This window comes from Brachyspira suanatina, from assembly GCF_001049755.1.
Lineage (GTDB): Bacteria > Spirochaetota > Brachyspiria > Brachyspirales > Brachyspiraceae > Brachyspira > Brachyspira suanatina.
In genome coordinates, this window is record NZ_CVLB01000001.1 from 461,225 (window position 1) to 518,895 (window position 57,671).

Sequence of the window (57,671 nt, forward strand, 5' to 3'; positions counted from 1 at the left end):
GATTATGTTAAAAAATATTCTGATATAAAAGGAATATCTAAATATATTAAAGGATATTCTTGTTTTAATGAAAAATTAAGAGCTAAACCTGAACCTGATTTATTTTTGTATGCATTTGAAATTCTTAAAGGATATAATAATGATTTGAAAAAAGATGACGTCATAATATTTGAAGATAGTTTAGCTGGTATTGAAGCTGCTAAAAGATCAGGTATTAAATCTGTAGGAATTACTAATAGTTACAGCAAAGAAGAGCTTATTGAAAAAGGCGCTTATATAGTTGTAGATAAAATAAATGAAGTATTTAATTATATAGAATTATAGTTTTATAAGATTAGTTATATATGTTTTTTTATTTATTAATAATTATTTGAAATTTATATAATATTATATAAAAATAATGATTTAAAAAGGATTTAATATGTTAAAAGAAATGCTAAATGGTAAAGTACAAATTGTAGAAAGCATAAAAGATTGGCAGGAAGCTTTAAGAATAGCTGCAAAGCCTCTTTTAGATGCTAAGAATATAGAACCTAGATATGTAGATTCTATTATAGAAAATGTAAAAAAGAATGGGCCTTATATAGTTTTAACTGACGGTGTTGCTATGCCTCATTCAAGACCTGAAGAGGGTGTTATAAAAAAAGGAATGAGTTTATTAAAAGTAAAAAATGGTGTGGATTTTTATCAGACAGAAAAAAAAGTATATTTATTCTTTACATTAGCAGCTGAGGATGCTGATAGCCATCAGGATGCAATAGCTGATTTAGCAGATGTTCTTGGAGATGATGATTTATTGAAAAAAATAATAGAAGAAGATTTAAAAGCAGAAGAGATTTTGAATTTATTTAATTAATATTAATATTTAAATTAATAAAGGGAGCCTCAAATAAATGAAGCTCCCTATTATTTTATAAAAAATATTACATATCAGCTATGAATTTATACATAGGGAATTTTTTACATAGAGTAGCTACTTTTTTAGCAACAGCATTAATAACTTTTTCATCATTACTATTACTTAAAACTTCATCTATATATTGAGTTAATTCCATAACATCTTTTTCTTTTAATCCTCTTGTAGTTATAGCAGGAGTACCTAATCTTATTCCGCTTGTAACCATTGGGGATTCAGTATCATAAGGTATACCGTTTTTGTTTATAGTTATATGTGCTTTATCTAAAATAGTTTCAGCAAGCTGACCTGTTATGCCTTTAGATTTTTTAACATCAACCAATATTAAATGTGTATCAGTACCGCCTGAAATTAATTCGTATCCTTTAGCTAAGAACATATTAGCCATAGCTTCAGCATTTTTTACAACTTGCTCCTGATATTTAACGAATTTAGGATCCAAAGCCTCTTTAAAACATACGGCTTTAGCAGCTATAACATGCATTAAAGGACCGCCTTGTATGCCAGGGAAAATAGTTTTATCTATTTTTTTAGCTAAATCTTCCTCAGTAGAAATGATATATCCGCCTCTAGGACCTCTCAAAGTTTTATGAGTAGTACCTGTAACGAAATGAGCATGAGGAACAGGGCTAGGGTGAACACCAGCAGCAACAAGTCCTGCAATATGAGCCATATCTACCATTAATAAAGCACCAACTTCATCAGCTATTTCTCTGAATTTTTTGAAGTCAATGAATCTAGGATAAGCACTTCCGCCTGCAACAATCAATTTAGGATTAAGTTTTTTTGCAGTATCTCTAAGCTCATCATAGTCGATTTGCATAGTTTCTCTGCTAACATTATAGTGTTGGAAATTATAAATTTTTCCTGAGAAATTTACATTTTTACCATGAGTTAAATGTCCGCCTGAATCAAGTGATAATCCTAAGCAAGTATCTCCTGGCTGAAGAACTGCCATATAAACACCCATATTAGCTTGAGAACCGGAATGCGGCTGTACATTTATAAAAGGAGCTTTGAATAATTTTTTAGCTCTTTCTCTTGCTAAATCTTCTACAACATCAACCTCACTGCATCCGCCGTAATATCTTTTTGATGGATAGCCTTCAGCATATTTGTTTGTAAATATAGAGCCTTGTGCTTCCATAACAGCACGTGAAACTATATTTTCGCTAGCTATAAGTTCAAAGCCATTAACTTCTCTCTTATACTCATTTTTCATTGCAGCAAATATTTCTTTATCAGCACTTTTTAATGGAGTTTCTGATACATAATATTTAGGAGCAACTACTTTTTTCTCTGCAGGTTTTGAAGCTTTTTTTACATTAACAGCTTTCTTAGATGCAGCTTTTTTGTCAACAACTGTTTTCTTAGCAGCTTTAGAAACCTTTTTTGATGAAGATTTTACTGCTGCTTTTTTCTTAGATACAGCCATATTTCCTCCAATGAAATTTATTTAATCAAATTTTTATTTGAAGTAATGATATATCAATATAGTTTTTTTTTCAATTATTAAAATACTATTTAATGTCTTTTTTTGTATTTCTAAATTATGAATATTTTATTTATTTCAGCTATTGATTTTTTTATTTTAAATGTTAGAATATACTAACAAATTAAAGATATATACTAACTTTATGTGGATGCATAAATGAAATACATACTTATTTTATTTATAATAACAAATATAATATACTCTTATGAATCTAAAGAGATAAATAATTTTTATAATGAATATTATTCTTCTTCATATAATATAAAGTCAATAGAAAACAATGATTCTAAAACTTATAAAAATATATATGCTCTTGTTACATCAAAAATCATCACTAATGAAAAAGAAAAATATAATTATTTGAAAGAAGCCATAAATGAGAATACGAATTATATGAAATCAGAAGATATTGATTATTTAATAAGCGTATCTGAACTTATGAGTTATATAGTTTATTACAGCGGACTTTCAGAAAAAATTTCTTTCGGATCAAAAAGCAAAGAAATATATAAAAAGATTTTGCATAAAGATAAATCTAATTTTTTCGCTCTTTTAGGTACAGCTATTGGATATATGCATGCGCCGGCTATAGCAGGCGGAAGTAATGAAAAGGCTTTTGAGTATTTTAATAAAGCATTAAATAATAGTAAAGAAAAATATCAGAAATATTTATCTTATGTTTGGTTATCACAATATTATTTCAAGATTAAAGATAATCAAAATTATCAATATTTAATTGAAATGAGCAAAAAAATATATCCTAATGGAAAATTATTAGAGGAGGCTATAGAGAGAAATAATACTAAAAATAAGCCGTTATAAAACAGTTTAATAATAGTGATAGGATAAAAAATATATTTGAATTAATAAAAGTACAAAGTTGTTAAAAAAATTATAAACAAAATAAAGGATTATATATGAAACGTTTATATTTTATTTTAGCAGCTTTATTAATAACTGCTTATAGTGCATTTAGTTATACTGTTGTGGAAGATTTCAATGACTTTTTAGTTGATGAAAATCAATTAACGATAAGACTTGATAGATTAGGTGTATTGGCAGGAACTGAAAATTTAAGATTTATGGTTGGAGTATCAGGCGAAACAGCAGGAGTATTGCTTGATAATTTAGACAGCGGTAGTAAAGGAGGAGTAAATACATTCAGACCGGCAGCAATAGCAGGATTTGGATATAAAACAGAAAGTTTCGGTATAGGTTTAGGTTATCAGTTTAAATATGTATCAGGAAGCTGGCAGGCGCATACTCCTATAATAACAGCAACAGCTTTGAATGATAATTTAAGAATCAATGTACCTGTTACAATAGGAGTAGGAAGCGGAAATGTTAATGACGGAGATATAGCAGTTTCTACAGATACTAGAATAGAATATTATACAGGAAATAATATATTCAGCAGAATAAGAGTTAATCTTAAATATGGTATGTATAGATTAAAAGCTAATGATAGCAGAAGAGGAGATTTAACAGGAGGCGGAAATATAAATATTGGTACTGTGAATGGAACTGTAGGCGAGAATGGAAAATACGGATTTATTAAAGATACTACAGCTCATTCTATAGGTATAGATGTAAGGGGTTATTTTATAGCGGCAACAGATCCTGTATTAGTAGAGCCTCAGATAAGAGTATTATATCAAGGTTCTATAGCTGACTTTACTGGCACTTCATATAAAGTAACAACACCTGCTGGAACTAAAGAAGGAGGGGCAGGATTCGGACTCTACAATATAGATGCTTCAAATCCTATAGGTGCTTTTTCAATAGGTGATACAGGTTTTACTATGGCTCCATATTATGATTTTACAGCTCATAATATAGCATTTACCGGTGAAGGCGCTTCAATAGAAATAGGAGGTGCAGAGTATTATCTTACAAAACCGCAGTTTTTAGGAATATCTGTACCTGTGGGTTTTACTGCTGAAAGCGAGTTTATTACATTGTATTTAGAGCCTGCTTTATCATTCTCTATGATTACAGGAGGAATTAATTCTTATGCAAGCAGTGCTAAGCCTGTAAGAGTACCGCCTTTATTTTATTCGGTTGGATATTTGGTATATGGAGAATTATATATAACTCCTAAACCTAATTTAGAATGGTATTTTGAGGCTCAAATAGGAAGTGCTACTACTATTGATAGTATAGGAGACAGCAAGCAGGGAGGTTTGGCTTTCAATGGAAGTACTGGTATCACTTGGAAATTTTAATTTGCTAAATTATTGATTTATTGATCTTTGGGAAAATATATTTATTGGGTGTCTTAGAATATAAGATGCCCAATATGAAAACTACTAATATGAAAGTTATTTTAAAAAATAAAGAAAATAATATTAAAAAAATAAAAAGAAAAATAGATTATGAAAAAAATATGCTGCTCTATATGATTAAATTGTATTGTAAACATAATCATAAAGAGTATCATAAAAATTATAATAAAACATTTGGAAGTAAAAATATTTGCAAAGAATGTGAAGAAGTTTATAATTATGCTTGCGAAAGAACTTCAAAATGCAGATTCATTTCTACAAAAACATTTTGCAGTGCATGCTCTTCTCATTGCTATAAAAAAGATATGAGAGAGAAAATAAAAAATATAATGATTTTTTCTGGAAAGAGAATGATTTTTTATAGTCCTGTAATTGCTTTGAAACATGTTTTTGTTATGTTTGTATGCAATATGAAGAAAAATATTTAAAGTTATTGAAGGTGTTATATGAGAATATTATTTATATGTTTAGGTTTTATTTTTATAGGTATAGGTGCTGTGGGAATAGTTGTGCCTATACTTCCTACAACACCTTTTCTTTTACTTGCATCTTTCTTTTTTGCTAAGGGCTCTAAAAAATTTCATGATTGGTTTATGTCTACAAAACTATATAAAAAATATTTAGAAAGTTTTGTGAAATCAAGGGCTATGACTTTAAAAGCTAAACTCACTATACTTTTGCCTGTAAGTGCTATGCTTATAGTTACATTTATTTTTGTAAATAATCTACATGCTAGAATTGCTCTTCTAATACTTTTTATTGCTAAGTATGTCTATTTCTTTACTCAAATAAGAACTATAAAAGAAGGCGAAGAAATAACAGAATTAGAAGAAAGCAATAAATAATAACATTTTTTGAATTATTGATATTTCCCTTTGTTTTGATTTGGAGATATGATGAAAATACTAAGATATATTTTTATGGTGAATATTTTATTTTTTAATTTATTTACTATAGTACATACAGAGGAAAATAAAGAAGATAATGAAAAAAAAGGTTTTCAGTCTGTATTGGATAATAGATTTTTTTCTATAGGATTATTCAGCAGTGCGGATTCTATCAAGACAACTGTTAATATAGAATTTGGTTTCAAGATAATGAAATATAATAATTTTCAAATAAAAAGCTATACTGCCGTAACAGGTTCAAAAATATATGATGATAATCCACAAATGTATCAGCTAGGACTTATGCAAAAATTTACTTTTGGCAATAATGATGAATATACTGGCGAGATAGGTATATCAAGATATGGATTTGCTTTTTTTAGTTTTGGATTTTTATCTTTTGATCCTGATAAAAGTGGGAAATTTTTATTTGCTTCTCCATACTATTGGGAGGTTGGGGGAGGAGCCGGTTTTAATATTAATGTGAGTAAACATGTTGGTATAGTATTAGAGTTTGGCGGTGGACTTCATCTTGTTCCTGACGGTAAAGAACTTGGATATCCTGCAAAAATTAATAAAGCCGGATTTGGCAGAATGAGTATCGGAGGAAGGTATTATTTTTAAACTGCTTCTCCTAATTATTATAATTGCCTAGTATTAATTACAAAATTAATACTAGGCAATATTTGTTATGTGCGGTAAAATTATTACCAAGTTTTTTTGATTTCTTTTAAAATGGATTCAGTTAATTTTATTGTGTTAACATCATCTTCAATAGATACGAATCTTTTATCTTTTCCTAATATACAATTAGCAAAATGTTCATCTTCTAATTTTAAAGGGTTATCTCTATGTATAAATACTCTTTCTATTATAGATTCCTGCTTATAATTAATACCAACTGAAGTTTTTATATTACTTTGACTTGCAGCCTGTCTATGTATAGTTATATCTTGAGTAGCATAGTCTAATATGAAATATGCTTCCTCTGTACTGATAGCTAAAGTTCTTATTTTTTCCTGAGTTACTCTGCTTGCACTTATAGTTGCTATAGTTGAATCTTCAAATTCTAATAATGCACTTGCAATATCTTCATTATTTGTTCTTATTCTTTTTCCGCTTGCTGAAAATCTTACTATTGGTTTTTTCACTAAAGAAGTAACTATATCTAAATCATGAATCATTATATCAAATACAACACCCACATCAGTAATACGAGGAGTAAAAGGAGCTAATCTTCTAGCTTCTATTAAATAAGGTTTTTCTATTATATGATGAAGTTCCTGTACAGCACCGTTAAATCTTTCAACGTGACCAACCTGAAGTATAACATTTTTTTGTTTAACGATTTCTTCTAATTCTAATGCTTGAGCATAAGTTTCAGTCATTGGTTTTTCTACTAATACATGCTTTCCTTTTTCTACAGCTTTTTTAGCTATTTCAAAATGATACATTGTAGGGCTTGCTATTATAACAGCATCAGAATTATCTATTGCTTCATCTAAACTATTAAATTTTCTTATATTATGTTTTTGTGATATTTCGTTTAAATGATTTTCATCAGCATCATATATGCCTGATAAATTTATTTGATTTATTTGGCTTACAACATTTAAATGGAATTGACCCATTCTTCCTACACCTATAATACTTATATTTACTTTATCCATTGACTATCCTTTTTATAAATTAATAATTAAATGCTTAAATAAATTTTATTTGTAATAAATATTTTAAACGTTTAAAGATTATAATAATAATTCTACAAAATTCAATAATATTTTTTTATTTTATAAAATTTTATATACTATCAAATATTTTAAAAGTATAGTATATTTTAAACGTATATAAAAATTATTTGATTGGAGTATGTATGAAAACAGATATAGAAATAGCTCAAGAATGCAAATTGGAAAGAATAGAAAAAATAGCAGCGAAATTGAATCTGACTGATGATGATTATGAGGTATACGGAAAATATAAGGCAAAGATAGAATTATCATTATTAAATAAATTAAAAGATAAAAAAGATGGAAAATTAGTTTTGGTAACTGCCATAACTCCTACACCAGCTGGAGAAGGAAAATCCACTGTTACAATAGGGCTTACTCAGGGATTAAATAAAATAGGAGTGAATGCTGTTGCTGCTTTAAGGGAACCATCTCTTGGACCTGTATTCGGTATAAAAGGAGGGGCATGCGGAGGAGGCTATTCTCAAATTGTACCTATGGAAGATATTAATCTTCATTTTAATGGAGATTTTCATGCTATAAGCAGTGCCCATAATTTAATATCCGCTTGTATAGATAATCATATTAAACAAGGAAATGAATTAAAAATAGATGTTAATAAAATAGTATTCAAAAGAGTTTTGGATATGAATGACAGAGCTTTGAGAGATATAGTTATAGGACTTGGCGGAAGTGAGAATGGTGTTGTAAGGCAGTCATCATTTCAAATAACTGTATCATCTGAAATTATGGCTATACTCTGCTTATCAAATTCATTAATGGATTTAAAAGAGAAAATAGGAAATGTTATATTTGCTTATGATATTAATGATAATCCTTTGAGAGTGAGAGATTTAAAAATAGAAGGTGCAGCATGTACATTGCTTAAAGATGCTATAAAACCTAATTTAGTACAGACACTTGAGAATACTCCTGTTATAGTTCATGGAGGTCCTTTCGCTAATATTGCTCATGGATGTAATTCTATACTTGCTACAAAAATGGCTTTGAAATTATCCGACTATACTATTACAGAGGCAGGTTTCGCTGCTGATTTAGGAGCTGAAAAGTTTCTTGATATTAAATGTCGTCTTGCCGGTTTAAAGCCTAATTGTATTGTATTGGTTGCTACTATAAGAGCATTGAAACATCATGGAGGAGCTTCTGATATTAATAAAGAAGATTTAGAAGCTTTAACTAAAGGTTTTGAAAATTTGGATAAACATATTGAGAATATGCAGAAATATAATGTACCTGTGGTAGTGGCAATTAATAAATTCGTTTCTGATACTGATAAAGAAGTGGAATGCATAACAAAACATTGCGAGAGTAAAGGGGTAGATATTTCATTATGCGAAGTTTGGGCTAAAGGCGGAGAAGGGGCAATAGAATTATCTCATAAAGTTTTAAAAGCAGCTTCTGAAGAATCAAATTATAAGCCTTTATATGAATTAGAAAAAAGTATAAAAGAAAAAATAGAAACTATATGCAAAGAAATATATTCGGCAGGGGAAATTAAATTTTCTAATAAAGCATTAAAAATGATGAAGAAAATAGAAAATATGGGATTCGGCAATCTTCCTATATGTATATCAAAAACTCAAAAATCAATATCAGATAATCCTGCTTTACTAAATGCCCCTAAAGGCTATACATTAAATATTGATGAAATAAAACTTGCATCAGGAGCAGGATTCATTATTGCTATGGCTGGCGGTATTATAGATATGCCGGGACTTCCTAAAATTCCTGTTGCCTGCAATATTGATATAGATGAAAATGGCAAGATAAAAGGTTTATTTTAAAATAAAATAATTAGAGTATAAAAAAGAGCCATGATTTTCATGGCTCTTTTATTTTTATATTAATTTAATTGTTATTCTGTTGTTGCATCTGGTAATGCTGTATTATCAGCAGTATCATTTGCAGTTGTATCAGTACCTGTATTATCTGTAGCAGTATCCCCTGTTGTATCGGCAGCTGTATCATCTGTAACAGTATCACCTGCAGTTGTGTCATCTGTTACTGTAGTATCATCAGTGGCAGTAGTATCTTCTGTAACTGTAGTATCCTCTGTAGTAGTGTCATCAGTGATAGTAGTATCTTCTACAGGTTCTGGTTCTGGAGGAGGCGGAGGTAATTTAAGATTATCAATATCCTCAACTCTTATATTTAAATCCATTCTTCTAATAACTGTTTTGGCAATCTCTGCTTCAACAGGCTCTCCTAAAGAATCAACTAAAGTTATTTCAGGATCTTCATTCCTGTACTGCTTCATTTCAAGTACATATCCTTCAGCATCTCTTGCCACAGTAGTTTTATTTCTTCCGTCATTTTCTATATCTATAGAAACTCCATCAGCTCTCACTTCATTAACAGTTGATCTTCCATCAATATAAGTTTTTGTAGTGGAAGTGCTTCCGTCTGCCTCTGTTGTTGTAGTTTCTGTGTTTCCTTGTATGTCTTTCACTACTACTATACTTGATCCGTTAGGTTTTATAGTTGTTGTTATACTGCTTGAATCTGCAGCTACTACTTCTGTTACTGTACTTGAATCTTTGTTAAGGGTAGTAGTTTCTCTTGATCCATCCTGTCTTATTACTCTTTTTATAGTAGTACCGTCAGGCATCTTTATTTCGCTTATAGTATCTTCAGCAACTGTATCAGTTATTACTGTACCGTCTACTTTTTTAGTTACTACTGTAAATGATCCGTCTTCATTATAAGTTTTTGTTATAATACTTCCATCATCGGATTTAACATTGTATGAGAATGTACCTGCACCTGCTCCTGTTGAATTTCTTTCCTCAACTCTTCCGTCAGGATAAACTATTTTTAAATTGCTTATTCCATTTGTATCTACTGTTGTAGTTCCTATACTTCCGTCTATGTAATTTGCTACTACTACATAACTTCCGTCAGGGTTCTCTGTTTTTACTATAACAGCTCCATCAACTCTTCTTGTCTCAGTTGTAATATTTCCGGAATTATCCTCAGTTCTTTTTACTTCTGTACCGTCTAAGCTTCTTGTATAGAAGAATGCTCCGTTATCATCTTTATAGTTTGTTGTAATAGATCCGTCAGATCTTTCTACTACAAATGCTTTATTGCTGTCTAAAGTTTTTCTATTTATGAATGAACCGTCAGGATATAAAGTGTATTCAAATGTATCTCCGGCAGAATTTTTTGTATTTATAGATTTTGAATTATCCGCCATATATGTTTCTAATCTTTTATCTCCATTTTCAAATACTGTTTCTATTTCTCTTTTTCCATAAGGATATATAGTATCTGAAACTTCATAATTGTTTGAATACATCTTTGTTTTTTCTATTTTTCCATTTTCATAAACTATTCTTACACCATTAGGATATATAGTTTCTCTTTCATAATCAAAATTAGGGAATATATTTTCTGTTGTTATGCTTCCGTCATTATTTGTATTTACCCTATGATTATTGGTGAAAGGCATAAATTTTATTGATGTATCATTACTTCTTATAAGAGATATAACTCTTTCCAAAGATTCTTTCTGATAATAGTCTCCGCCTACATTAGTTAAAAATATTTCATAAGATATAGCAGCATTAGTTATTTCACCAAGCGCCAAGAAAGTATGCCCCATATTAAGATAAGCACTATAATATAAAGCCCAAGTATTATATGCATCTACTGAAGCTATATTTGTTTTTATCTCTACCATATTTCCGTTAGTATCCATAACATTAGTCATTATAACTATATTTGTTACAATGAATGGATTTTCTTCTGTTATTACATAAGTAGAGCCAGTAACTGTAGAATTTGTATTCATAGTTACAGTATTTGAGTCTCCTACAGCTGCTTCATTAGTTACATTGTCTGGAGGAAGTGAAGTTTCTGAAACAGAAGGATCTACTACTTCTAAATTAAAATTAGCATTTGCTTCAAATATTACTGTTGTATTTGTAAATTCATAATTATTTGTATATGTATTTGTTATAACTACATTTGTAAATAATGGAAGTTTTGTAAATGTATTATCCAATGTATTTTTTATATTTTCATTTGCAATATTTTGATTATTTATGGCATCGGATATTGCATTAGTATCAGATGATAAATTTGTTGATACTGTATTTGTAGTTATAGTCGGATTAGATATATTTGTTGATATAAATGTATTTGTTAATGAATCATTTGATCCTATAGATATATTAGTCATAGATTCATTAGAAGAAGTATCATTAACATCAAAAATAAATATTGTATTTGTTACTACATTTTGTGAAACTGTATAATTAGTCAATACTTCATGATTTAATTTAGTTGTGTATGGTGAATGAAGACGTTCTATTGATCTGTTATACCAAAGCAAAGCATCTTCATAATTTTTTAATTGATAGTATGAGTTTGCTATATTATTACAATATGAATATGAATCATTGATATCGAATGCTAATTTATAATAATTTATGGCATTTTCATATTGTTTATCTTGGAAATAACATGCTCCTATATAATAATAAAGCATATCATTTGTAGATAATGGTCTTCTTTTTAAATATAAAAGAAATGCTTCTCTCGCAAAATTATATTTTTTTTGGAAGAAAAGTTTTTCTGCATTATAAAATTCTCTGTCAATATTTCTTTCATCATTTGGTGCTGCATTTTGCGCTAATAATATTGATGATAATGATATAAAAATATATATTATAATTATTGAAAGAATTTTTTTCATAATAATATGATCCTCTTTATATTGTAAGGATAATATTTAAAACTATCAATTTTTTATATAGTCAAAATAATGATTAAATAGCGAATATAGTATATATTCACTGTATCCTCTTACCTTTTTATCTTTATCTAAAACATCATTTAAAAATTCAAAAGTTTGCTCATTAGGATTTTCTACATAGTAAATCCTTTCTTTAGATATGGAATTACTTTCATTTTTTATCATTTTTATAATTGAAAGTTCTTTTAATCTATCCTTTTTATCTTCTCTGCTTGCTTGATATGAGAACAGACGCTTTACTAAGTTTTCAAATACTATTTTATTATACATAACAGCTCTTCTTACATCTGTATCAACACTGCCGTCATAATTATTAATTTCACTGTCAAATATTGCTATAGATATTGCAGATCTAATATCAGCAAACACTGCTTTTTCTTCTTTTAATTTAAATTTTTTACTAGACATAATATTAGAAAATATTCACCTTTGTTTAAAATATGAGTCATATAGAATATCGACAAAGTTAAAAATTTAATTAGATTAAAAATTTGATTTAAATAATACTTATGGTACTAAAATATAGTAAAATAAAAAACCCCTTCCATAAAATAATTATGAAAGGGGAAATTCTATATTAAATAAAATTATTTGTTTTTGATAGGATCATTAGGGTTAGAAGCAGTTTCTTTAGATAATCCACGAGCCCATTGACCAGTGATGAATAATTCAACAACAGCCAATATGATCATAACAGCAGCAATAGCAGCTAATACATAACCGTCGAAAGTAGCTTTCATAATGTTAGTGTAAACAACTAAAGCTAAAGCTGAAAGAGTAACTGCGAACATAAAAGTCAAAGGAATAATATTTTCCCAAGAAGTTCTTTTCTGACGATTTTTTATCCAAGCAGCAACTGCTAATAATGATAAACCAGCTAATAATTGGTTAGCACTTCCGAATATAGGCCAAATTCTAGCATAACCGTAAAGAGTAAATCCTAAAGAGAATAGAACTGTAATACCAGTAGCTATATAAGGATTAGTTAAGAAAGTTTTATGTACTCTTCCGTCAGCACCAGTATATTCACCTAATTCCTGTATTAAGTATCTTCCTATACGAGTAGCACTGTCTAATGAAGTTAAAGCAAAAGAAGCAAATGCTAAAGTAACGAAAGTTTTACCCATACTTAGAGGAACTCCGAAAGAAGTCATGAAAGTAGCAACACCAGTAGCAAATCTAGCAGCAGGAGTACCTTCACCGTTACCAGCGACAGCAGAAACACTCATTAAGGCTACTATAGCAACTATACCTTCAATAAGCATAGCACCGTATCCTACTAATTTTGCATCTTTTTCACTGTTAAGCTGTTTAGCACTAGTACCAGAGCTAACAAGAGCATGGAAACCAGATATAGCACCACAAGCAACAGTAATGAAAAGTATTGGGAATAAATAATTACCTTCACTAGGCATAAAGCTAGTAAATGCAGGAGTTTGTACGGCAGGTCTCATTATAACTAAACCTACAACGCCGCCTACAACCATAGCATAAAGCAAGAATGAAGACAAATAGTCTCTAGGCTGTAACAATATCCAAACAGGCATTAAAGAAGCTAATATTATATAAATAACTAATATTATTTGCCAATGTACTTTTTCTAAAGTTAAGAATGGGAATTTATCAGAAATGAAAATAATAGCAGCTAATAATACTACTCCCACAATTGTAGAAACAGCAACACTAGCACCTCTTCTGTATACTAAAAATCCGAATAATAAAGCTAAAACGATAAACAACATACTTGCAGTACCTGCAGCAGCAGATTCTCTGTAGTTGTCAACGTTTACAGCAAAAGTACCAGCAGTAATATCTAAGAATGCAGCTACTACTAAACAAATAGTAATAAATGCATAAAGAGTAAACATTATTTTACCTTTTTGGCTAACATTATGTCTTATAACCTCACCAATAGATTTACCTTCATGTCTTAAAGAAGCAACTAATGAACCGTAATCATGTACTCCTCCGAAGAATACACATCCGAATATGATCCAAAGATATACTGGAAGCCATCCGAACATAGTAGCAATAATCGGACCAGTGATAGGACCGGCACCGGCTATTGAAGAGAAATGGTGTCACAATAGAACTTTAGCATCAGTAGGTACATAGTCTTTACCGTCATTAAGAGTATGAGCAGGTGTTTTTTTGCCAGGGTCTATACCCCATTTCTTTGCTAAATATGAACCATAAGTAATGTAGGCTACGAAAAATATGACCATACCTAACAATAGAAGAATGAAAGCATTCATTTTTTATCTCCTTTTTTTATTTTTTTTATAACTTCCTAAAAATCCGAAAGAAGAAGCTTTAATTCTTTCTTACGCATCTTAGGTAGATATACATTTTTATCTGTCATGGACACTATAGCGTACTGTGTTTCTGACCATCCATGAAATAATAATTTATAATTAACCTTATAGAAGAATTTTTTAGTTATTTTTTCCCATTCTTTATCTAAAGGACTTTCTGTTACTAGTATTCCTGTTATTAAACTTCTTTTATGAAATTTATTAGGATTAGATAGTATAGGGGTAAGCCTAATAAGCATATCTTGAAAATTTTCTATATCTTCTTTTTTTAATTCTTTAATAAATCTCAAAAGCATATGCTCAAATACAGAATAACCTTCATAAACCGTAGATTTAGTTATAAATGACTTGAAAAAATCGTTTCTATGAAAGGCATAAAGATCAAAATATTCATCTTCCTTTGTAATTTCATACTCTAGATCAAAATGTCTCATAAGTTTTTCTGAAACATTGAATATGTATTTTTTTACATTCTCATTATCGATGTGAAGTTTAGCCATTTTTCATCTCCATGCTATATATTATATAAAGTTTTTTTTCATTGTCAAGTTACTATACATACTAAATAGTAATTGTTATTATTTAAAAATATTTTGATAATCACATTGTTTTAATTTTTATTATTTATATAAAACATATTAATCATATAATTATTATATATTGTTTATTTTTATAGTTTTTGTTTTATATGTATTATATTTACAATGTATATATAAATTATATAATATATTTCTTATTAATTAATAATTTGAAATGCACGATAAAATATTTTTCATTTTATTCATAGCTAATGCTCTATGACTCATAGAATTTTTTTCTTCTAAACTCATTTCAGCATAAGTGATATTATATCCGTCCGGCTGAAATATAGGATCATATCCGAAACCTTCAAAACCTCTTGGATTTTCTATTATTTTACCATTAACTCGTCCTTCAACTGCTATATAATAATTATCATCTAATACACATACAGCAGAAGTGATAAAATATGCTGTTCTATCATTTTTATCTTTTAATTCATCTAAAAGCATCTGCATTTTTTCTTTGTATCCTAGTGTTTCTCCTCCGTATCTTGCCGAATATATTCCGGGTTTTCCTCCAAGTGCATTAACGCATAGTCCTGAATCATCTGCCAAAGATGGTAATTTAGTATGATTATATACTGTTTTTGCTTTTATAAGAGAGTTTTCTATAAATGTGCTGCCGTCTTCTATTATTTCACCTATATCTGAAGGCATAGATAATATTTCTTTTATTACAGTTCCTTTGAATAGAGATTCTATTTCTTTTAATTTATGTTGATTTGCTGTTGCTATTACTAATTTTTCAAGCATATTAATTTCCTTTTATATTAAAAAATAGATAAAAATCTTTGCTGTTAGGTATATAATATTCCATAACATTTCCTATTATTGTATAGCCGTTTTTTGGGGCATAATTTTCTACTATATTTGTGAATACTTTGCTGTAATTTTCTATATTGCATTTAACTTTTATAAATTTACCTCCTTTTATATTCCATTTTTTCCAACCTTCAGGGGCAGAAGAATTTTCTTTTACTTCTACACCTGCCATATATTTTCCTCTTTCTCTCCAAGGAGCAAATGTTTCATTTATATCATTCATTATTCCCCATATACCAGATAAATTATTATTTTCATCAACTTTTACTAAATTGATTATTTCTTTAATATTTTTATTAAATTCCTGCCATAAAGGTAATACCCATTTTGAATGTTTTTCACTTTCTCCCTCTGCTACCTTTCCTATAACTTCAAAATCTTTTTTTTCTACTATTTCTATATCCATAATTTTTATAGCTCCTATTTTATTTTTTTAATTTTTTTACAGCTTCTGATATATTATTCATAGCCTTTTCAACATAGTATCTTTGAGTGGCTAGATTAAAACGCATAAATCCTATACCTGCATTTCCAAAAGCATCTCCTTCATCTAAGGATAAATTACAAGAATCATAATAAAAGTTATTTAAATCTTCCTGATTCATATTAAATTCTTTCATTAAATTTTTATTATCTGCAAACATCAAATAAGAACCTTCTAAAGGCACAATTTTTATATAATCTTTTAATATACCATTTTCTATATAGTCTTTAATATAATTATAATTTCCCCAAACATATTTTTTCATTTCATCAACCCAATAAGCACATTTTGAATATGCTGTTTTACAAGCTGCTAATGATAATATAGAAACAGATACACAGAATCTTTCCATTTGAAATTTGAAAGCTCTGTTTATTTCCTCATTTTGAATTATTATATTTGATACCTTTGCTCCTGCTAGATTGAAAGTTTTTGAAGGAGCATTCATTGAAATTATATGATCGGCGTATTTTTCCATAGATGCTAATGGTGTATATTTTTTTGACGGATCTACTATTATATCGCAGTGAATATCATCGCAAATTATTTTGACGTTATTTTCTATTAATATATCTGCTAATTTTGATAATTCTTCTATAGAATAAAGTCTTCCTGTGGGATTATGAGGATTTCCTATTAAAGCAGCCGTTAGATTAGGATTTTTTACTTTTTTTGCTACATCTTCATAATCTATAGTATATCTGCAAGTATTATCATCGTATATTAAATTTGATTCAACTATTTGACAGCCTTGATTTTTTATTCCAGAAAACATAGGGTAGTATGTAGGAGTCAAAACTAGTACACTTTCACCAGGTTTTGTCAATGCGGATATTGCTATATTAAATCCCTGTACTAATCCTTGAGTAAAATTAAGCCATTCTTTTTTTATATCCCAATTATATCTTTCTTTATGCCATTTGATAACAGATTCATAATATTCATCATATGTAAAATAACCAAAAATACCGAAATCGGCTTCTTTCTTTATTGCTTCTATAATTTCAGGAGCTGCTTTAAAATCCATGTCAGCAACCCACATAGGAATTTGATTTTCTTTTAAATGTTTTTCTCCGAAAGCTTTAGTCCATTTTGTACTATTAGTTTTTCTTCTGTCTATCAATTCATCAAAATTTATCATTAAATATCCTTTTGTGAAAATTATACAAATTTATTTTATAATAATATATAAAATAAATCTATTATCTAGTTAATTTTTATTAAATTGGAATTAATACTTTATTTAAATAATATTATAAAGAAAAAAGAGGAGCCTTTATAAATTGTAAGACTTCCTCTTTTTATTGTTTTTATATTATTATATTATTAAGCAGCTGCAGTATTCATTTTATTTTTATTTCTTGTAGCTATTTGTACAATAACTAATATTGCTATAATAGCTATTCCTATAATATCAGAATAAAATTCAGGATATATAGATAATAAACCTGCTATGATAAATAATATTCTTTCATAAGCTTTACATTTTCTAAATACATATCCTTCTAATCCAGCAGATACTCCGAACATACCAATAAGAGAAGTTATAAGTATAGGTATAACATCAGAAATGGTAGTGTTTATCATTAATATATCAGGATTGAATATAAACATATAAGGAATGATAAAAGCACCAATAGAAAGTTTTGTAGCTTCAATACCAGTTTTAAGAGGGTCTGATTTAGCAATAGCAGCACCAGCCATAGCAGCCAAAGCAACAGGAGGAGTAACGTCAGCTATAATTCCAAAATAGAATACAAACATGTGAGCAGCTAAAGGTTCATAACCCAAACCTATAATTGCACTTGCAGCTATTGTAGAAGTGATAAGATAATTTGCTGTAGTAGGTACTCCCATACCAAGTATTATAGAACTTATCATTGTTAAGAACAATAATAATAGAGGTATTCCGCCTGATATAGATATTAAACCAGCTCCTATTTTTAAGCCTAAACCTGTTAAAGTTATAACACCTATAATAACTCCAGCCATAGCACAAGCAACAGCAACGCTTATTATATTTCTAGCAGCATTAACGAAAACATCTATTAAGTCATTAAATCCGAAACTTACTTTTCTTTTCATTATTATGTCAACTATTGAGTTTACAATAGCAACTAAACCAGCAGCAATTATACCCATTAAACCAGCATAAATAGCAGTTTTTCCAAGTACAAAGAAATATATTATAGTAGCAAGCGGTATAACTAAATAACCTTTTTTCATCAAAAGTTCTCCTATTTTAGGAAGAGAATCTCTTGATAAACCTTTAAGTCCTGTTTTTTTAGCCTCTAAATGCACCATTATAAATATGCCTGTAAAGTAAAGTATAGCTGGTATAATAGCAGCTTTAGCAACTTCCATATAAGGAATTCCTAAACTTTCAGCCATTAAGAATGAAGCAGCACCCATTATAGGAGGCATTAACTGTCCGCCTGTAGAAGCTGAAGCCTCAACAGCACCTGCAAACTCAGGTCTGTAACCTAAAGATTTCATCATAGGTATTGTGAAGCTTCCTGTACCTACAGTGTTTGAAACAGAACTTCCTGATACTGTACCGAACATAGCACTTGTAAGTACTGCTACTTTAGCAGGACCTCCGTCAAATCCGCCTGCTATAGCATTACATATATCTATAAAAAACTGACCTATTCCTGTTTTATCAAGTAAGGCTCCAAAAAATATGAATAAGAATATAAATGTAGCTGAAGCACCTATAGGAGTACCCATTATTCCTTCAGTATTATAAAATAAATGTGATACTAATCTTTGAAGAGAATAACCTCTATGATTTAAGAAACCAGGTGCATAGGCTCCGAATAATGCATATATAATAAAAATTATAGATATTACAAGTATAGGAAGTCCTACAATTCTTCTGCATGCTTCAAATACAAGAAGTATTCCTATTATTCCTATTATAATATCAGTTGTTGTATATATACCAGCTCTTCTTACTATTGTTTCAAAATTAATTGTAATATAACTCCAAGAACCAGCACCAATTATAGCAAATATTACATCATACCAAGGGAGTTTATCTTTAGGCATGTCTTTTTTCATAGGGAAAAGCAAATAAGCAAGAAGTATAACAAATGCTAAATGTGTAGCCCTTACAACCTGGGCTGTAATTTTTCCTGAAAGTATTGAATATAATTGAAATAAACAAAATACGACAGATATAACAATTATTAAATATTTTTTCCAATCAGAATATTTTCTATATCTTGATTCACTATCATATTTACTCATGTAACTATCAATTTCTTCAACTGTTGGAATGTGAATATCATTTCTGTGTTTCATTGTTTCCCCCTTAATATTTTATTATTCATTAAATTTATTATTATTGTAGATAATGACACCCTTTTATATTGTATTTTTATATTTACTTGAGGATTGAATAGAGTATTTAATTTTATTTCTTTTCCATCAAGTTCTATTCTATGGTCAGCTACAATTCCGACAAATAAATATAAATCTTTTATTATTTTATTAATATTATTTATTTCTATATAATCATCTGTAATAATTATATTTTCATTATCTTGCGGATCCGACATACCTGCCCCATAAGATACAAACCTTGTCTTATCCAGTACAATATCATTATTAGTATTTATAATATAATAATCTCTAATTCTTCCCTTATTTACAGAATGGGTATATGAAATTAAAAATTCTTTTTTATTAATATTAAATATGAAATTAACTTTATTATTTTTAACACTATTTAATACAAGTCTTGGAAATAGAGGTATAAATAATAAAGCAATAATTACTACAATGACAAATATACATATAATAACTTTTTTAAACATATATAATTTTTAGAATATTATTAATGCATTCATTATTATCTATGTTATAAATAATAATGAATGTATCTTAAAAGTGTATATTTGTAATTATTCTATATTATATCCTAATTCTTTATAATATTTTAAAGCACCTGGATGGAAAGGTACTGATATGCCTTTATAAGCATCATCAATATTTAATTCTTCACCTTTAGCATGAGCAGTTGCTAAATCAGATTTTTTATCAAATAAAGTTTTTACTAAATTATAAACAACATCTTCAGGTATATTGTTATTAACAGCAATAGTTGCTTTTACTGCTATTGCAGTAGTATCTGTAGTAACATTATTATATGTATTGGCAGGTATTGTAACTTCTGTATAATATTTATATTTATTTAAGATATCATCTACCTGAACTTTGTCTAAAGATACTAAAACTATATCGCTTGATAGAGATAATTCTTGTAAAGCTGCATTAGGTATTCCTGCAACTATGAAACAAGCATCTAAAGTACCATTTTGTAGTCCATCGCTTGATTCTTTAAATGAAAGATTTGATTTGTTTATATCATTAAAAGTCAATCCATAAGCTTCTAATATTTGTTTAGCATTGAATTCTGTGCCACTTCCAGCATCTCCAACTGATATTCTTTTTCCTTTCATATCAGCTATTGTTTTAATTCCGCTTGCTTTTGTAGCTGCTATTTGTACTATTTCTGGATATAATGTAAGAATAGCAGAGAAATTTGACAATACTTCGCCATCAAATATATCTGTGCCGTTATAAGCATAATCCATAACATCATTTTGTACGAATGCTAAATCAGCTTCATGTCTATTAAGAAGTCTTAAATTTTCAGCAGAGGCTCCTGTTGATTGAGCAGTAACATTCATTCCTTCTATGTTGGCATTCCATATACTAGCTATACTTCCGCCAAATGAATAGTATGTACCACTTGTTCCTCCTGTGGCAAAAATGTAGTTGAGATTGTTGCTTTTTTGACATCCAATCATTAATATTAATGATAGAATGGCACTAATAGTGATAAAAACATTTCTCATAATAATAATACTCCTTGTAAAATTTACTAATATAATACACTTTATAATATTAAAAGTCAATATTTATTGTGTATATCTTTTTCATATTATTATTGATTTATTATAAATTAATGATATTATTCTAATACTTCTATTATATCTTCGATACTAAATTCGCCTTTATAATAAACTTTTTTCCAAGTATATCTAGCCCAATTTGTAGTAGTATATTTTTTTCCTCCTGATATAATTTCTTTATATCCGTCAAAATTTCCCAAATATAATGTCATTTGTTTTTGATCTATTCCTTTCCAAGCATCTCCATTATTAGCACCTGTAAAATCCAATCTTGTACCATAATACACAACATGCTTAAGATTTTTTACACCAGCAAGCATACTAGGATACATAGTTTTAAAATTAGTACCTAAAACTATAGCTTCAAGAGATGTGCAATTATCAAAAGCATTATCTCCTATAGCCTCCATATCAGCTGGAAAATAAACACCTGTAAGATTTTTTACATTCATAAAACTTTCATTAGGCCATTTCTTTCCATTTCCTTCAAAAATAACATTTTCTGCATACAAAAATACATGCTTATCAGGCTGCTTTCTTAAGCATTCTGCTATACTCAATATTGTAGTTTTATCTATAATTCCTCTAATTCCTAATCTGCTTCCTCCGCTTCTATCTATAGCATCATATATTACAGGGCATTGAAAAGTTCCTCCTCCGCTAGTATATGGTAAATGAATTTGGTATACAAAAAAATTGATTTTATTTGCTTCTTCTAATGCATTATCAGGACTTAAATATTGAATATTACAAGATATAATAAAAATTAAAATAATAGTTATAAGAATTATAAAACTTTTTATTTTCATAAATTAGACTCCTTTATAATTTTGGTTCTCCAGCAAATCTATACACAAATGGTACAAACATAACTGAAAAACTCTTTGAAAATATAGCATATTCAAATGATAAAGATTGGTAAAATATATCAATAGTTGCACCAACTCTTATATCATAACTGAAATAATTATCTTTTATTGATATTTTAGGCATACTTGTATTAAATTCATAAGTTTGATTATTAATATTTTCTGTTACAGTATTTATACCAAATTCAGAATCAGAATCTACAAAACTATATACTAAATCAACTCCAATAAATCCATATATTGCAAAATAATCTATATATGGAACTTTATCTCTTAATTTTAATCCTCCAACTAATTTTGGAGTTAAAGCAAAACTTATCCATTTACTTTTTATGTCGGCTGATGTTCCAAAGTATGCTCCTGTATATGTGCTGTTTGCGGAATTATGCATCTGAAATACATACCTATCATTCATGAAAGCCATATTGAATTTTCCATAATCAACATTGAAATCTGCTCTGGCATCAACAAAAAAATATTTATCTCTATAAATATAGAATTTTAAGTCCATACCGCCATGTAATCCAAATGTTTCTATTTTTGTATCTTTAACAAAAAGATTATAAAATTCGCTGTAACCTGGCATAAATGCAAATCTTAATCCTATGGACATAGGAGCAGTCCAGCAATTAATAGAACCAAAAACTTCAATATATGGAAATGGTACTTTATCTATAGAATTTATTAGTCTGGCAAAATCATTATCATAACTTAATGAAGATTTTGTATCTTCAAGCTGAAAATTTAAGTATGCTCCAATACCTACAGTACCTAATGGAAAATGTAAAGGAATTATTAATCCATAATTATCTCCTGAAGCAGCATTAAACTGTATTTTTCTTTTAATTTTCTGTTCTATTGCATATCCAACTGACATATTAAAATTATAAATATCATATAAAAATTCAATACTTGACATTAAAAGTATTGTATTAGGAGATTCCGGATATTTTTCTATTAATTCCGGATTGTTAAGTACATCTTTCCAAAATTGCGGATTTATATTTTCTATAAAGTTTTTGGCATTATTAAAAAAATTTATTATATATTCGTTATTAGAAATATAATCGATATAGCCTTGATTATATTTATTATTCATTTGAAAATATTTAGTTATAAATTGATTATATTCAGTATTTATATCTTGTGAATATAAATATGTAATATGCAAACATAAGAAGAAGGCAACATGTAAAAAGTATTTCATAAATAATCCTAATTGTTTTTATTATAGTAAAATTATTTTCTAAAATCAACATGAAAATAATAAAAAAAGAATTTTATATAAAAATATTCATTCTTGATTAAAAATAAAAAATATTTTAACGATAAAAATTACCATTATATTTAAAATAATTAATATTATTATAATATGAAAAAAATCATAATTTTGATATTTATTTTTTGCAGTATAGTAATGTCCTCTCCATTATTTATAGAAGAAACCCCAATAAAAATTTATATAAAAAATAAAATTTTAGATGAGGCTGAAAAAAAAGGTGATATTCAAACTATAGAAGAATTAACAAATGAAAATACATCAATTATAACTAATGATAAATTAATAAGTACTAATAATAGTGTATTAATAATAACTAATGATATAGATTTTTCAAAGTATAGAGATAGAGGATATGATATAACAATGGATGTACTTCCTAGATATTATAGAGTACAGGCAGGAGATACATTATTAAAAATATCATCATATCCATTTATATATGGAGAGAGAAATTTTTGGCGTATTATATATATCCATAATAAGGATATAATAAATGATACTACTTCTCTTCCAATAGGATTAAGACTTTTTATACCTAGTATAATAGGGGAAACTAGATATTGGAATTATGAACCTAAACTTGAATATATACCATTTAAAACAAAAATGGATTTAACAACTAATATGTATAATGATTATCCTTTCATTATTAAAACAGAAGATAATTAATTTATAATAAAAAAGACCTTCACTAAAATGTGAAGGCCTTTTAATTTTTATTCTATTTAATTAAATATTAGCTCCATATAATAAGTTTCATATCGAATTTATAGCTTAAATCTTTATGATATGGATACATTCTTATAGCATAACCACTTTGTCCGCTGTTAGTACATTCTAAAGTTCCTGAGAAAGAATGTCTTCCGTTTCCTAAATCAGCAGAATGCTTCATTTCTACTGTGATAGGATCTATGATTTCTTCTTTCATGCTTAACTTACCATGGTAAAGTTCTACTCTTACAGAATCAGGAGCTATGTCTCCAAGATTAACTATAGTCTTAACTTCAAATTTACTTCCAACTTTTAAATTTCTTGAAGGCATTTCTGAAATTGTGTTTTCAATAAGAACTTTTGACCATTTAGAATAAATATCTTGTTTCCAAGCTTTTAATTCTTTAGCTTTAGCAAATTCATTTTCAGTCATATTGAAATATCTTTTGCTTGCATTGTTATAAAATTTATGGAAGTAATCAGCAACCATTCTATTAGTAGAGAATACTGGACAAACAGTTTGCATACTCCATTTCATAGCAGCAACCCATTGTCTAGGTATATTATCTCTTCCTCTTTCATAGAATAGAGGTATAATCTCATTTTCTAAAACATTATAAAGAGCTTTACTTTCAACTTCATCTTGATATTCTAAGTCAGTGTACTCTTCTCTGTTACCGATAGGCCATCCATTTTGACCATCATAAGCTTCATCCCACCATCCGTCTAATACACTGAAGTTTAAACCTCCGTTTGGCGGAACTTTCATACCGCTTGTACCGCTTGCTTCTAAAGGTCTTCTAGGGTTATTAAGCCATACATCAACACCTTGTACCATGTATCTAGCAACATTGATATCATAGTCTTCTATAAATACTATATGATCTCTGAAATCTTCTCTTCTGCATATTTCAGCAATATTTCTTATTAATTCTTTACCGCCATTATCATGTGGGTGAGCTTTACCAGCAAATATGATTTGTACAGGTCTTTCAGAATTAGTAACGATTTTCTTTAATCTCTCTAAATCTCTGAAAAGCAATGTACCTCTTTTATAAGTAGCAAATCTTCTAGCAAAACCTATTGTTAAAGCTTCAGGAGAAAGTATTTGATCAGCATGTTCTATTTCGCTTTTTGTGAATCCTCTGTTTGTTATTTGAGTTTTTAATCTTTCTCTGCAGAAATCAATAAGTCTTTCTTTTCTTCTTTCATGAGTTCTCCAAAGTTCTGCATCAGGTATTTTTTGAACTCTTTCCCAAATTTCATATTCTAAAGGTTTAGTTCTCCAACGAGGTCCTAAATATCTGTCAAGTAAGTTCTGCATATCAAAAGATATCCAGCTTAAAGTGTGAATACCATTTGTAATAGAATCTATAGGAAGTTCATTAACAGGAACACCTTTCCAAATATCTTTCCACATAGCTCTTGATACATGTCCATGAAGCTCACTAACACCATTATTTTCAGCAGATAAGTTTAAAGCAAGTACAGTCATACAGAAACTTTCTTTCTGATCATCAGGATTTATTCTTCCAAGCTTTATGAATTCATCCATAGTCATGTCTATATGTTTAACATAATCTGTGAAATATTTTTGAATCATATCTATAGGGAATATATCATTACCAGCAGGTACAGGAGTATGAGTTGTAAATATATTAGAACTAAATACTACTTCTCTTGCTGTATTTTTATCTAAATGATTATTTTCCATTAATTGTCTTATTCTCTCTAAAGAAAGAAAAGCACTGTGTCCTTCATTCATGTGATATATTGTAGGTTTAATTCCTAATTTATCTAATGCTTTGACGCCGCCTATACCAAGAAGTATTTCCTGCTGTATCCTAGTTTCTAAGTTACCGCCGTAAAGTTGGGCAGTAATATCTCTATCTTCAACTCTATTTTCTTCTATATTAGCATCTAAATAATAAAGTTCTATTCTTCCTACATTAGCTTTCCAAATTTGAGCATAAACTTTTCTTCCAGGCAAATCAACATCTACTTTCATTGTTTCGCCGTTTTTATCTAAAACTTTTTCTAAAGCTAAGTTAAAGAAATCATTTTCTATATCATATTCCTGCTGCCAACCATCAGCATTTAAATATTGTCTGAAATATCCTTTTCTATATAAAAGTCCAACAGCAACTAAAGGCAAACCCAAATCACTTGCAGATTTCAAATGGTCTCCTGATAATATACCAAGACCGCCTGAATAGTTAGGTAAAGATTCATGAAGTCCGTATTCAAAAGAGAAATAAGCTATTTTTTCATTAGGAGTTTTTTGACTTTCATCTAAGCTATTATACCAAGTTTCCTGCTTCATATAAGTTTTAAACTCATCATAAACTTCAGCTAAATTCATCATAGCTGCATCATCTTGAAGCATAGCATCAAAACGTTCCTGAAGAGATTCTCCTAAAACTCTTATAGGATTATGATCTCTCTTGTCCCAATTATCAATATCTATTGTTCTTAATAGAGTTACTGCTTTCTGATTCCAACACCACCAAAAGTTTTTAGTAATTTCTATAAGTGGTTCTAATTCTTTTGGAACGGATGGTGAAACCATATATTTATTTAATTTCATAAAATTACCGCCTTAAAAATTATTTTAGATATACCTCTGCTTATTCTATAATATTTTATAATAAAATCAATGAATTTATTTAATAATTCTTATTATATAGTTAATTATATATATTTTTTATTGACATTTATTGTTTTTTGTGTATAATGTATTACTATGAAAGGTAAGATTATTATTAACTCTATCAGCAATAATTCTTTTTGCTTCTTCTTTAGATTTTTTGGCGTTTAAGGCGCCAGTATATTCTATTTTTTCACAACAATAAAAACAAATACATAATAAATTAATTTTTTAATTATAAGAAAACGATTAAATAAAGCAATCATAATTAACATAATATTTTAAATTTTAAGGAGATAATTACTATGATTATTGTAATGAAACCAAATGCTAAAGAAGAATATATAAATAATATAACAGACAGACTTATCGAAGCAGGACTTGGCACTAATAAAATAGTAGGTGTTGACTGTACTGTTATAGGTATAGTAGGAGATACTTCAAAAGTTGATAGAGAATTAATGGCTACTTTACCTGGTGTTGCTAGAGTTTTAAAAGTACAAGAGCCTTTTAAAAGAGCTAACAGAGCTTTCAAAAAAGAGGATACTATAGTTGATGTAAGCGGAGTAAAAGTAGGAGCCGGAAAACCTGTAATAATAGCAGGTCCTTGTTCGGTTGAAAGTGAAGAGCAGGTTATTAATATTGCTAAGAGCGTAAAAGCAGCAGGAGCTTCAATACTTAGAGGCGGAGCTTTCAAACCTAGAACTTCACCTTATGCTTTCCAAGGTTTAGCTCTTGACGGACTTAAAATATTAAAACTTGCAAAAGAAGAAGTTGGAATTCCTATAGTAAGTGAGATTGTTTCTATAAGACATTTAGAAGATTTTGAAAATACTGTTGATATGATTCAGATTGGTGCAAGAAACATGCAGAACTTCGAGCTTTTAAAAGAAGTAGGAAAATTAAAAAAACCTATACTTTTAAAAAGAGGTTTAGCAAATACTATTGAAGAATGGCTAATGAGTGCTGAATATATTTTGGATAAAGGAAACAGCAATGTAGTATTATGCGAAAGAGGTATAAGAACTTTCGAAACTTATACTAGAAATACTTTTGATGTTTCAGCTATACCTATGATAAAAAGAATGAGTCACTTACCTGTAATAGGCGATCCTTCACATGCCAGCGGTAAGGCTTGGATGGCACTTCCTCTTACTTTAGCTGCTCTTGCTGCTGGTGCTGACGGTATGATTATAGAAGTGCATAATGATCCTGAACATGCTTTATGCGACGGTGCTCAGTCTATAAAACCTGATACTTTTGAAGAGATCATGGCTTCTGTTAATATGATGGCTGATACTGTGAGTAAAATAAAAGAACGTCATGGCGGTAAGATTTATACTAAATAATTTTTGATAAGCTATTGTTAACATAATTATAATTGATCATTAAATAAAAAAGCCTGCTCATAATATTTTATGAACAGGCTTAGTTTTTAAAGTTTAATTATAATTAAGCACCTTGTTTAGTTAATGTAACTTTTTTTTGAGTATCAGGATCTGTATAAGTAGCTGTTTTTTTGTCATCACTGAATACTATGACATATTTTTTATAATTATTTGAACTTATATAAGCTGAAATAGTTAATGTGTTTCCTAATAATATTCCATCAGAATATCCTATACTATTAATTATTAGTGTAGGTTTATTTGATTTTACCATTAATGTAATACCGCTTCCATCAGTAGAATTATAATCCCCAATGTATGAAGTTAATAAATCTGATTTGTTATATTCATCTAATCCTTGATATTCTCCATTCACTTTTATATTATTATCAATAGCATAGTTATTTTTAAAGATCATTGATTGTTCAACATTATATGTATAACTTTGTCCATTTCCTCCAGGTACTACTTGGCTCATTTTTATAACTAGAGTATCTCCATTTAATGTTATATTGTTTATCTGTATTTGTTCAGATATTTGGGCATAAATATATCCGTTATTATCTATAATAATATTAATATTTTTTTCAGGCTGAGGTGGTAGTCCTCCTGAAGACTTGTAATAATAATTATAATAAGCACCTGCATATTTTTCTAATCCATTAACTTTAGCCAATTGTTTATAGCCAGTTGTAGATGATACAGGCTCTTTCTCATAGATGTTTTTTGTAGATTTACTTATTCCATTATTATTGAATGTGTATAAATAAATAACTTTATTTAATGGTTCATAATATTTTACAGTTTCTATCTGTAATTTATTATCTAATAAAATCATATTACCTGTTATTTCTACACCTTCTTCATATATTTTACCATTTTCAATTTTTTCTCTTACATAAAAAGAACCATCATCATATTGATAATAATATCTTCCGCTATGATTTTTTAGGAAATCTGATATTGCTGTTGGATCTGAAGTTCCAGAACCTTCGTCTATAATACCGCTATCTCCAGTATTTCCATTATTAGTAGGATCTGTTGGTGCCTTTGAGCAGCTTACAGCAAATATAATAAATGCTGCAATTAATAAAACTTTTTTAATCATATTTTTCTCCTTAAAAATTGTAATCGTTTATTATTAACTTATATTTTTTGCAATGCAAAAAAGCCTATAAGAAAATAAGCTAGAATGATTGGTTAAAAAGTTGATGTGTTGATTTTTTATGAAATAATTAATATAAATGCGATGCGATGCGATGCGATGCGATGCGATGCGATGCGATGCGATGCGATGCGATGCGATGCGATGCGATGCGATGCGATGCGATGCGATGCGATGCGATGCGATGCGATGCGATGCGATGCGATGCGATGCGATGCGATGCGATGCGATGCGATGCGATGCGATGCGATGCGATTATATCAAACATTTTTTACCTTTTATATTTTTATATTAAATTATCAAACATAAAAAATTATATATAAAATATATTAAAAGTCAATATATAATATTTATTTTTGTAAAAAAATATATATATTTTTTGCAATAATATAAATAATATAATAAATAAAAGTATGTTATATTAAAAGTAATTTTCCATATAATTATAAATATTATTCAGTTGTTACATACAATATATAACAACTGAATATTTTTTTATAAATTAAATATTAGATAAATCCATTATAGTGAAATTCATAGATTCTATAACTTTAAGCAAAGCATAAGCTGTATCTAATGATGTAATACAAGATATATTATTTTCAGCAGAAGCTCTTCTTAATTCTAAACTGTCTGAATGTGTTTGGCTATTGCTTTCTATTGTATTTATCACATAATCAACTTTGCCTAGTCTTATTGTATCTATTATATTCTCTAATCCTTCTTCATAAATTTTTGATACTTCTTTAACATAAAGTCCTTTTTCTCTCAAGAAATTAGCAGTTCCTTTTGTAGCATATATTCCATATCCTATATTAGAAAATCTTTTTGCTAAATCAAGTATTTCATTTTTATGATTATCCGAAATAGTGAGAAGTACATTTCCTTGTAAAGGTATTCTTAATCCGCTTGCTATTAATGCTTTGTATAATGCCTTTTCAAAATTAATATCAAATCCTAATGCTTCGCCTGTACTTTTCATTTCAGGTCCAAGTATAGTATCAACTCTTCTTAATTTAGCAAAAGAAAATACAGGAGCTTTAACAAATACTTTATTAGATTCTTCTTTATACAGGTTGTAGTATCCTTGTTCTTTTAATGATTTACCAAGTATGCACATAGTAGCAACATTAGCCATTGGAACATTAGTTATTTTACTTAAAAAAGGTACTGTTCTGCTGCTTCTAGGATTAACCTCAAGTACATAAACGTTATTCTCTTTATCAACTATAAATTGTATATTGTAAAGCCCTATGAAATTAAATCCTATTCCTATTCTTTTTGCATAATCAATTATAGTTTCTTTTACTTTATTTGATATTGTTTGAGTAGGGTATACGCTTATAGAATCTCCTGAGTGAATTCCTGCTCTTTCTATATGCTCCATAATACCCGGAATAAATACATTATTTTCACTGTCGGCAATAGCATCAATTTCTATTTCCTTACCTATAACATATTTATCAATTAATATAGGAGCTTTATTGCTTACTTCTTTTACAGCAGTTTCCATATAAACTTTCAAAGATGCATCATTATCTACTATCTCCATAGCTCTTCCTCCAAGTACATAACTAGGACGAACTAATACAGGATAACCAATATCATTTGCTATTACTAAAGCCTCATCAACAGTTATAGCAGTTTCACCTTTAGGCTGAGGTATATTAAGAGTTTTTAACATCTCTTCAAATTCATGTCTGTCTTCTGCCTTATTAATATTTTCTAAAGAAGTGCCAAGTATATTTACTCCATGCATGACTAATTTTTCAGCAAGATTTATTGCAGTTTGTCCTCCGAATTGTACTATAACTCCTTTAGGCTTTTCAAGTTCTATTATATGCATAACATCTTCTATAGTTAATGGTTCAAAATAAAGTTTATCTGATATAGAAAAATCTGTTGATACAGTTTCAGGATTATTATTTATTACTATAGCTTCATATCCGGCTTCTCTTATAGTCATTACCGAATGAACTGTGGAATAATCAAACTCTACTCCTTGTCCTATTCTTATAGGGCCTGAGCCTAATACTATTATGCTTTCTTTTCCGCTTTTAAAAGATTCATTTTCTTCTTCATAAGTAGAGTAGAAATAAGGGGTTTCACTTTCAAATTCTCCTGCACAAGTATCAACCATTTTATAAACAGGTATTATATTATTCTCATGTCTTAATTTGTATATATCAATTTCTTCAGCTTCCCAAACTTTAGATATATAACTATCTGAAAATCCTTTTTCTTTGCATTCTCTTAAAATATCTATATCCATTTTATTTTTGGATAATTTTTCTTCTAATGAAATTATATTTTTTATTTTATCTAAGAAGAATTTATCTATATGAGTAATATCTATTATATCATTTATATCTTCTTTACGTCTTATAAGTTCTGCTATAATAAATATTCTCAAATCATCTCTTAATTCTATACGCTCCCATAATTTTTTAGTGGTATACTCTGAAACATCATTATGAATTATATGATCGCATTTTATTTCAAGAGAACGAACAGCTTTTAAAAATGATTCTTCAAAATTTCTTCCTATACTCATAACTTCGCCTGTGGCTTTCATCTGTGTTCCTAATTGTCTATCGGCATTAGGGAATTTATCGAATGGAAGTCTTGGGAATTTTGTAACTATATAATCTATAGAAGGCTCAAAACATGCAAAACTTTTTTTAGTTATAGGATTAAGTATTTCATCTAAAGTCATACCAACTGCTATTTTAGCACTAATTTTTGCAATAGGGTATCCTGTAGCCTTACTTGCCAAAGCACTGGAACGAGATACTCTAGGATTAACTTCTATTATGTAATACTTAAAACTTTTGGGATCCAATGCTAACTGCACATTACAGCCGCCGCATATTTTTAAAGCTCTTATTATTTTAAGACTCACATTTCTAAGCATTTGATTTTCTCTGTCGCTTAAAGTTTGACAAGGAGCAACTACTATACTGTCTCCTGTATGTATTCCAACAGGATCAACATTTTCCATATTACATACAACTATAGCATTGTCATTATTATCACGCATTACTTCATATTCTATTTCTTTATAACCTGCAATACTTTTTTCAACTAAGCATTCATGTACAGGACTTATTTTCAAACCTGTTTCGCATATTTCAATCAATTCTTTTTCATTGCGTGCAAATCCGCCTCCTGTTCCTCCTAATGTATATGCTGGACGAACAACTAAGTGATAACCTATTTTGTTTGCAAACTCGATTGCCTCTTCAACACTATGTACTATTATGCTTTCAGGTACAGGTTCATTAATTTCATTCATAAGATTTTTAAAAAGTTCTCTGTCTTCAGCACAATTTATAGCATTCAAATCAGTACCTAAAATTTCAACATTATATTCATCTAATATTCCGCTTTCAGCAAGTTCAACAACAAGATTTAATCCTGTTTGTCCGCCAAGAGAACCCAATATTGCATCAGGTCTTTCTTTATATATTATTCTTTTAGCAAAGTTTAAATTTATAGGTTCTATATATACTTTATCAGCAACAGCTGCATCAGTCATTATAGTGGCAGGATTTGAATTTATAAGTACAACTTCATATCCTTCTTCTCTTAAAGACTGACATGCTTGAGTACCGGCATAATCAAATTCTGCAGCCTGTCCTATAATTATAGGTCCTGAACCAATCACTAATATTTTTTTTATATCTGTTCTTTTAGGCATTTTTCTCTCCATAATTGTTGTTTATCATATCAATAAAATTATCAAATAAGTATTTACTGTCTTCAGGTCCAGGACTAGATTCTGGGTGATATTGAACAGAGAATACAGGATATTTTTTATGTTTAACTCCCTCACAGCTCCCGTCATTCAAAGATACATGCGTCATTATAAGATCAGTATTCGATAAACTTTCTTTTTCAACTGCATAGCTATGATTTTGGCTTGTGATGCTTACTTTATTAGTTTCCAAATCTTTAACAGGATGATTTCCGCCTCTATGTCCGAATTTTAATTTAATTGTATCAGCACCGCATGCCAAACTTATAAGCTGATGTCCTAAACATATACCGAACATTGGAACTTTACCTATAAGTTCTTTTATTGTATTGATAGATTCTTTAACATCTTTAGGGTTTCCAGGCCCATTTGAAAGCATTATTCCGTCAGGATTTAAACTCATTATAGTTTTAAAATCTGTATCATAAGGAACTACAATTAAATCGCAGTTTCTTTTACTTAATTCTCTTATTATTCCGAGTTTTGCTCCGAAATCTATTAATACAACTTTCTTTCCTCTATTTGGTATAGGAAAAGCATTTTTTGTAGAAACCATTTTTACATGATCATTCATATATGGTGTTTCTTTAAGCATTTTTACTATATCATCTTTATTTTCTATAGTATCGCTCATTATTGCTTTTAAAGTTCCTACTTCTCTTATTTTCTTTGTTATAGCTCTAGTATCTATATTTTCTATAGCGGGTATTCCTTTAAGTTTTAAGAACTCGTCTATATTCTCTGCACTCCTAAAATTATTAGGACTTTTACATGCTTCTTTTACTATAAGTCCGAATATTGCCGGATTCAAACTTTCAAAATCATCTCTGTTTATTCCGTAATTTCCTATAAGAGGATAAGTCATAACAGTAATTTGTCCGCAGTAAGATAAATCGGATAATACTTCCTGATAACCTGTCATAGATGTATTAAAAACTAATTCACCTATTTGGAAATTATCTGCCCCAAAACCTATTCCTTCATAATGACTGCCGTCTTCAAGTATTAAGTATCGTTTCAAATTTTACCTTCCTATTAGTCTAAATTTTTTTTAGATTTTTATTTAAAATAAAAAAAAGATTGGAAATCAACTGAAAGTCAATCTCCAATCTTTTTAAGATTATCAAAAACTGCATTTTTCGCAGTATTTTCTTTAGTTTAAACTTTTTCCAAATCATATTATTTTTTCTTCATTTTTATTTTCTTTATAATAACATATAATAATTTATTTTACAATTATTTTTTATTAATATGTATGAATTATTTATAAATTTGAACTGATACTCTTTTAGTTTCCTCATCAAGCCATTTTATAAATGATTCTCTCATACGAGCTTCACCTAAATAGTTTTTCACTCTAGTTCTTATGCTTTCCATATCCTTTTCTATTTCCATTATTTTTACTATATAAAATCCTTTTCCTACTAACTCACGTACACTGCTTACAGTACCAACTTTATATCCTCTTTTTGCTAAATTAAGTCCTGCATTTATTTGTGCAGGCAAAGATCTTTTTCCTGCATCATAAAGTAAATTGTATCCTAAATCTCCTCCATTGTTTCTTGTAGCTTCATCTTCGCTGTATTGTTTAGCAAGTTCTGCAAAATCTTTTCCTCTTGCCGCCATGCCTCTTACTTTAGTAGCTAATTCCTGCTTTTCTCCTTTTTCTGTAAATGTAACCGCTTTGAAGAATATCCAAGAAAGTTTTACCAAAGTATCTGCCTCAAATGCGGATTTATCTTTAGTGTTATTATAAAATTCATCGGCTTCTTTATCACTTATTTCTGTATTATTAACCACAAGTCCGTATAAATTTTCCATAGCTATTTGTTTTTTTATGGAATTTTTATATTCTTCATAAGATATACCTTCAGACATTAATTGTTTTTCAAACTGACTAGCAGTTAAATTATATTGTTTAGCAATAGTTTCTAATCTTCTTTTTACATCATTTTCTTCTATAACAAAATTATTTTCTTTAAGTTTCAGATACATTACTCTTTCTTCAACTAAATCTTTATAAACCATATCATCTGTAATTTTTTGACCTATAGATCTAGCTTGTAATGTTAAAAAAGTTTTTCTGCTTAAAAAATCTTCATAAGTAATTGGCATAGAACCTACTATACCTACTATACTATTAACAACATCATTAAATAAAAGATTACTTTGTATAAAGATAAAAGATAATATAAAAACTATTATTTTTCTCATATAAATTTTAATCCTTAATAATTATTGCATGTATATAAACCGTTTAAAAAGAATATCATTAAAATAGCTTATATGCAAGTATATTTTTAATCATTTAAATAGAATGAAAGTATATTCTTAAATGATTTTATATTGTATTTTATATCGTAAATATCTCTTATACTTTTTATCTTTTGCCAAACGTATCTAGGAGTAAATGACAAATTATAAAAATATTCAATGTATTTAAATATTTGCTCATCATCCATATTTAATTTCATAATACTTTTTCTCATATCATAATCAAACCAATTTTTTGTTTTTATAAGATCATTTTCGTCGCAATATTTGAATAATTTGGTTCCGGGATATGGTATAAAAAGTGAAATATTCATAGAATTAATATATCCATTAAGCATTAAATCTTTTACGATATTGAATGTATTTATTATATCTTCTTCTGTTTCCCAAGGATAACCTATTTTTACCATTATATCTGTGAATAATCCTGCTCTTTTAGCTAATTTTATAGATTCTATAACATTTTCTACAGAGTTATCTGTAATACCTAGTTTTTCTATAGTTTTTGTATTTCCTGATGGTAAGTTAAAAATTATAGTTTTGAATCCTGATTTTTTCATCATTTTATAATCTTGATATTCTAATATTCCAAGATAGATATAACAGTCTAAATAAACTTTTTTATTAAGTTTTCTTTCTTTCATAGTTTCGCAGAATAATGAAAGCCATTCTCCGGTAGGAAAATAAACACTTGTATCTAATATTTCTTTTATTCCGTATCTTTTATTTAGATATTCTATTTCATCTATAACGTTTATAGGATTTCTCACCCTTACATTATCAAAAATAACATTAGAAGAATTACTGTTGTAATTATTATATGAAGATCCTCTTGCTGACATTATAAATGTACCCGGTGTTTTTTTGAAGTATTCATTTGTTTTGGAATATAGCTTCCAATTTGTGAGATTTCTATCTATAAATGGAAGTCTGTCTAAAGATTCTTCAAGCTCAAATTTTCCAGTATTTCTTATATTTCCATTAGATGTTCTGTAGTATATTCCTTTATTTAATTTTTCACCATTGTTTATATGATTAACCAAATTTAAAAGAAGAAAGTCATAATCTCCGCCAGTTAATATAAAATCGGTTTTGGATTTCTGCATACTTTCTTCAGGCAAAGCAGTAACATGATCTCCCGCTAAAACTATATATATATTTTCATATTTTTCTTTTATTGATTCTATAGTATCCCAAATATAATTAATGATAGGAGTTTTTACTTCAAAAAATATTAAATCAGGAGCTATATTATCTATATCATTAAACCAATCTATAGTTGTAATATTAGATGCTATTGTATCTAAAAATATAACATTAATTCCATTATTTTTTAATAAAGTAGCGGCGTAAGAAGGCAGCATAGGATATGAATATGATGGATTTTTTAACCATTGAAATTGTCTATTTAAAGATATTAACGGATATCCATTATTATATTCAAAAGGCGGATATGTTATACAAACTTTTTTAATTTCTTTTTTTTTCATCTTTTTTATAAAAAATATATTATTTAGTTTTTTTAGCTACTTTTTTCTTTGTAGATGAAGATTTTTTCTTAATTATTTTATTTTCATATACATATTTTTCTAATTCGTATTGATCATCAAATATTACATCATACCATTCTTCATATCTTTCGCATTTAGGCGGACTATGTTTTGAGCAAATTTCATTTCTATTTTCATAGTTTTTGCAAAGGTATGTTTTTTTATCTAAATATCTGCATTCGCTTCTTATCATATGATACCAAGTATTTTCATATATAAATATAAATGAATGTCTGAAATGCAAATACCATTTTAAAGTATTAAGTTCGCTTTCATTTTTAGGCGGAGATATTTCCATAACCAAATCATGGCAGCATAATGAATTGCAGTCAGCACATAATTTTTCACTTACTTTTTCTTTTCTATTTTTTAATAAACTATCTGAAGGTATAACTTTCAAAATAAAACCACCTTTTTTGTGAATATACTTAATTATAATAATAATTAAATTAAATTCAATATTTTAATTATTAAAATAATTTTCCATAAATGTCATAAGTTTTTTCTGAGGCTCTACATAATTTTTTATTTCATCCTCTGTAAGACATTTAAGCATTTGCATATCTAATTTTTCTAATTCTTTTAATATAGGTTCAGCAAAAGTTAAGCCTTTTTTTGTTAAACTTATTAATCTGTTTCTTTTATCTTTTGGATTAATCTTTTTTTTGATATAGCCTTTCTTCTCAAAATTATCCAATATAGAACATACAGTCTGCTTTGGAACAGATAGTTTTTCTGTGATAGTATTCTGTACACATTCTCCGCTGTTATAGATTATAAATAAACTGAATAAAGCCAAATCTGTAATGCCATACTGTTTAGCCCATAAGTAATAAAATCTATTAGAAGTATACCAAAAATCATATATGACTTCCATATATTTTTTTATATCTTCATTTTTCATAATTTTATCCCATTCTTTAATATATTTTTATTAATATTAAACATAAATTGAAAATAAAACAAGACAGCTTTTTATAAAAAAAGAGTTTGAAATTTTCATCTCAAACTCTTTTATTATCAATAAAAATTGTTCGCTGATAGTGTCTGCCAGATGCTCACAATTTTTATTTTGTTATTATTATAAAAATTGTTTTATATTACTTTTATTTCTATTGTTTCTTCTTTTACTCTTTTATTTTTTACTGTAACTTTTATGCTTCCTTTAGATTTGTTGGTTTTTACCCAGAAAGAATAATAACCGCCTTCAAGTACAGGTGTATCATTTCCTATTAATTCTCCAGCTCCCTTTACCTCTATAGTAATAGCCTCATTAATATATGGAAGTCTGTTTCCAATACCATCAACTGCTTTGACAGTTATTCTTGTTGCATCCCAAGCAGAGCCATTACTTACAGCATTAATTTCATTATCATCTGCTTTTACTTCCAAGGCTTTGAAAGTAGGGTTGTTCAAATAATTTTTTTCTATAACAGGTTTACCGCCTATATATCCTATTAATTTCATATCTCCCCAACCCATATCGCTTACGCCAGGTATATTTACTTCCATTTTTATTATGACAGGAGCATGTTTTAATCCCTGATATTTACCTGTTGCTGGATACTCTTTTGCCATTAATTCATCTCTATAATAAATTTCTACATAATCGCAATTTGTAGCAACCATTAAAGGAGATATTCCGCCTATAGCTCTTTCTCCTCTAGCATATATAGTTATAGGTTCTAATATTATTTCATTTTTTGTACTCATTTGAGATGAATATGCAGAAGCAGCCAATTTAGGATTTCTAAACATATCATAAACACCATGATAACATATTCTATCTCCAGATCCAAAATTATAATGAGTATGATAATCGAAAGCACACCATCCTGTAGAACCAGAAATATGTCTGTCTATAGCAACAGCATTGATTATTTCAAAATGTCTTTTAGTATGTTCTATTAATCTTTCCTCACAGTCCTGCATTTTTGTAGGGAACATATGTCCGTTATATTCTGTTATCATATATGGAACATTTTTATCTAATTTAGTTACGAATTTTGGTGCTCTTATAGGATCTGCAACACCGTCATAATTGAAATCATTCATAGTATATACATCTTCTAAAAGCTCACTTCCAACTAAATATCTTACTCCGCCTGTTTGTCTTGTTTTATCAAGTTCATGGGCTTTTTTATTAGTTTCTTTATAGAAGCTATGATTATCCTGACTTTCATTTATTCTTACTCCCCATATTATTATGGAAGCATGATGAAAATCTCTTTCTATCATATCTTTTACATTTTCTATAGAAACACTCTGCCATTTTTTATCGCCTATATGCTGCCATCCTGGAATTTCTTCAAATACCATTAATCCTATTTCATCGCATCTGTCTAAAAAATGTCTTGAAGCAGGGTAGTGTGAAGAGCGTACTATATTAAGACCTAAATCAAATTTTAATATATCAGCATCTTTTTTCTGCATTCTTTCAGGCATAGCATAACCTACATAAGGGAAGCTTTGATGTCTGTTCAATCCTCTCAATTTTACTCTTTTATCATTTAAGAAAAATCCGTTTTCTGTGAATTTAACATCTCTAAATCCTATTTTTATAGAAACGCTATCTTCATTAGGCAGAGATACTTCTAATCTATAAAGTCTTGGATTATCCATATCCCATAATTCTATTCTATCAGAATCTATATGCTCATCTATTTTTATATCAGTAAATAATTCATCTTTTTTTAGTGTTACTTCTTTTTTTATTTCGCATATATGATATTCTCTATTATACAAGTTAATAGCAATCGTTTCTTTAACACTTTCTTTTTTACTATTTCTTATTCTTATTTTTCCTGTTATATTTTGATTAGCAAGACCTGTAAGCATAACATTTTCTATTGATACATCATCAACGATTATAATTTGAACTTCTCTGTATATTCCGCCATAGCATAAATAATCTATTTCATTTCCGAAAGGAGGTATATCCTCTCTTTCTGTGCTATCTAGTTTTACAGCTATAATATTTTCACCGTCTTTTAATTCATCTGTGATATCATATACAAAAGGTAAATATCCGCCTTTATGCTCTCCAAAGCTTTTTTCATTAACAAATACTTCACAAGCGGCCATAGCAGCTTCAAAATTGATTAATACTCTTTTACCTTGTAATTTTGATTTATCATATTTAAAAGTGTTTTGATATCCTGATATTAGCCAAGTGTCTGATTCATCAAAATAATGAAGAGGTATTTCAGCAACTGTATGAGGCAATGTGATATTTTCTCCATTTAATTTTTCAATTTTTATATTATCATTCCATTCTTTTGTAAATTTCCAATTTGTATTAAAATTGATTATTTCTCTCATTTTGGTATATACTCCAATGTTTTGTGATATGCAATTTTATATTTAAAAAAATAAAAATCAATGAAAGTTTTTACAAAAATTATTATTTATTGTTTTATATTACTTGATCAAATATTACTGTATGAAGTCTTAAAGATGCTGAAAATAAATTCTTACAATGTATTTTTCACATATAATTATTAAAAAATATATAATATTATTTAAAAATAAATAGAGTATTAAGTAGAAAAAGAATTCTATATTAGATATAGTATAATTTTATAGCAGTAAATAATGTATTGGTATATTTAATAATTGAATATAATTTTGTTATTTATTTTATGCGTATGTATCTACATTATTGCCTTTACTAGAAGAGCTGGCTATTGCTGCTTTTGTAACACCGCCTGAAACATAAACTCTTTTACATTCAGGGCATATATTAGTAGTTAATGTTACATTTTGGAAAATTACTTCTCCGCCGCTTTTTTCTGCTGATCTCTGATTATTGGCAACATGTTCCTGTTCATGTGATGCTACCATAGAAGGAGCACTTGAAGGATCTATTTTAGTAGGAGTTTTAAAAGATACGCCTATATCATTAGAACCATCTTGATATGTTCTTGATGCACAAGTTTTACATACTCCAACTTCGCTTATAGGAGTTTTTTGGCTTGCTTCCTGAACAATATTATTGATATTATTGTTATTATTTCTTATATTATTAGTGTTTCTTATATAAGGAGCATTATTACGAATACTTATTTCCATAAATTACACCTCTTAAATATTTAATTCTACCCCTATATTTGAATTATAAACCTATAAAAATAAATATCAATACATATTATATTCATAATTGCTGTTATGTTTACTAATTATAGAATTTTTATTATAATTTCAGTAAATTTTTTATTTTATAAGTATAGTTTCATTATTTCCGATAATAGAAACGGTATTTTATAACTTGGATTTTATAATGAAAAAAATAATTGCATTATTATTTATAATATTTAATACTTCTTTAGTATTTGCTCAAAATGATGAGTTAATGGAATCTATAAAAAATAATGATATAGATAAAGTAAAAATATTATTAAGAGAGGGCATTAACTTAGATTTATACAATATCAATTATGGTATGAGTCCTTTAATGTATGCGGCTCAACTTGGCAATGAAGAAATAGTTCAGGAATTATTAGATTTCGGTGCTAAAGATTTTGACTTTGCTTTTTATGTGGCATGTGCCGAAGGTTATTGGAATATAGCAGAAGATATAATGAAGTCTGGTGCTAGTAATTATAATATTGCATTGTCTTATGCTGCCATAGGCGGACAATTAGATATAGTAGAAAAACTTATTGATTTAGGTGCTAAAGATCTTAATCCGGCATTGGTATCTGCATGCGAAGGTAATCATTTAGAGGTTGTAAAATATTTAATAGGTAAGGGTGCTAATGTTAATACTAGGGCATATATAGAAGTATATAGAAATTATAAAGGTGCTGAGAGAAAATCACCATTAACAGCATCAACTAATATTGATATAATAAAAGAATTAGTAAATGCAGGGGCAACTAATTTAAATGAAGCTGTAATATATAATGCTGAAACTATATCAACAAATTTTGACAGTTCTTATTCTACTGCAATATTAAATGAATATATCAATTTAGGTGCCGATGTGAATTCTATGAGTACAAATGATGGAAAGACGCTTCTTATGTATTTGATAGAAAAAAGGCAATTAGATTTTGAATTGATAAAAAAAGTTATAGAGCTTGGTGCTGATGTTAATGCACGCGATAGGAATGGAAATACTGTTTTAATAAGGGCGGTAATGTATGAATATGAAGCTCCTATTCAGGATAGTAATTTGAATAAAAAAGTATACAGAACTATTGGTACTCCTATAAATGTGATAGAAGAACTTTTGAAAGCAGGGGCAAGTCCTACCGACAGAAACAGTTATGGAAATACCGCATATAGATTGGCGGCAAGAAAGAAAAGAGATGATATAATAAAACTTTTTGATGAATATTTAAAAAGATAATTATTTGTATATACCTAAACAACTATATTTTGTCAAAAATAAATTTATATTTTTGTTTTTATATCTGGGGCTTTGCCCCCGCTCTGCGTACCCGTAGGGTAACACCCCACTTCTTTTGCGACGGAAGGAAGTGCCTGCGACCATAGGAAGTCCTTTAGGGTGGTATTGCCACATACGCAGTACGCCTTCGGTGAGAAGCTATATCCTCGACAAGCTCGGATACGCTTCGAGAAAGGCTACACATAGGCTTTAATTTAATAGGTTATCTTACATACAATATAATTTTAGTATGATTTAGTACTAATTTTATATCTTGCACTTTTTGCAACTTTTTGCGGCGGGAAAAAGTTGACTAAAAAATGACAAACTTAAAAATTTTCAGTATATACCTAAACAATTATATTTTGTCAAAAATTATTTTCTTATTTTATTATTTGTTGGGACTAGCCCCCACACCCCCACTTCTTTTGCGACGGAAGGAAGTGCCTGTGGTATTGCCACAAAGAAGCAAAAGGGCTATATTTTAGCTTAAATTAATAGTTTATATTAATTTAAAAACAAAATTAGTATGATTTAGTACTAATTTTACATTTGCGTTTTCGCGAAGCGTATCCGAAGGATAAAAACTTTGACGAAGTCCGCAGAGCGTGTGCGGCAAAAAAGTAGATAATACATCTGCCAAAATATAGTTGTTTAGCTATATTATAATTTTATATAATCAAAATAAATCTGTTAATCTAAAATCCAATATCATAAGAATTAATAAAGTATAAATAAATCTTTCTGATACTTTTTCATTATTCTCATTATAGAATTTAATATTTATTTTTACTTTATTTTTATAATCAATATTATCTTCAGCATCTATTATTATATCAAAATTGTCTCCATTATTTATTTTTAAATTATATTCTTTAACTGTTCCATAGTCCATATAACTAGGGAGCATTGAATACCTATCACCGAAAGCCTTAAAAGTACCATAAGCTATTTCAATGTTTTGTAATTTGTTTATTTCATTTTCCAAATTATTTTTATCTAATTTTATTATGCTTAATTGATTAATTGGCTGAAGTAATTCATAATCTTCTAATTGTTTTTTCCATTTTGTAATAGTTTCTTCATTCATTTCTATAGGACTTGCTAAACCTATAAAACTGTCATCATTAATTTTAATTTCTTCATCATCACAATTTGAATAGCTTCCGTCACCTGCATATCTGAATGTAGTTAAAAACAAATTATCTTTATCATATAAATTCCAAATAAGTGAAGAAGAAAATTTATTCATTAAAGGATTATCAATAAATATTTCTTTGAAAAGTTTATAATTATATTTCTTTTCATACATTAATGATTTATACAATTTTAAAGAAAGTTTTTTTATAATATCAGGAATTTCTTTTTTTATGTATTTAATTTCTTCTTTTATAGATGATGTAAAATCTTTGGGTACAGATTTTAAGAGTTTATTATTTTTTATATCAAATACATTCACAGAATAATCACTATTTAAAATCAATTTATAATCATCATTGATAATTTTTTCGCCTTTTAAATCAAATTCGAAATTTGAAGTAAATTTCAATTCCAAATCTTCAAGTGATAAATGTTTTTCTTTTGATATTTCTTTTAATAAATGTAATGCCGAACTGCGTATTTCATGTTTTTTAGCTTTTGAATAAATATCATACAATAGTTTTATAGCATAATCAGTAATCTCTGTAATTTCTATTGAAGACAAAATCATTAAGAAGAATTTAGAATCTTTTTCTTTCTTGTATATTTCTCTTAAGGCCTCATCACCGCCATACAAACTATAAATAATTGCTGTGGTTTCCTTGTATGTTTCTTTATAAATATTTTTAGCAAAAGTCATAAAACTTTCTTTATCAAGTAAATTAATAATAGAATCTATTTCAATCAAATGATAAATATCTCTTTTTAATTCTAAATATTTTAAGTATATATATTTTATCACTTTTATATCAACTTCTCTCGATTTATCTTTTATTAATACATTACAATTTTCTATATAAGAAACTTTTGCCTCATCTTTTTTCTTTAATTTTTTATTAATACTTTCTTCATACTTTTCAATATTACAAAATAATTCATAATTAAGAAATTCTTTTAAATCATTATAATAAAGATTTTCTAATCTTGTTTTAACAGCTTTGATTTTTTTATTATTACTTTTTGATGCTATTTCATAAATTTCTTTTATATTTTTTTCTAAAACAGTTAAAACATTAATATTAGAAAAAGTATATAAATATAAAATCCATTTCAAACTTAAACTACTAACTGCACTATCATCAAAAATATTATCGATTATAACTTTATCATTAAGCTCCCAAGTATTAAGAGAATCATATTCTTTAAAACCGCTATTATAAAACATAGCAACCATAGCATTAACATTGCTTACATTCCATTTATCTAAAGGCTTATTAAAACTTTTAGCTTTCCAAAACATAGAATTCATACTTTTTACATTTGAAGTATCCCATTTATCTAAATCCTGATTAAAACTTTTACATCCTTCAAACATGTCGCTCATATTTTCAACCTTTGATATATCCCAATCATTTAAAGGCTGATTGAAATTATGACAATCTCTAAACATAGCCGTTAAATGTCTTACCTTTGATATGTTCCATTTATTCAAAGGCTGATTAAAATTTTCACACCCATTAAACATTTCTATTACTATTGCCAAGCTAGATGTATTCCAATTATTTATATTCTGATTAAAATTAGTACAGTCCTTAAATATTCCATTCATATATTCAATATTTGAAGTATCCCACTTATCTAAAGGCTGATTAAATTCTTTACATCCCTCAAACATATAAATTGCATTTTTTATTTTTGACATATTGAAATGATTTACACTCTGATTAAAATTAGTACAGTTTCTAAACATATATTCAGTGTTTTCTAAATTAGAAGTTTTCCATTTACTCAAAGGCTGATTAAAATTTTTACAACCATTAAACATGCCCCGCATATTGATAACATTTGATACATTCCACTCAGAAATATTTTGATTAAAATTTATGCAGTTATAAAATAAATCTCCCATATTATTAACATTAGAAACATTCCATTTTCCTATATCTTCATTAAAACTATAACAATTATAAAACATTCCTCTCATACTGGTAACTTTATTAACATTCCAATTTCCTATGCCTGAAAAATCTTTTCTTCTTTCAAAAGAGAACAGTCCGCTCATATCGGTGATTAAGCTTGTATCAATATCACCCAAGTAAATATTTTCATCTTGTACTAACTTTTGTAGTTCTTCTCTTGTTTGAGGTTTGTATTTCATTATTATGTTTCCTTGTTGTTTTTTATAAATTTCATATTCTTTGATATATTTTTCAATTTTAAAATTATAGTATTTTATACAAATAATTTTTTTATCTCAACTTTTTCAGTGGTATATACTCTGCATACTTCGTCAAAGAACCATACGAAGTACGACTACGGCAGGTGAAAGTGCAAATTAACAAGTTATATATAATCTTGATATAATTTCTTATTTTTCTACATACCAAGAAGGAGGATTATTTTCTATAGGCGAATCAATAAAAGCATATTTCATATTAATATTTTCTCCTAACTCCCAAGATTCTAAATCCTGATTAAAATTAATACAATAGGCAAAGGCAAATGATATATCTTTAATATTAGACATATTCCATTTGTATAAAGGCTGATTGAAACTTGAAGCCCCTTTAAACATTCCGTGTATAGATTCAATATTACTCATATCCCAATCATTCAAAGGCTGATTAAAACTTTTAGCTTCCTCAAACATAGAATATAATTTTTTTACTTTGCTTATATTCCATTTGGAAATATCCTGATTAAATGAATATGCATTTTCAAACATATATTCCATACTCTCAACATTAGATACATTCCAATTACTTAAATCACTGTCAAAACTTGAACAATCAGTAAACATAAAAGCCATATACTTTACATTAGAAACGTCCCAATTGTTTAATGGCTGATTAAAAAGTTCACAGCCAGAAAACATATGTTCCATATTAACAACTTTGGATACATTCCAATTATTAATATTATGATTAAAATGCAAAGCTCCTCTAAACATGTTATGCATATCTTCTACATTTGATGTATCCCAAGTTTCTATTCCGTCAAATTTTTTAAGTTTTGAGTTCTGAAATAATCCTGACATATCAGTTATTAAGCTAGTATCTATTTTATTAAATTTTACTTTTTCTTTTATCAATTTTAATAATTCCACTTTGTCTTTAGGTTTATACTTTTCATTATCTTTTAATTCTAATTTGTTAGATTTTGATTTTTTATATTCTGATATAATACTATCTTTATTTTCAATTAGTTCTTTTAATTCATCATAATAAGTATTTTCAAGTTTATTAATAAAATCTTTAAGTTTATTATATTTAATAACTTCTTTATACACTTCTTTTATATCACAGTTTTCAAGCATATTTAAAAGTTTTTTCCTATCATTTACTTTTTTAGATATAAAATAAATATTTAATATGGATTTTATGTCTTTAAAAGAAGAAGCACCCAAAAAAAATTCCCAAATAGAACAGCCTTCATTAATGATCCAATTTTCTATAGAATAATTAAAACTTTCAGCACCGCTAAACATATGAGCCATTCTTCTTACATTAGAAACATTCCAATTATTTATATCCTGATTGAAACTTCTAGCTCCCTCAAACATAGCAGTCATATCTTCTACTTTATTTACATTCCAATTATTAAGAGGCTGATTAAAATTATATGCCTTTGCAAACATACTCTGCATATTTTCAACATTAGAAGTGTTCCAATTATTTAAAGGCTGATTGAAATTTATAGCCTTATAAAACATACAGCTCATAGTAAATACTTTAGAAGTATTCCATTTATCAAGAGGCATATTAAAACTTTCAGCTTCAGAAAACATAAACTCTATATCTTTTACATTAGAAACGTCCCAGTCATTTAAAGGCTGATTAAATTTTTTAGCACTTGCAAACATACCTGACATATTAGTAACTTTTGAAACATTCCAATTATTTATGTTTGAATTAAAATAAGAAGCTCCCATAAACATTTCAGACATATCTGTAACATTAGAAGTATCCCAAGTTTCTATGCCATCAAAATTTTCTCTCTTGCTATTTGCAAATAAACATTTCATATCGGTAATTAAACTTGTATCAATATTTCCTAAATATATATTTTCATCTTTCAATAATCCTTTTAATTCGTCTTTTGTCTGAGGTTTGTATTTCATTATTATGTTCCTTATTGTTTTTTATTATTCTATATTCTTATGTGTATTTTTCAATTGTAAAATTAGAGTATTTTACATAAATAATTTTTTATCTCAACTTTTTCTGGACTTCGTTAAAGTTGATGCCATAGGCATGCTTCGCGAAAATTTAATTGCTACACTTTATATTAAAAATATACCTATTAAATATAATATATAACCTATAAAAATGCAGTTCTTTTGGTTCTCGCCGCAGGCGGGCTTCGCCTATACCAATAAAAGAACTGGGGGTGTGGGGGCTAGTCCCCACAAATAACCTAAATTTAAAATTGTGTTTTTTGACAAACTCTAAAATTTTCAGTATATACCTAAACAATTTTAAATTGTCAATTTTTAGTTTTTTATCAATGTTATTATAACTTATAAATAATATGAAATATTAGCATATAGTAGCAAAATATGTTTTAAATGTAATATAAAATTATATATTTGTAAAATAATGAGTAATCAGCCGCACGTATAGTTTGCTATCCATAATGATTTGCAGTACCGTGCGGAAAGCCTCCGCGAAGCGTACCCAATGGGTATAGGCGAATAGTTGGCAAAATGAAATCATTTCAGTATATACAATTTATAAAGTATATTACAATCCAGTATAAATAACTTTTAATTTTTATACCAAGAAGGAGGATTATTTTCTATAGGAGAATCAATAAAAGCATATTTTATACTAACATTTTCTCCTAACTTCCAAGATTCTAAATTCTGATTAAAACTTTTAGTAAAACAAAACATTAACGACATATATTTTACATTAGATACATTCCACTTGTCTAAAGCACTATTAAAATTAACAGCTCCTTGAAACATACAGCTCATATTTTCTACATTAGATACATTCCAGTCATTAATATTTTGATTAAAATTTTTAGTATAATAAAACATTTTAGACATATCTTTTACATTACTTACATTCCATTTGTATAATGGCTGATTAAAACTTTCACAATTAGAAAGCATACCTTCCATATTAACAACTGATGACACATTCCAATCATTAAGCGGATAATTAAACTTTTTACATTTCTTAAACATATAACTCATATTTTCTACTTTTGAAACGTCCCAGCTCTCAATATTATGATTAAAACCTGATGCTCCCTCAAACATACTTTCCATATTCACTACATTAGATACGTTCCAACTTTCTATACCGTCAAACTTTTTTAATTTGGAACCTTTAAAAAGATTACTCATATCTGTTATTAAAGAAGTGTCTATTTTATCAAGTTTTGTTTTCTCTGCTATTAGTTTTATTAATTCATTTTTGTTTTTTGGCTGATACATTTTAGTTTGTTTACTATCTTTTTTATCTTTTTTTGTTTCTAATTTCTTTTCTGATTTTTCTAATTCTTTATATTCCTTTATAATTTCTTCTTTACTATCAACTAGTTCTTTTAATTCATCATAACAAGTATTTTCTAACTTTTTTAGAATATCAGCTACAGATTTTTTATTATATTTTAATCCGATTTTATAAACTTCTTTTTTATCAAATTTACTTATAATTTTTTCAAGATTTGATATAGCAGACTTTGAGCTTTGAAAAGAATATATTTTTAAAATTAAATTCAATGAAACATTATTAAAAATTCTGTCGAATTCTTTAACATTTTTAAAATTCCAGTTTTTAATATTATCCTGATTAAAAGATGAAGCATTAAGAAATGCTTGATTCATATATTCTATTTTTTCTGTTTTCCAACTGTTTAAATCCTGATTAAATGAAGAGCAATTACAAAACATATTTATTATATTTTTTAAATTAGAAGTATTCCAATTATTAAGAGGCTGATTAAAATTAGAAGCTCTTTCAAACATATTATCCATAAATTCTACATTAAAAACGTCCCAATTATTTAAAGGCTGATTAAATCTTGAAGCTCCAAAAAACATACCGTTCATACAGTCAACTTTAGAAGTATTCCAATTATCCAAAGGTTCATTAAATATTATACAGCCGTAAAACATTTCTCTCATACTTTCCACATTAGAAACGTCCCAGCTATTTATATTTTGATTAAAATTTTCAGCATTCTTAAACATCTCCATCATGTATTTAACATTTGAAGTATTCCATTTATCTAAAGGCTGATTGAAACTTTTAGCACCGCAAAACATAGCAGACATAACTGTAACATTGGATACATCCCAATTATTTATATTATGATTAAAATTAACTGCATTTTTGAACATTCCGCCCATACTTGTTACATGAGAAACGTCCCAAGTTTCTATACCTGAAAAATCTTCTCTTATATTATTAAAAAACAATGTACTCATATCAGTTATTAAACTTGTATTAATATCGCCTAAATATATATTTTCATCTTTTAACAATTCTTTTAATTCATCTTTTGTCTGAGGTTTATATTTCATTTTTAGATCCTCTATAATTTTTACATTCTTATATTTGGTATATCAAATACTTTTCCGTTTTCAAAGTTTTTCACTTTCTCTTTTTCTGTTACTGTTATGAATACCTGTCCCAAAGTTTTTATATATTCAAGTATATTATCGCGTCTTGTATTATCAAGTTCAAGCATGGCATCATCTATTAGTAGAATAGGGCGTTTTTTCCTGTACTCTGATAATATTTTTTCACTTGCCAATTTCATTATAAGAGTGAACATTCTTTTTTCGCCCTGTGATGAGAATTTCTTTGATAATGAATCTTTATAGAAGAATTGATACTCTGCTCTGTGTATACCGAAATAGGTTGTACGCATTCTTATTTGTTCTTGTAATGTGCTTTCTAGTTTTTTTATATATTCGCTTTCATTATTTATATCTTCTATTGTAGATTGATATTTTATTGCATAAGGGTTTTCATTATGAAATATATTTTTATAAATTTCATTCATGTTTTCTTCTAAAATTTTAGAATATTTTTTATTTTCATTAGCTATATAAATTGAAAGTTTTGCCATGTCGCTATTATAAATATATGCTTCATTAGGCTTTGTACTTAAACAAATATTTCTCATTTTTAAAAGCTTATTATATTTGATTAAGCATTGTAAATATTCTAATGATATTGTTGATATAAGCATATTAAAATAATCGCGTCTTAATTTTGGTTCTGCTATTACCAAATCTGTATCATTGGGAAGGAATATAACATAAAGTATTTTTCCTATTAAATCTTTTCTTGATGATACTTCTTTTTTATCTATAAATACTTTTTTTATTTTTTTTTGATATGCTATTTCTATATTAGTGTCATAATTAAGTTCATCTTCTCTAAAAACACCGCGTAAAAAATAATTATCATTACCATTTTTTACAAGTTCCCTGTCAAGTCTGGTTCTAAATGATACTCCATTTCCAAGCATATATATTGCTTCAAGTATATTAGTTTTGCCGGAGCCATTATGACCATAAAGTACATTAATTTTATCAGAAAATTCAAATATATTTTCATTGTAGTTTCTAAAAGAACGTAATGTAAGTTCTTTAAGTATCATTTTGTAAGCCTTTAATATTATAGTGAAAAGTATTATATATTAAAATATTAAAAATAGTAGTGTTTTATATTATTAAGTTTTTTAAAAATAAAAAATAAGGCTTGTCAATATATAAATATTAACAAGCCCTGAATGTTTAAAACTTTTTATATTTTATTTTCTTAAAAGTAATTATTTAGCATTAGCAAACAAATCTTTTATATCTGTTTTTTCCCAAGTGAACTCTGGAAGCTCTCTGCCGAAATGTCCATAAGCAGTAGTTTTTTCGTAGATAGGTCTTCTTAAATCTAATCTTTTGATTATACCTGCAGGAGTTAAATCAAGTTCTTTAGCAACTATATTCGCTAATACTTCATCATGTACTTTTGCTGTACCGAAAGTATTAACATATACAGATAAAGGCTCAGGAACACCAATTGCATAAGCAAACTGTACTAATGCTCTGTCAGCTATACCAGAAGCAACAATATTTTTAGCAACATACCTAGCCATATAACAAGCACTTCTGTCTACTTTTGTAGGATCTTTACCAGAGAAAGCTCCGCCGCCATGAGCACCATGTCCGCCGTAACTGTCTACGATGATTTTTCTTCCTGTTAATCCGCAGTCTCCCATAGGTCCGCCAACTACGAATGAACCTGTTGGGTTAATATAATATTTTGTGTTTTCATCAAGCATATTAGCCGGACATATTTCATTAATAACATATTTTTTAATGTCAGCTTCTATCTGCTTATGATCAACACCAGCAGCATGCTGAGTAGAAATAACAACAGCTTCTATTCTTGCAGCTTTACCGTCTTTATATTCAACAGTAACCTGACTTTTTCCGTCTGGTCTTAAATAGTCAACTACTTTGTCTTTTCTAATCTTAGTTAAACGTTCTGCCAATCTATGGGCTAAATGTATAGTTAAAGGCATGAATGTTTCAGTTTCATTTATAGCATAACCGAACATTATACCCTGGTCGCCTGCACCCTCAGAAACATTTGATGATTCAGAATTGAATAATCCTTTTCCGGCACTAACTCCCATATCTATATCTGGAGACTGTTCTGCAATAGACTCCATGACAGCACAAGTATCAGCGTCAAAACCCATATCGCTGCTTGTGTATCCTATTCGCCTTACGGTATCTCTAGCGATTTTTTGATAATCCAATTTAGCTTTTGTAGTGATTTCTCCGGCAATCATGATCATTCCAGTTTTTGCCAAAGTTTCACATGCAACTCTAGAATTAGGATCTTGTTTTAAACATTCGTCTAAGACCGCATCGCTTACGGCATCGCAGATCTTATCAGGATGGCCTTCTGTTACCGACTCAGAAGAGAAATAATAATTCTTTATCTCTGCCATAGTTTTACCTCTTTTTAAAATATAATCATGTTATTGTATATTGGTTAACATAAATAGTCAAGGAATTATTTGATAATTATTACAAATTAGTATAAATAACTATAAAACTATTATTATATATAGTATTATTTTTATGTTATCATACATATCAAACTATGGTATTATCAAAAATCTGGTTGTAGAAAGTATAATACTCAGGCATAAGCAAAGAAAAGCTATTATAATAAATGGTTTATAAAGTTCATCATACTGAATCAAGTCATCATCTAATATAGGCTTTTTTTCTAATCTGTCTATTGTATTATAAACATTATCTAAAGCGGAAGCGTTTTTAGCATTGAAATATTTACCGCCTGTAGTAGCTGCTATATCTATTAAAGATTCTTCATTGAGTGTAAAATCTGCCCTTATTCTTCTTTTACCATAGCTAGGATCATCATAAGTAACCCAAGCATGACTTCCATTGGCATCACCTATACCTATTGTATATATTTTTATGTTGAAATTTGATGCTATTTCAGAGGCTAGTTTAGGATCTATTTCTCCAGAGTTATTTTCACCGTCTGTAAGAAGTATTATGATTTTTTCATTATCTTCTTTTACACTTCTAAGCATATCAACAGCAGTAGCTATTCCAAGCCCTATTGATGTAGAACCTTCTTCATCTATTTCTATTTTTTTTATTTCTTCTTCCAATGAAGTATAGTCAAATGTAGCAGGTGAAAGCACAGAAGCACGTAAAGCAAATGATACTAAACTTATTTTATCAAAATTTCTCTTTTTTATAAAGTCTATCATAGTTTTTTTTGAAGCTTCAAGCCTTGTAGGCATCATATCTTCAGCCATCATAGAAGGAGAAACGTCTACTACAAGAGAAATATAAATACCTTCTCCATTAATATCTGATAGATGTGAAACTTTTGCAGGACGTGCTAAACCTATTATAGAAAAAGCAAGTGCCAAAATAATAAGCATAAATGGGATATCTTTAACATAATATCTTGATTTTAATACTTTAGACATACTTACTCTTGGATGTTTTACAGAATAAGAATGATTCTTTCTTGTTTGTATATATAAAAATATTATAATAGGTAAAGTTAGCAGTAAGAATAAAAATTTCGGAGATACAAAAGTCATTTACACATTTTCCTAATCATAATTTTAATATTAAAACATAATAAATAAAGCAAAGTAATATTTGCTAAATTATTATACTAAAATACGGATAAAAGTAAAGTATCATATAGCCAATAGATGTATATTTAAATTAAATGTAATAATAAAAATATATGCAAATAATTTATGAAAATATCATTTTATTTTTCTAATAATTTATTTACTATATAAACAGATTTTTTAAATCTTGACTGATAATCTCCATTTATAGAATAGTATTTTATATTTAAATTATGGAGTATATCTTTTATTTTATTGCTGTATTTAATTCTGTCATTCTTTATTACTTCGCTTCTGTCGCCGTCCTGAACAAAATCAACATCAGGCTCTAAAAATAGTATAGCATCATATTTATTTATATGTATAATAGCCTTTGCAAGTCTTTCATTATCAATAATATTTTCATCTTCTAAGAAATGCATATAAAAATTTGTAATTATAGCATCAGTATCAACAAATAATATTTTATTGCTGCTTTCTATTGATTTTATTTCATTTAATTTATGAGTAAGAAGTATTTCCGTAAAATCTTCTGAAAGCATGAGTAAATCAGTACCAGATTTTTCGGATAATTCTCTGCCTGCTTCTTCTATATAGTTGGTATTATAGTAATTTGCTAAATTAATTGTGAGAGTGGATTTTCCTGTGCTTTCGCTCCCTAATAATAGAACTTTTTTTGTATAATAAGGCTTTACTATATTAGGCAAATAATCCCAGTATTTATAAACATTTTCTCTAATTTTTGAAGAACTTATTTCATTTCTCTCTATAAATATTAACTCTGAATCTTTATAATATCTTGTATAAAAAGAATCTTTATTTTTATAATCATCTCCGCAAAATACAGCATCGATTTTTTCACCTATAGCATTTTTTATTTTTATAGAATCTTCTTCCCAAAAATCTTCTGTATATTCTTCTTTTGTATTTGCATTATCTTCTATAAATATAATCTTCACATTTCCAATATGCTTTGTTAATTGATAAAGCCAGCGGTATCTTATTTTTTTATCAATTTCATTTCTGTTATTACCTACAGCCAAAACAATATAAAGTTTTTTACATTGATTAGCAGCTTCTATTATGCATCTTACATGCCCAAGATGAAGAGGATTGAAAGAACCTCCGTACATTCCTACACTATACATAAAAACTCCAAATTATTTTTGTAAATTAGCTTCTCTATACCATTTAATAAACATAAACACAGCATTAATTAAATAAACACTCCACATAAGCAAAGTTGCTATATTATCTCCGCCGCTTGAGAAATTAATATACCATATAGAAATATTTAAAATGTTTACTAATATCCACATTATCCATTGTTCTGTACATCTCTTTACGCATAGTATCTGAGCAGTTACAGCAAATACAGTACTTGCACTATCAACAAATGGAAGCGAACCGCCTAATTTTTTTAATATAAGTCCGTAAATAAATATTGATATAAAAGATAAAGCAAATATTATTATTTTAAATTTATTATTTAATTTTGTTTTTATTACTTCTTGGCTTTCACTATTTATATTTTTGCTCCATAATACAAAACCAACTATATTCATAGGTATATAATAAAATACATTGAGCATAAACTCACCGTAATATTTTGCATTAAAAGCTATAATAGAATAAAGAATAGTATTGACCATTCCAAATATATATGAAGATAATTTTCCTTTACCAGTAAGTATAACGCATAATATACCGCTTATTGATGATACTATACCAATAATGTTTTCTTTCCAATAAATAGAAAGCGATAATATTATAGCGCTTGCAATTATAATCCATATAACTTCTATGGCTTTCCAATTTTGAAGTTCATTTTTTATGAAGTTTTTCATTATAGTTTTTTATTTTTACAATTTTTTGATTTATTTTATACTTATAGTTTATAAAGTCAATAATTGCTCAAATAATATTTATAGTATAATATATGAAAAATAATAAAAGTATTTTTAGGTTTTATAATGGCTTCAAATAAAAATAGTAAGGCAAAACAATTCAATATAAAAAAACATAATAGAAGATATATAATTGAAAAATATAATACATCTTCAAAATATGATTCATATGAAAGTAGTATAAATAAACGCTATGATAATTATTATATTCTTCATTCTCTAGAAAATATAGTAAATAAAATTAATGCACTTAAAAAAGAAAATAATGATATAAAAGTATTATTAGTATCAATGAATTCAGGAAAGTCTACACAATTAAAAAAAGGAAAGTATAAATATATAGAAATAGAGTTTGATAAAAATTTGCATTATAAAGAAAAAGATTCTGATTATACAGATGATATTTATTTATTTTTATATGAAAATAAAATTTGCTTTTTTGAAATAGGCGTATTTTTAGAATTATACAATAATTTAAAATCTTATGAACAATTTAAATATACTCATTCTTCACAAGCTTTCTATATTTATCAAATAATTAATAAAATAATAAGCCCTTATAAATTAATATATGATAATTACCGCTTTTTAAATAAAGAAATAAGTTATAAAGATATTATAAAAAATATAAAAGAAAATGATTTTGAACTTATAATCAAATATAGAGAAATTGAAAGATTAAAGAAAGTGATGCAGGAATATTTTGATGATAATAATAAAGAAGATACTACTCCAATTCTTCCTTCATATGGATTGTATAAAGAAGATAAGAAAAAGATACTAGATATTATACATTAGAAAGTTTAATAGTTTTAGATGAAATATTAAGAATATATAAAGATATAAAAACTACAGATTTTGTATTTATTAGGAATATAAGCTATTTAGATGATGCTGAAGATATAGCAAAAGAAATATTTAATTTTGATAAAATACTTAAATTAGAGATGTACAGCAGAAGTGAAAAATATATAAAAGGAATTTGTTTAAATATAAGCGATGATAAAGAAAGACAAAAAGAAATAAAGAAAATTGATATAAAAAATATACTTAATAATTTTGAAACTATAAAAATAAATGACTTAGAGAATATAATATTTTATTTGTATGATACAATACTTAGTCTGATAGGAGATAATAAGAACTATAATATAAAAGAAGATGAACAGGTACAAAAAGGCATTTTATATTATGACAGTGTTTTTCATTACTTACAATATTTTATAGGATATTTATTTAATAAAGAAATTATAAATGAAGAAGAGTATGTAAAAATAATAGAGCTTTATATTTATAAATATAATACACTTAGAAATCATAATATTTATAGATTTTACAAATTTTATTTAAATAACGAAACAGCAAAAAAGTATAATATAGAAAATTACGGTATTATTAATTATTATGTTTACTATTATCAAAATGAAGAAAAAATAGTTAAAAATTATTCAATATATGATTATAAAGAAATATACATTTATTATTATAAGTTTATATTGATGAGTATTGCATACAATATTGTAGGCTATCATAGAGATGAAAAAGCTTATATAAAAACTAGAATAGAAATAAAAGAAGAGAGAGAAAAAATCCAGATAATATAATATTAAATTTAGAAAATACCTATAAAGAAGAGTTTAAAAAAATAAAAAATTATATTAATAAGTTTAATATAATGCTTAATAATTTATACTTTATTAATATTATTGATTATGAAGAGTATAAGAAATATAATTGCTTTAAGTTGGAAGAATTAATAAATTATATTTGTGATTTAATCCAAGATGAAGAAAAATTTATAAATATAGAAGAAAGTATAAAAGAATTTGAAGTATATAAATTAATAATAAAAGAAATAGAACCAATAAAAGAAAGTAAAATTATATATGATAGATATAAATTATTTTATTTATTTTTAGAAGAAGAATATAAATTAAGCTGTGAAGAATTATCAGACATAATAAGAAAAATCAATAATTTCTATAATATATACAAACAGATAGAAATTCCTATAAAAAATTAAAAAAACTTATTAATTTCAATTCAATTGACCTCCATACAAACATGTAAAATTACAAAAAAATCAAAACTGTTAGTATATAACCATACTTATATGTATCAATATAAAAACTTTACATATAAGTATGGTAAGGTATAAGAAAATAAAATTAATATTATTTAATGAATTGTATAATATTAATTTAATATTTT

46 protein-coding genes and 1 pseudogene (1 of these 47 cut by a window edge) are annotated in these 57,671 nt (G+C 27.5%); 15 read left to right on the top strand and 32 right to left on the bottom strand.

From position 1 onward, the window contains the following. A protein-coding gene (locus tag BRSU_RS02145; protein ID WP_048593577.1) for an HAD family hydrolase crosses the window boundary here: on the top strand, positions 1-324 show its end. Its footprint begins 333 nt before the window's first position; the window shows 324 of its 657 coding nt (coding positions 334-657); the start codon falls outside the window, past its left edge; it ends in the stop codon at positions 322-324. A 97-nt stretch (positions 325-421) separates the two neighbouring features. Beyond that, positions 422-856 (top strand): PTS sugar transporter subunit IIA, encoded by a 435-nt coding sequence (locus BRSU_RS02150; protein ID WP_048593578.1) that lies wholly within the window; start codon positions 422-424, stop codon positions 854-856. 67 nt (positions 857-923) lie between these two features. Here the strand turns inward: BRSU_RS02150 and BRSU_RS02155 are convergent, their stop codons facing one another. Then, a complete protein-coding gene (locus tag BRSU_RS02155) occupies positions 924-2,351 on the bottom strand; it encodes a serine hydroxymethyltransferase (protein WP_048593579.1) in 1,428 nt (475 codons plus the stop codon). A 216-nt stretch (positions 2,352-2,567) separates the two neighbouring features. Between BRSU_RS02155 and BRSU_RS02160 the strand changes: the two genes are divergently transcribed. The 5 genes from BRSU_RS02160 to BRSU_RS02180 all read left to right on the top strand — a co-directional run bounded on the left by BRSU_RS02160 (position 2,568) and on the right by BRSU_RS02180 (position 6,207). Beyond that, on the top strand, positions 2,568-3,233 hold the full coding sequence (locus BRSU_RS02160) for a hypothetical protein (RefSeq protein WP_048593580.1): 666 nt from the start codon (positions 2,568-2,570) through the stop codon (positions 3,231-3,233). A 95-nt stretch (positions 3,234-3,328) separates the two neighbouring features. Continuing rightward, positions 3,329-4,636 (top strand): cell surface protein, encoded by a 1,308-nt coding sequence (locus tag BRSU_RS02165; protein WP_048593581.1) that lies wholly within the window; start codon positions 3,329-3,331, stop codon positions 4,634-4,636. A 74-nt stretch (positions 4,637-4,710) separates the two neighbouring features. Next, positions 4,711-5,124, top strand: coding sequence for a nitrous oxide-stimulated promoter family protein (locus BRSU_RS02170; RefSeq protein ID WP_245158030.1), 414 nt, complete (start codon positions 4,711-4,713; stop codon positions 5,122-5,124). A gap of 18 nt (positions 5,125-5,142) precedes the next feature. Then, positions 5,143-5,541, top strand: a complete 399-nt coding sequence (locus BRSU_RS02175; protein WP_048593582.1) for a YbaN family protein — start codon at positions 5,143-5,145, stop codon at positions 5,539-5,541. Between the two features lie 51 nt (positions 5,542-5,592). After that, on the top strand, positions 5,593-6,207 hold the full coding sequence (locus BRSU_RS02180; RefSeq protein ID WP_048593583.1) for a hypothetical protein: 615 nt from the start codon (positions 5,593-5,595) through the stop codon (positions 6,205-6,207). A gap of 83 nt (positions 6,208-6,290) precedes the next feature. On the opposite strand, the gene BRSU_RS02185 is transcribed toward BRSU_RS02180, so the two are convergent. Beyond that, the gene (locus BRSU_RS02185) at positions 6,291-7,253 is read right to left on the bottom strand and encodes a Gfo/Idh/MocA family protein (protein ID WP_048593584.1); all 963 of its coding nucleotides are present in this window, start codon (positions 7,251-7,253) and stop codon (positions 6,291-6,293) included. Positions 7,254-7,456: 203 nt separating this feature from the next. Here BRSU_RS02185 and BRSU_RS02190 point away from each other — a divergent pair, with 203 nt between their 5' ends. Beyond that, the gene (locus BRSU_RS02190; RefSeq protein ID WP_048593585.1) at positions 7,457-9,118 is read left to right on the top strand and encodes a formate--tetrahydrofolate ligase; all 1,662 of its coding nucleotides are present in this window, start codon (positions 7,457-7,459) and stop codon (positions 9,116-9,118) included. 71 nt (positions 9,119-9,189) lie between these two features. On the opposite strand, the gene BRSU_RS02195 is transcribed toward BRSU_RS02190, so the two are convergent. From BRSU_RS02195 to BRSU_RS02250, 12 genes and pseudogenes are all read right to left on the bottom strand, one after another. Beyond that, positions 9,190-12,033 carry a tetratricopeptide repeat protein gene (locus tag BRSU_RS02195; protein WP_048593586.1) on the bottom strand — a complete coding sequence of 948 codons (2,844 nt, stop codon included), beginning with the start codon at positions 12,031-12,033 and terminating at the stop codon, positions 9,190-9,192. 45 nt (positions 12,034-12,078) lie between these two features. Then, positions 12,079-12,501: a hypothetical protein gene (locus BRSU_RS02200; protein WP_048593587.1), complete on the bottom strand. Its 423-nt coding sequence runs from the start codon at positions 12,499-12,501 to the stop codon at positions 12,079-12,081. Positions 12,502-12,680: 179 nt separating this feature from the next. Beyond that, positions 12,681-14,348 (bottom strand): annotated as a pseudogene (locus BRSU_RS15040) (carbon starvation CstA family protein). A 35-nt stretch (positions 14,349-14,383) separates the two neighbouring features. Further along, positions 14,384-14,908, bottom strand: a complete 525-nt coding sequence (locus BRSU_RS02210; RefSeq protein WP_020064249.1) for a DUF8052 family protein — start codon at positions 14,906-14,908, stop codon at positions 14,384-14,386. Between the two features lie 240 nt (positions 14,909-15,148). Then, complete coding sequence (gene rdgB / locus BRSU_RS02215) at positions 15,149-15,742, bottom strand: RdgB/HAM1 family non-canonical purine NTP pyrophosphatase (RefSeq protein WP_048593588.1); 594 nt, start codon at positions 15,740-15,742, stop codon at positions 15,149-15,151. 1 nt (position 15,743) lies between these two features. Beyond that, positions 15,744-16,217: a GyrI-like domain-containing protein gene (locus BRSU_RS02220; RefSeq protein ID WP_048593589.1), complete on the bottom strand. Its 474-nt coding sequence runs from the start codon at positions 16,215-16,217 to the stop codon at positions 15,744-15,746. Positions 16,218-16,236: 19 nt separating this feature from the next. Next, entirely contained in the window at positions 16,237-17,436 is a 1,200-nt protein-coding gene (locus BRSU_RS02225) for a MalY/PatB family protein (protein WP_048593590.1), read from the bottom strand. Positions 17,437-17,621: 185 nt separating this feature from the next. Continuing rightward, entirely contained in the window at positions 17,622-19,601 is a 1,980-nt protein-coding gene (locus tag BRSU_RS02230; RefSeq protein WP_048593591.1) for a TRAP transporter permease, read from the bottom strand. Then, complete coding sequence (locus tag BRSU_RS02235; RefSeq protein WP_048593592.1) at positions 19,598-20,116, bottom strand: DUF1850 domain-containing protein; 519 nt, start codon at positions 20,114-20,116, stop codon at positions 19,598-19,600. Before BRSU_RS02235 ends, BRSU_RS02230 begins: the two co-directional genes overlap by 4 nt. Positions 20,117-20,203: 87 nt before the next feature. After that, on the bottom strand, positions 20,204-21,160 hold the full coding sequence (locus BRSU_RS02240) for a TAXI family TRAP transporter solute-binding subunit (RefSeq protein WP_048593593.1): 957 nt from the start codon (positions 21,158-21,160) through the stop codon (positions 20,204-20,206). A gap of 116 nt (positions 21,161-21,276) precedes the next feature. After that, positions 21,277-22,026, bottom strand: coding sequence for a leucine-rich repeat protein (locus tag BRSU_RS02245; RefSeq protein ID WP_048593594.1), 750 nt, complete (start codon positions 22,024-22,026; stop codon positions 21,277-21,279). A 13-nt stretch (positions 22,027-22,039) separates the two neighbouring features. After that, positions 22,040-23,293 (bottom strand): hypothetical protein, encoded by a 1,254-nt coding sequence (locus BRSU_RS02250; RefSeq protein ID WP_245158031.1) that lies wholly within the window; start codon positions 23,291-23,293, stop codon positions 22,040-22,042. Positions 23,294-23,503: 210 nt separating this feature from the next. On the opposite strand from BRSU_RS02250, the gene BRSU_RS02255 reads away from it, so the two are divergent. Then, positions 23,504-24,037, top strand: a complete 534-nt coding sequence (locus BRSU_RS02255) for a LysM peptidoglycan-binding domain-containing protein (protein ID WP_048593595.1) — start codon at positions 23,504-23,506, stop codon at positions 24,035-24,037. A 67-nt stretch (positions 24,038-24,104) separates the two neighbouring features. On the opposite strand, the gene glgP is transcribed toward BRSU_RS02255, so the two are convergent. Next, positions 24,105-26,666 (bottom strand): alpha-glucan family phosphorylase, encoded by a 2,562-nt coding sequence (glgP, locus tag BRSU_RS02260; RefSeq protein WP_048593596.1) that lies wholly within the window; start codon positions 26,664-26,666, stop codon positions 24,105-24,107. 365 nt (positions 26,667-27,031) lie between these two features. Here glgP and aroF point away from each other — a divergent pair, with 365 nt between their 5' ends. Then, entirely contained in the window at positions 27,032-28,075 is a 1,044-nt protein-coding gene (gene aroF, locus BRSU_RS02265; protein WP_048593597.1) for a 3-deoxy-7-phosphoheptulonate synthase, read from the top strand. A gap of 103 nt (positions 28,076-28,178) precedes the next feature. On the opposite strand, the gene BRSU_RS02270 is transcribed toward aroF, so the two are convergent. Then, on the bottom strand, positions 28,179-29,222 hold the full coding sequence (locus tag BRSU_RS02270) for a hypothetical protein (RefSeq protein WP_048593598.1): 1,044 nt from the start codon (positions 29,220-29,222) through the stop codon (positions 28,179-28,181). A gap of 146 nt (positions 29,223-29,368) precedes the next feature. Between BRSU_RS02270 and BRSU_RS15060 the strand changes: the two genes are divergently transcribed. Further along, positions 29,369-29,602 (top strand): pentapeptide MXKDX repeat protein, encoded by a 234-nt coding sequence (locus BRSU_RS15060; RefSeq protein ID WP_425339083.1) that lies wholly within the window; start codon positions 29,369-29,371, stop codon positions 29,600-29,602. Positions 29,603-29,781: 179 nt separating this feature from the next. Here BRSU_RS15060 and carB read toward each other — a convergent pair whose 3' ends face one another. From carB to BRSU_RS02310, 8 genes are all read right to left on the bottom strand, one after another. Further along, complete coding sequence (carB, locus tag BRSU_RS02275) at positions 29,782-32,979, bottom strand: carbamoyl-phosphate synthase large subunit (RefSeq protein WP_048593599.1); 3,198 nt, start codon at positions 32,977-32,979, stop codon at positions 29,782-29,784. Further along, a complete protein-coding gene (gene carA, locus BRSU_RS02280; protein ID WP_048593600.1) occupies positions 32,972-34,057 on the bottom strand; it encodes a glutamine-hydrolyzing carbamoyl-phosphate synthase small subunit in 1,086 nt (361 codons plus the stop codon). The genes carB and carA overlap by 8 nt, the downstream gene beginning before the upstream one ends. Before the next feature lie 239 nt (positions 34,058-34,296). Beyond that, a complete protein-coding gene (locus BRSU_RS02285; RefSeq protein ID WP_048593601.1) occupies positions 34,297-35,250 on the bottom strand; it encodes a peptidylprolyl isomerase in 954 nt (317 codons plus the stop codon). Between the two features lie 86 nt (positions 35,251-35,336). Continuing rightward, on the bottom strand, positions 35,337-36,800 hold the full coding sequence (locus BRSU_RS02290; protein WP_048593602.1) for a B12-binding domain-containing radical SAM protein: 1,464 nt from the start codon (positions 36,798-36,800) through the stop codon (positions 35,337-35,339). A gap of 19 nt (positions 36,801-36,819) precedes the next feature. Further along, positions 36,820-37,260 carry a YkgJ family cysteine cluster protein gene (locus BRSU_RS02295; protein WP_048593603.1) on the bottom strand — a complete coding sequence of 147 codons (441 nt, stop codon included), beginning with the start codon at positions 37,258-37,260 and terminating at the stop codon, positions 36,820-36,822. 63 nt (positions 37,261-37,323) lie between these two features. Then, positions 37,324-37,764 (bottom strand): MarR family transcriptional regulator, encoded by a 441-nt coding sequence (locus tag BRSU_RS02300; protein WP_048593604.1) that lies wholly within the window; start codon positions 37,762-37,764, stop codon positions 37,324-37,326. A gap of 191 nt (positions 37,765-37,955) precedes the next feature. Further along, on the bottom strand, positions 37,956-40,181 hold the full coding sequence (locus BRSU_RS02305) for a glycoside hydrolase family 2 protein (protein WP_048593605.1): 2,226 nt from the start codon (positions 40,179-40,181) through the stop codon (positions 37,956-37,958). A gap of 318 nt (positions 40,182-40,499) precedes the next feature. Further along, positions 40,500-40,931 (bottom strand): hypothetical protein, encoded by a 432-nt coding sequence (locus BRSU_RS02310; protein WP_048593606.1) that lies wholly within the window; start codon positions 40,929-40,931, stop codon positions 40,500-40,502. Between the two features lie 208 nt (positions 40,932-41,139). Here BRSU_RS02310 and BRSU_RS02315 point away from each other — a divergent pair, with 208 nt between their 5' ends. Next, a complete protein-coding gene (locus BRSU_RS02315; protein ID WP_048593607.1) occupies positions 41,140-42,213 on the top strand; it encodes an ankyrin repeat domain-containing protein in 1,074 nt (357 codons plus the stop codon). A 718-nt stretch (positions 42,214-42,931) separates the two neighbouring features. On the opposite strand, the gene BRSU_RS02320 is transcribed toward BRSU_RS02315, so the two are convergent. The 8 genes from BRSU_RS02320 to pnuC all read right to left on the bottom strand — a co-directional run bounded on the left by BRSU_RS02320 (position 42,932) and on the right by pnuC (position 55,400). Next, entirely contained in the window at positions 42,932-45,550 is a 2,619-nt protein-coding gene (locus tag BRSU_RS02320; protein WP_245158032.1) for a BspA family leucine-rich repeat surface protein, read from the bottom strand. A gap of 210 nt (positions 45,551-45,760) precedes the next feature. Further along, positions 45,761-47,512 (bottom strand): BspA family leucine-rich repeat surface protein, encoded by a 1,752-nt coding sequence (locus BRSU_RS02325; RefSeq protein WP_048593609.1) that lies wholly within the window; start codon positions 47,510-47,512, stop codon positions 45,761-45,763. A gap of 645 nt (positions 47,513-48,157) precedes the next feature. Further along, positions 48,158-49,930, bottom strand: a complete 1,773-nt coding sequence (locus tag BRSU_RS02330) for a BspA family leucine-rich repeat surface protein (protein WP_048593610.1) — start codon at positions 49,928-49,930, stop codon at positions 48,158-48,160. Positions 49,931-49,950: 20 nt separating this feature from the next. Next, the gene (gene recF / locus BRSU_RS02335) at positions 49,951-51,018 is read right to left on the bottom strand and encodes a DNA replication/repair protein RecF (protein WP_048593611.1); all 1,068 of its coding nucleotides are present in this window, start codon (positions 51,016-51,018) and stop codon (positions 49,951-49,953) included. A gap of 171 nt (positions 51,019-51,189) precedes the next feature. Further along, positions 51,190-52,374, bottom strand: a complete 1,185-nt coding sequence (gene metK, locus BRSU_RS02340; RefSeq protein ID WP_048593612.1) for a methionine adenosyltransferase — start codon at positions 52,372-52,374, stop codon at positions 51,190-51,192. Between the two features lie 153 nt (positions 52,375-52,527). Then, a complete protein-coding gene (locus BRSU_RS02345; RefSeq protein WP_048593613.1) occupies positions 52,528-53,514 on the bottom strand; it encodes a vWA domain-containing protein in 987 nt (328 codons plus the stop codon). A 179-nt stretch (positions 53,515-53,693) separates the two neighbouring features. Then, the gene (locus BRSU_RS02350) at positions 53,694-54,701 is read right to left on the bottom strand and encodes an AAA family ATPase (protein ID WP_048593614.1); all 1,008 of its coding nucleotides are present in this window, start codon (positions 54,699-54,701) and stop codon (positions 53,694-53,696) included. 12 nt (positions 54,702-54,713) lie between these two features. Beyond that, positions 54,714-55,400, bottom strand: a complete 687-nt coding sequence (gene pnuC, locus BRSU_RS02355; protein WP_048593615.1) for a nicotinamide riboside transporter PnuC — start codon at positions 55,398-55,400, stop codon at positions 54,714-54,716. Between the two features lie 126 nt (positions 55,401-55,526). Here pnuC and BRSU_RS02360 point away from each other — a divergent pair, with 126 nt between their 5' ends. From BRSU_RS02360 to BRSU_RS02370, 3 genes are all read left to right on the top strand, one after another. Then, on the top strand, positions 55,527-56,258 hold the full coding sequence (locus tag BRSU_RS02360; protein ID WP_048593616.1) for a transcriptional regulator: 732 nt from the start codon (positions 55,527-55,529) through the stop codon (positions 56,256-56,258). Between the two features lie 149 nt (positions 56,259-56,407). After that, entirely contained in the window at positions 56,408-57,064 is a 657-nt protein-coding gene (locus BRSU_RS02365) for a hypothetical protein (protein WP_048593617.1), read from the top strand. Positions 57,065-57,135: 71 nt separating this feature from the next. Continuing rightward, the gene (locus tag BRSU_RS02370) at positions 57,136-57,483 is read left to right on the top strand and encodes a hypothetical protein (protein ID WP_048593618.1); all 348 of its coding nucleotides are present in this window, start codon (positions 57,136-57,138) and stop codon (positions 57,481-57,483) included. Positions 57,484-57,671 lie beyond the last annotated feature (188 nt).

Excerpts from the sequence above, each read along its gene's own strand:
- BRSU_RS02240 (WP_048593593.1), bottom strand. The coding sequence starts at position 21,160 with ATGAGAAATGTTTTTATCACTATTAGTGCCATTCTATCATTAATATTA.
- BRSU_RS02285 (WP_048593601.1), bottom strand. The coding sequence starts at position 35,250 with ATGAGAAAAATAATAGTTTTTATATTATCTTTTATCTTTATACAAAGT.
- BRSU_RS02250 (WP_245158031.1), bottom strand. The coding sequence starts at position 23,293 with ATGAAATACTTTTTACATGTTGCCTTCTTCTTATGTTTGCATATTACA.
- BRSU_RS02360 (WP_048593616.1), top strand. The coding sequence starts at position 55,527 with ATGGCTTCAAATAAAAATAGTAAGGCAAAACAATTCAATATAAAAAAA.
- BRSU_RS02200 (WP_048593587.1), bottom strand. The coding sequence starts at position 12,501 with ATGTCTAGTAAAAAATTTAAATTAAAAGAAGAAAAAGCAGTGTTTGCT.
- BRSU_RS02190 (WP_048593585.1), top strand. The coding sequence starts at position 7,457 with ATGAAAACAGATATAGAAATAGCTCAAGAATGCAAATTGGAAAGAATA.
- aroF (WP_048593597.1), top strand. The coding sequence starts at position 27,032 with ATGATTATTGTAATGAAACCAAATGCTAAAGAAGAATATATAAATAAT.
- BRSU_RS02225 (WP_048593590.1), bottom strand. The coding sequence starts at position 17,436 with ATGATAAATTTTGATGAATTGATAGACAGAAGAAAAACTAATAGTACA.
- pnuC (WP_048593615.1), bottom strand. The coding sequence starts at position 55,400 with ATGAAAAACTTCATAAAAAATGAACTTCAAAATTGGAAAGCCATAGAA.
- BRSU_RS02155 (WP_048593579.1), bottom strand. The coding sequence starts at position 2,351 with ATGGCTGTATCTAAGAAAAAAGCAGCAGTAAAATCTTCATCAAAAAAG.
- BRSU_RS02160 (WP_048593580.1), top strand. The coding sequence starts at position 2,568 with ATGAAATACATACTTATTTTATTTATAATAACAAATATAATATACTCT.
- BRSU_RS02325 (WP_048593609.1), bottom strand. The coding sequence starts at position 47,512 with ATGAAATACAAACCTCAGACAAAAGACGAATTAAAAGGATTATTGAAA.
- BRSU_RS02235 (WP_048593592.1), bottom strand. The coding sequence starts at position 20,116 with ATGTTTAAAAAAGTTATTATATGTATATTTGTCATTGTAGTAATTATT.
- BRSU_RS02165 (WP_048593581.1), top strand. The coding sequence starts at position 3,329 with ATGAAACGTTTATATTTTATTTTAGCAGCTTTATTAATAACTGCTTAT.
- BRSU_RS02330 (WP_048593610.1), bottom strand. The coding sequence starts at position 49,930 with ATGAAATATAAACCTCAGACAAAAGATGAATTAAAAGAATTGTTAAAA.
- BRSU_RS02195 (WP_048593586.1), bottom strand. The coding sequence starts at position 12,033 with ATGAAAAAAATTCTTTCAATAATTATAATATATATTTTTATATCATTA.
- BRSU_RS02230 (WP_048593591.1), bottom strand. The coding sequence starts at position 19,601 with ATGAAACACAGAAATGATATTCACATTCCAACAGTTGAAGAAATTGAT.
- BRSU_RS02220 (WP_048593589.1), bottom strand. The coding sequence starts at position 16,217 with ATGGATATAGAAATAGTAGAAAAAAAAGATTTTGAAGTTATAGGAAAG.
- BRSU_RS02255 (WP_048593595.1), top strand. The coding sequence starts at position 23,504 with ATGTCCTCTCCATTATTTATAGAAGAAACCCCAATAAAAATTTATATA.
- BRSU_RS02300 (WP_048593604.1), bottom strand. The coding sequence starts at position 37,764 with ATGAAAAATGAAGATATAAAAAAATATATGGAAGTCATATATGATTTT.
- BRSU_RS02245 (WP_048593594.1), bottom strand. The coding sequence starts at position 22,026 with ATGAAAATAAAAAGTTTTATAATTCTTATAACTATTATTTTAATTTTT.
- BRSU_RS02305 (WP_048593605.1), bottom strand. The coding sequence starts at position 40,181 with ATGAGAGAAATAATCAATTTTAATACAAATTGGAAATTTACAAAAGAA.
- BRSU_RS02320 (WP_245158032.1), bottom strand. The coding sequence starts at position 45,550 with ATGAAATACAAACCTCAAACAAGAGAAGAACTACAAAAGTTAGTACAA.
- BRSU_RS02175 (WP_048593582.1), top strand. The coding sequence starts at position 5,143 with ATGAGAATATTATTTATATGTTTAGGTTTTATTTTTATAGGTATAGGT.
- BRSU_RS02180 (WP_048593583.1), top strand. The coding sequence starts at position 5,593 with ATGAAAATACTAAGATATATTTTTATGGTGAATATTTTATTTTTTAAT.
- BRSU_RS02315 (WP_048593607.1), top strand. The coding sequence starts at position 41,140 with ATGAAAAAAATAATTGCATTATTATTTATAATATTTAATACTTCTTTA.
- BRSU_RS02185 (WP_048593584.1), bottom strand. The coding sequence starts at position 7,253 with ATGGATAAAGTAAATATAAGTATTATAGGTGTAGGAAGAATGGGTCAA.
- BRSU_RS02370 (WP_048593618.1), top strand. The coding sequence starts at position 57,136 with ATGCTTAATAATTTATACTTTATTAATATTATTGATTATGAAGAGTAT.
- BRSU_RS02365 (WP_048593617.1), top strand. The coding sequence starts at position 56,408 with ATGTACAGCAGAAGTGAAAAATATATAAAAGGAATTTGTTTAAATATA.
- BRSU_RS02270 (WP_048593598.1), bottom strand. The coding sequence starts at position 29,222 with ATGATTAAAAAAGTTTTATTAATTGCAGCATTTATTATATTTGCTGTA.
- metK (WP_048593612.1), bottom strand. The coding sequence starts at position 52,374 with ATGGCAGAGATAAAGAATTATTATTTCTCTTCTGAGTCGGTAACAGAA.
- BRSU_RS02150 (WP_048593578.1), top strand. The coding sequence starts at position 422 with ATGTTAAAAGAAATGCTAAATGGTAAAGTACAAATTGTAGAAAGCATA.
- BRSU_RS02310 (WP_048593606.1), bottom strand. The coding sequence starts at position 40,931 with ATGGAAATAAGTATTCGTAATAATGCTCCTTATATAAGAAACACTAAT.
- BRSU_RS02290 (WP_048593602.1), bottom strand. The coding sequence starts at position 36,800 with ATGAAAAAAAAAGAAATTAAAAAAGTTTGTATAACATATCCGCCTTTT.
- carB (WP_048593599.1), bottom strand. The coding sequence starts at position 32,979 with ATGCCTAAAAGAACAGATATAAAAAAAATATTAGTGATTGGTTCAGGA.
- BRSU_RS02350 (WP_048593614.1), bottom strand. The coding sequence starts at position 54,701 with ATGTATAGTGTAGGAATGTACGGAGGTTCTTTCAATCCTCTTCATCTT.
- BRSU_RS02345 (WP_048593613.1), bottom strand. The coding sequence starts at position 53,514 with ATGACTTTTGTATCTCCGAAATTTTTATTCTTACTGCTAACTTTACCT.
- glgP (WP_048593596.1), bottom strand. The coding sequence starts at position 26,666 with ATGAAATTAAATAAATATATGGTTTCACCATCCGTTCCAAAAGAATTA.
- rdgB (WP_048593588.1), bottom strand. The coding sequence starts at position 15,742 with ATGCTTGAAAAATTAGTAATAGCAACAGCAAATCAACATAAATTAAAA.
- BRSU_RS02170 (WP_245158030.1), top strand. The coding sequence starts at position 4,711 with ATGAAAACTACTAATATGAAAGTTATTTTAAAAAATAAAGAAAATAAT.
- BRSU_RS15060 (WP_425339083.1), top strand. The coding sequence starts at position 29,369 with ATGCGATGCGATGCGATGCGATGCGATGCGATGCGATGCGATGCGATG.
- recF (WP_048593611.1), bottom strand. The coding sequence starts at position 51,018 with ATGATACTTAAAGAACTTACATTACGTTCTTTTAGAAACTACAATGAA.
- BRSU_RS02210 (WP_020064249.1), bottom strand. The coding sequence starts at position 14,908 with ATGGCTAAACTTCACATCGATAATGAGAATGTAAAAAAATACATATTC.